The following is a 53,239-nucleotide window of genomic DNA, read 5'->3' as shown; positions in this document are numbered from 1 at the left end:
CCAGGTCTGTACGGACTACCTGCGCGACATCGAGCAGACCCACCAGGGACTGCTCGACCAGTTGCCGGACAAGGAACTCGCGGCCGCGCCGGCGGGGTCGCAACTGGCCGAGGATTACTACGAGGCGATGTGCGCGGCCATCAACTTCGCGTGGGTGAACCGCCAGCTCATCATGCACCGCACGCGGCGGGTCTTCGAGCAGGTCTTCGACCGCTCCTGGGAGGAGATGGAGATGGACCTGCTGTACGACGTGGCTCACAACATCGCGAAGAAGGAGGTCCACGACGTGGCGGTCGACGAGGACGACACCGACGAGCGGGAGCTGTTCGTCCACCGGAAGGGCGCGACACGGGCGTTCCCGGCCGGCAGACCCGAAGTCCCGGAGGCCTACCGCGACGTGGGCCAGCCCATCATCATCCCCGGCAGCATGGGGTCGGGGAGCTACGTCCTGCGGGGCGGCGAGCACTCCCTGGCAGAGACCTTTGGCTCGACCGCCCACGGTGCCGGGCGGCTGATGAGCCGCACGCAGGCGAAACAGGAGTTCTGGGGTGAGGACGTCCAGGACGCACTGCGCGAGCAGGACCACATCTACGTCAAGGCCCAGAGCGGTGCCACCGTCGCCGAGGAGGCACCGGGCGTCTACAAGGACGTCGACGAGGTGGTGCGGGTGTCGGACGCGCTGGGCATCGGCGACCGGGTGGCACGAACGTTCCCGGTCTGCAACATCAAGGGGTAGTCAGGACCCGGTACTGCTCACTTCGTACGTTTCGAGGACGGTCTGGTTGGTGCCGGTGGCGTACACGAGGGAGATGTTCGCACCGGGGCGCAGGTCCCGCCCGTAGGCGTTGTTACTGCGGAGCTGGACGAGTGCCCCCGGTTCGATAGTGTCTGTCGCGTTGGCCCGCCCCAGTTCTGCCCAGGACAGGGTCGCGCCGGGTGCGCTCACGGTGAGGTTGCCCGCGACTAGCTCGTCGCCTTCGTTGTACGTGATGAGCAGCGACTCCTGTCCGGAGAAGTACCGGAACTCGAAGTCCGCCTGGATGCCGGTGTCGTCCTCGCCGCCGACGAACAGCACGTTCATGCCGACCGACGCGGTGACGAGCACCGTCAGCAACACGAGCGCGGCCACGCCGGCCCCCTCCGACACGGCGCGGTCGTCTCCGGACGTACCCCTCATTTGCCTGTGACTACCACGCGGCCCGATAAAGGTTGTTCGGCATCGGGAAAGCCATTTGTCCCGCCGGAGCGACACTCCGGATATGATAGACGAGACCGCCGCGAAGATTGCGGACATGCAGACCCACAGTTCCTCCGTCGTCGCCGTCGAGGCCGCCCAGGCGCTGCGGGAACTCACCGACCGGGAGTTCCCGACAGTCGAGGAGTACCGGCGGACGCTGGAGCGCAACAGCAACGCGCTCCGGCGGGCGAACCCCTCCCACGCCTCACTGCACACGACACAGCGCGAAATCGTCGCCGCGGTCGAGGACGCCGACGTCGACTCGGTCGCCGAGGCGCAGTCGGTGACCGTCGACGCCATCGAGGCAGTCGTCGAGCGGGTGGAGACCGGCAAGCGCCGGACGGCCGAACGCGCCGCGTCGGTGCTGGGCGACGCCGACACGCTGCTGACTCACGACTACTCGACGACGGTGCTGTCGGCCATCGCCCGCGCGGTCGAGGACGGCGCGGAGTTCTCCGTCTACGTCACGGAGGCCAGGCCGCGCTATCTTGGCCGGAAGATGGCCCGTCGGCTCGCAGAGGTCGAGGGCGTGGAGACGACGCTGGTCGTCGACAGCGCCGGCGGGCACTACCTGTCGGAGTGTGACCGCGTCGTCGTCGGCATGGACTGCATCGTCGGCGACACGCTGTACAACCGCGTCGGCACCTACCCGCTCGCGGCGACGGCCGCCGAGGCGGGGGTCCCGTTCACCGCAGTCGGGTCGGCGGCGAAGGTCGTCGATGCCGGCTTCGCGTTCGAGAACGAACAGCGCGCGGCCAGCGAGGTGATGCTCGAACCCGCGGAGGGCTTCGACATCGCCAATCCCGCCTACGACGCGACGCCGACGCGGTTGCTGGACTCGGTGGTCACCGACGAGGGCGTCCAGGAGTACTGACGGTCGCAAACAGTAGCTGGGATTTTTATTCTCCGCCGGCTTCCCTTCCATCGTGAGCACCCTCGTCGTCTGTCTCCACCGTGGCGACCCCCTCCCGGGCGGAGACCCGCCCGTCGTCGGCCGCGAGGCCGTCGAATCGCTCGTCACAGCCGTCGGCGTCGACGACCCGGAGGACAGTCGCGTGAACTGCCTGCTCGAAGGCCTCCGCGTCGCCGAGGACATCGACGACGCCACCGTCGCCGTCATCGCCGGGACGGGCGACGCCGTCACCGCCGACCGACAGGTCGCCCGCCAGACCGAGGACCTGGTCGCGGAGCTTGACCCGGACTCGGCGGTGGTGGTCGTCGACAGCGCCGAGGACGAGCGGCTGGTTCCCATCATCGAGAGCCGCATCACCGTCGACGCCGTCGACCGCGTGGTGGTCCGCCAGGCCCGTGACATCGAGTCGACGTACTACCTCCTCAAGCAGTTCCTCGCCGACGAACAGCTCAGAAAGACCGTTCTGGTGCCCCTCGGCGCGGCGCTGCTGGCGTTCCCGATTCTGCTCTTTGTCTCGGACAGCCCCACCGTCGCGCTCGGGGCAATCGCGGCCGCGGCCGGCCTGAGCCTGCTGTACAAGGGGCTGGGTATCGGGACCTACATCGCCCGGATGCCCGGTCAGATTCGCGAGGCGATGTACGCGGGGCAGGTCTCGCTGGTCACCTACGTCGTCGCCGCCGGCCTGGCGCTGGTGGGCTTTTTCGCCGGTGCCCTCAGCGTCTCCGGGATAGAGGCCGGGGAGGTCGGTTCGGTCATCGTCGGGATGCGCTTCGCCTACGACGCGGTCCCGTGGCTGACGATGGCCGCGCTCGCGGCCTCGGCGGGGCGGTTGCTCGACGAGTTCATCCGCAACGACGACATCGGCACCGCCTACGTGAACCTCCCGTTCGTCGCTATCGCCGTCGGGCTGGCGGTGCGCGGGTTCTCGGCGTACTTCCTCGAACGCTCGGGCATCTTTCCCCCGGCGGAGATTCCGGCCATGGAGTTCGGGCCGCTGACCTTCGACGGCCTCCTGCTGTCCTCCGGGACGCATCTCGCGCTGTTCATCCTCGGCAGCATCTTCATCAGCCTCGTCGGCGTCCGCATCGCCGCGTACGTCAGCGACAACGACGTCGACATCGGTATCGAGGAGCGAAGTTCCTAGAGGCTCCCGGTCCGAACCGCCCCGCTGAAATACGCCGGTCACCGACCGGGGAGACATGGAAGAAGTCGTCCACGCGCACGGCCACGAGCACGTCGCCGCCGAGCACGCGAGCACCTTCGAGTTGACCAGCGACGACTACCTGACCCCGGCGGGCGATTGCATCCTCGGCATCGAGGCCGACCGCACGCCCGCGGACTTCGACCGCGAGTTCGTGACGGCCTGCCAGTCCCACGACGCGACAATCGTCGCCACCGTCGAGGCGGCCGGCCACACCGAGACCGTCGAGGGCCGGGGCCACCCCGACCTGGTCTTCGAGAACGAGCGGAGTCTGGTCGGGCGCACGAGCGATTACGTGGACGACCGGACCGTCATGGTCGGGGCCGACGCCGCCGCGGCTGACCTCGACCGCGCGCTCGTCGCGGCGCTGGCCGAGGGCGCCGACCTCACGCTGACGCTGCGCGTGGAGTGAAAGTACAACGGTTATGCGGCCGGACGTTCAAGGACCGCGCATGAGCGAGAAGCGAACGATATCGGTCGTGGGTATGTCCTGTACCGGCTGTGAGGCGAACGTCGAGGATTCCCTCGAAGGTATCGACGGTGTGGAGTCGGTCGATGCCGACCACGAGCAGGGGACAGTCGACGTCGACGCGTCGGCGTCGGTCGCTGACGGCGCCCTCGAAGAGGCGGTCCACGACGCGGGGTACGCCGTCGAGGAGTGAGTCCCGGTCGGGCCTGCGAACGTCCTGCGTGGCCATCTGTACCTTTTTATTCGACAGTCGCCTACCCGGAGGTATGACCATTCTTTCCTTCGACGAAACCGGTGTCGACGTCGTCTACGAGGGGACGGAGTTCCGCCTGGAGAAGCGGCTCATCGAGGACGCTATCGGGAAGGAGTACCCGGAGGTGACCGACCACGAGGTGCTGAAGATAGTCGAACCCGACCCCTCGCTGTCGGGGGAGCCACAGCGCATCTCCGACATCCTGACCTGAGTGGCGTCGAACCAGGCCTCCCGCCCCGTCGCTGTCTCAGCTATCGTCCCCGGGCTGGCTGGTCGTGTACGAACTGCTGGTCCCGCGACTCACCCAGGAGTCGATGTTCTCCGCGACGTAGTCCTTGCTGCCCCAGCCGAGGCCGATGCCCATCGCCAGCGCGATGCCGGCGGCCAGTCCCCACGCCGCCGCCGTGGCGAACGTGTTGAGAAGCTGCACGTCGATGCCGATAGTGCTGAGGCCGATGACGATGGCGATGAAGTACAGGAAGACGCGCACCCCGTCGGCGAAGATGTCGGTGTACCCGGTATCGGTGACCGTCTCGGTGCGGCCGATGATGTCGGCGAGGAAGTCGGCGAGGATGAACCCGCCGATGATGATGAGCGTCCCGGCGACGAACGCCGGCAGGTAGGACACCGCCGTGGAGATCAACTCCGAGAGTTGCTGGATGTTCAGGACGGCCGCGGCCGTCAGGATGGCGATGCCGTAGACGAACCACGCCGTGATGCGCCCGAGGGTGTTCGAGATGGCTCCCTCGCGTCTTCCGAAGACGCGACCCAGCGGCGTGTCGCCCACGACGCGGTCGAGGTTGAGCCGCATCGACGTGCGCGACACGAGACGATAGGCTGCGCGACCGATCAGCCAGCCGACGAGCAGCACCAGCAACGCAGCCAGCAGGGCCGGGAGCACCTCGATGACGCTCCCCACGGCCTGCGAGAGGGTCTCCTGGATGGTTTCTGTCAGCGTCGCCTGGAGTACAGGGGTCGTCAGGCTCATACCGAACCAGACGTCCTTCCAGCGCATTGTAATGGAGGCGCTATCCGGTCGCCCGCTCCGGTAAGGACGGCTGTGTGGCCGCCAGCAGGTTGCGAGCCACTCTCGGGGGCGAGTAAGGCTACCTTATTGTACTTCTCGGGTGAGTGCCACGACTGCCGGTCCAGTCGCTCTCCGTCCCGGAACGCTATTGACGGGGGGTCGCCAATCGGGACGGTACGTGGAGTACATCGCAGCGTCACACCGGAACCCGTTCGACTTCGACCCACCCTGTGACTCGTTCGTCCCTGGCTACGGCGTCACGAGCGCCGACTTCCACGTCGTGGGCGACCACCCCGGCGTCCACGGCGGCCGCACGACCGGCGTTCCCTTCACCGACGAACCGTGGTCACCGCAGTTCTTCGACGCGCTCTGTCGCGGCGGGCTCGTGGAGTCGTTCGACTCCGACACCGGCGCGCCCGCCGTCGAGGAGACGTTCTTCTCGTACCTGCACATGTGCGACCCGGGAGCGGAGCAGCCGACAGCCGACGACTACGCTGCGCTGGAACCCTTCTTCGACGCCGAACTGCGCGCCATCACCGCCGACGTGTTGCTCCCGGTCGGCCCCCGCGCCACCGAGCACGTCCTCGCGACGTTCACGAACCGCTCGCCGGAAGCCATCGACATGGACGCCCTCCACGCCTCGGAGATTCAGGGGACGGGGTGGCTCGTCTTCCCCATCGCCGACCCGGTCGAGTGGACCGACGACGAGGCCGACCGGCTCGTCGAGGGGTTGACCCAGCTCCGGTCGAAGGACTACCGACAGCTCGCCGACCTGGGTCGGTTCTCGCCCGGCGAAGAGCCGTACTTCGTCCGCTAGCGCCGTCCGGGCCTTCGGGTGTCTCGTCGCTCCGGGCGACCGCTGTCGCGTGTCACAGTAGCTACTTGTTCCGGGCCGCCGTAGTTCCGCGACTGGAGCATGCCATCCATCCTCGTCGTCTACGGGACCGGAGAGGGACAGACAGCGAAGGTCGCACAGCGCCTGGGGGAGACGCTCCGCGAGCGCGGCTACGAGACGACGGTCGTCGACGCGGAGGGCCTGTCGAGTGACTATCCGGTGGTCGACAGCGACGCGGTCCTCGTCGGGTCCTCGATACACGTCGGGAGCCACGAACCGGCCGTTCGGGCCTTCGCACGCGAACACCACGACGCGCTGTCGACGCGCCCGACCGGCTTCTTCCAGGTGTCGCTGTCGTCGGTGGCGGACGACGAGGACGGCCGTGCGCAGGCGGCGTCGTACGTCGAGTCGTTCGTCGAGGCGACCGACTTCCACCCCGACCGCATCGGCCTGTTCGGCGGCGCGTTGCGGTACTCGCAGTACGGCTTCCTGAAGCGGCTGGTGATGAAACGCATCGCGAAGAAGGCGACCGGCGACACCGACACCTCGCGGGACTACGAGTACACCGACTGGGACGAAGTCGAGCAGTTCGCGAACGACTTCGCTGCCTTCGCCGAGGGCCGACTGGGCATCGCGCCGCCGTCCACCACCGAGTAGTCCGGCGATTCAGAACCGTTTTGCCCGCTGTCGGCCTCCCTCTACACATGGCCCTCCAGCGGATAGCCCTCGGTATCGGTGCCGGGCTCACGACCTTCGGCATCGTGGCCGTCGTCATCATCGAGGCCGTTCAGGTCGACCCGGTCGCCGGTATTCTCGGGGCCGTGCTGGGCGCGCTGTTCGGCCTCGGGGTCTTCGGGCTGGTCCTGTTGACCTACGACGAGGCGTCGCCGACCATCCGGCGCGACGTCGCGGCCGTCGCCGCCTTCGGCTACACCGCTCTCGCCGTCCTCGCTCTCAGCTACGTGAACCTCGCGGGGCTGCGCTCGGTCATCGACCCCACCGTCGTCGTCGCCGTCGCCAGCCTCGTCGCCGTGCTGGTGTGGCTCAGTCTCTGGGGACGCAGCGGGCCGCGCGAGACCGACGCCTGACCGCGCTGGCCGGCCGGTGTCGCTACTGCTCCTGTTCGGCCTCGATTTTGCCCTGGACCACGTCGACGAACTGCTCGGGGTGTTCGACGTGGGGCAGCAGGAGCGCCTCGTCGAAGACGGCCAGCCGCGCGTCCGCCCGTTCGGCCAGGTCGTACCCTTCAGAGAGGGGCGTGACTTCCGCGTCCCGGCCCCAGACGAGCGTCAACGGCACGTCGAGTTCGGCCAGCACGTCGTCGAGGTCCTCGGTGGGCGCGAGGAAGCCGCTGAGGAAGGAAGCGGGCGCGAAGCGGGCACCGGGCTGGTGAGCGACCTCCCACTCGTAGTCGACCACCTCGTCGGAGAGGTTCTCGACGTCGTAGTAGCCGTGGTCGGCGTGGAAGTACCGCAGCGCCCGGTGGCTCGTGACGAGGTTGTGGATGCCCTCGCCGACGACGGGGGCGCGAAGGAGGGTGCGCAGCCAGACCCGCCGGCCGCCCATCGAGGAGTCGGTCGGGCTGATGAGGACGAGTTCGTCCACCTCGTGGGTCCGCGCGGCCATCGCGGCGTAAGCGCCGGTCAGCGACCCCGCGATGACGATGGGCGGTTCGTCGCTCAGGTCGTCGATCGCGTCGCCGACGAAGGTGGTGTACAGCGACGCGGAGTACAGCAGGGGCGGCCGGTCGGAGTGGCCAAAGCCCGGCAGGTCGGGGGCGATGACGTGGTAGTCCTCGCTGAGTTCGTCGAAGATGCGGTGGAACTCGTGGCTGGACCCGGCGGCGTTGATGCCGTGGAACAGCAAGAGGTCCTGGTCCTCCGGGTCGCCGGCCTCGGTGTAGGCGATGTCGAAGCCGCGCCAGCGATACGTGCCGTGGTCGCCGTCGAGGAACGGCTCGAAGTCCTCGCGGGCCGTCAGCAGGCGGTTGGCGAGCACCGTCAGACCGACCGTGCCCGCGGCCACGCCGAGTACGTTCCGGAGTTTCATACGTAATACGTGGGCCGTCGCGGGTTTATAGGTGATGTTCCACCGACAGGCCGCTACCGCCAGGCGACGACCCCGGCCAGGACGAGCGCGGCCGCGAGCCAGGCGAGGAGGCCGACGGTGCTGGCAAGCGCCGCGGGGCCGGGCGGGACGCTCACGCCGGCGGGGCCGAGACTCACCCCGAACACCAGGCTCCGGTAGGCGCTGTTTGGACTGAGCGCGAGCAGCGCGTCCAGACCGCCCGGCGAGACGACGCCGCTCGTCAGCCCAGCGACCAGCGAACTGTCCAGCCCGACGACCAGCATCACGACGGCCCCCGTCGCGAGCGCCAGGCCGCCCCGGGTCGAGCGGGCGGTAGCGGAGACGAGGACGGCCACGGCCAGCACGGCCAGCGCGAACAGCGCGGTCAGGACGACGAAGCGGAAGTACAGCGCCGGCGAGTCGACGGTGGCGTGGGAGGCGATGACGGTGAGCTGTCGCCCCCTGCCCAGCGGCACCAGCGCCGCCGACCCGAACAGGCCGACGAGGACGACCCCGAGCACGACCACTGCACGGCCGAGGAAGACCCCGAGGACGTAGACGCCGCTGCGAATCGGGTAGGTGCGAATCGTCTCCAGTTCGCCGCTCTCGCGGTCGCCGAGCAGCGACCGGTAGCCGAAGGCGAAGGCCAGCACCGGCACAAGCACCTCCACCGGCGTCAGCAGGTCGAGCACCAGTCCCAGGTACGCGCCGGAGGCGCTGAGCCAGGAGATACCGACCAGCAGGGCGACGTACCCGGCAGCCAGTACCACCAGCATCGGCGTCCTGACGACCGTCAGGAACTCCCGCTGGGCCACGTCCACCAGGTAGCGGTACCGCGTCATTCCCGGTCACTCCCGTGCAGGCCCGCCGAGACGCTGATTGCGTCGTCGCCGCGTGCAAGCGCCGTCAGGGCGTCCTCGAGCGTCTCGGTCTCCGTCTCGGCCAGTATCGCGTCGGGCGGGCCGGTGGCGACGAGTTCGCCCCGGTCGACGACCAGCACTTCGTCCGCGATGCGCTCGACGGACCGCAGGTCGTGGGTCGCGAGCAGGACCGCGTCGCCCGCCGCGGCAAGGTCCGCGACGACGTCCGTGATGTGTCGGGTCATCGTCGGGTCGAGGCCGCTGGAGGGCTCGTCGAGCACCAGCAGCGACGGGTCGCCGATGGTCGTCTGCGCGACGCCGAGCAGGCGCATCATCCCGCCGGACAGGGCGTTCACGCGTCGGTCGGCGACCGCACCGAGCCCGACCCGGTCGAGGACGGCGTCGACGTCGGTCTCCGTCCCGACGAGCGAGCCGTAGAACGACACCGTCTCCCGGACGGTGAACTGCGGCCGGAAGTCGGGCTGCTGGGCGAGGTAGCCGACCTCGCGGTCGCTCTCGCCGGCGATCGTGACCGTTCCCTCGTCGGGCTCTATCAGGCCGGTCACCAGCCGCAGCAGCGTCGTCTTCCCCGACCCGTTGGGGCCGATGACGCAGACGACGGTGCCCCGGTCGACGCTGAAGGTGATGTCGGCGAGGACCTCGAGGTCGCCGAAGGCGTGTCCCAGTCCCTCGACTGCAACGGCCGTCTCCGTCCCGTCGGTCGCTTCGTCTCTCTCCTCGTCCGTCTCGGTCGTGACTGTCTCCGAACTCATGGGCTGTCCTCCGTCGTGACGTCGAGTGCGGCCAGGCGCTCGGGGTGGGCCGGCGCGGCCAGCGGCGCGGGGTCGACGACGGTCGCCGCCCGCAGTCCGGGGAGTGCCTGCTGGAACTCCCGGATGGCACCGAGCGTCGGCGAGTGCGCCAGCGCGTGGCCGCCGGCGGAACTGCCGGCGCTCAGGTCGACGGGGTTGGTCGGTCGGTAGGTCCGGTCGACGATGCCGTCCCCGTCGCGGTCGACGCCGGGAATCTCCCCCCAGTAGTTCCCGCGGCCCTCGACCGCCCAGGCGTTCAGCGTCCCGAGTTCGACCCCGACGGGCTGGTCGTTCGCGACGATGTCGTTCTCGGTCACGTCGTTGGTCGGCAACAGCGTCGACGACCGTATCCCGACCTCGTTGCGGACGACCGTGTTCCCCCGGTACAGCGAGCGGCTGGTCCCGATGGAGATGCCGATTTCGTTGCCGACGACGGTGTTGTTCACCGTGTAGGATTCCGCGCCGACCGTCGCGATGCCGAGTTGGCTGTCTCGGACGTCGTTGTCGACCTGGACGTTGCCGACCGGTCGCGTCATCACGATGATGCCCGCGTCCGTGTTCCGCATCGTGTTGTTCGCCGCGAGCGCGTCGCTGGTGTACATCTCGTGGAGGCCGTAGCGCATCCCCTCCATCCGGTTGTCGCGGACGACCACGCCGTCGGCGTAGTGGGTGTAGACCGCGTCCCGGCCGCCGTTAAATTCGGAGTCCTCGACGACCATCTTCGAGTACATCGCCAGCGTGCTCATGAACCCCTCCTCCCACGTGTCGCTGCCGTTGACAGTGACCTCCCTGACGACCGCACCGGTGCTGTTGAGTGCGACGACGCCGTTCGCCGGCGTCTCTATCGTCACGTCCTCGACCAGCGAGTGGTGGGCGTCGGCCAGCCGGATTGCGGCGTCGCCGTAGCCGTAGACCAGCCGGATGCGCCGGTCCCAGGCCGTGCCGTTGTCGCCACCGACGTCCCTGACGCCGACGTCGCCGACGCCGGTGATGCGCAGCGACGTGACGCCGACTCGTGGCGCGTCGGCGGTCAGGACCGTCCCGTTGCCGCCGCCGGTCAGGACCGTCTCCTCGCCGGCACCGCGAAGCGTCAACGGCTTCGAGACGGTGAGATTCACCGCGTAGCGACCCGGCGGAATCTCGACGGTGGTGTTCGGCGGGGCCTGCTCGACGGCGGCCGCCAGCGTCGGCGCGTCCTCGCCGACGACGACCGACACGGGGCGGTCGAGCACCTGTCGGGCCCGTTCCACCGTCCGGTCCGCCCAGGCCTGCTGCTCCGCGACGGGCGCGGTGAGCCGTCGCGTCTCGTCGCTGCGCTCGCTCATCACCGACTGGAGCCGCTCCCAGTCGACGACCTCGCCGTCGTGGGTCGACGCGAAGGCGTCGGCGTCCTCGCGCTCGCCGAACGGGACGACCGCGGGGCCGCCGGGCGTTCGCGCCGGCGTTCCGACGACGAACCACGCGTCCTCCGCGCGGACCCACCCTCGGTTGATACTGTCCGAGAGGGTGATGAACCCATCCGGCGTCAGTTCCGGCCCGGTCCCGGAGAGGTCAGTGACGAAGATGGCGAGTGGCTGGCCGAACTGCTCGGTCCGGCGCTCGGTGTTCAGCCCCGTCACCAGCGCCTCGATGCCGTAGTAGCCGACGACGTACTGGTACTGCGAGTAGAACACCTGCGCCTGCGGGATGACGTGGCCCGCCGCCCGGGCCTGCTGGACGTCGACGCCGGTCAGTCCGGTCTTCAGCGTCTCGTCGAAGCCGACCGGCGAGAACTCCTCGCCGCCGGCCGGTCCGGTCGCGAACCCGCTCGCGGCGACCAGCAGCGCGAGGACGACCGCCGCAGCGGCGAGTGTGACGTGTCTCATCGGTTCGCGAGGCCGGCGATGGTCTGCTCGGTCACCTCGTCGAACGTGGACAGGTCACCACCCCACTCCCCCTGGAACGCCTCCGCGTCGGCCCGGTCGGAGAACGCGATGAGGTCCCGCCCCATCGCCCCCTTGACGTCCGACCCGACCACGAAGGTGACGTCCGACGCTTCGACGAAGTCCGCGGCCTCGACGTGTGTCGAGATGAGGGTGTCGCCGGCGTCGGTCGACAGTTCGTAGTCGACCGCCGAGTAGTCGGTGACGTAGAACGCCTGCCGTTTCCAGCCCCGGTTCTGGCGCTCGAAGTCGTACTGGAAGGCCTCCCAGGTGCTGTCGAACCGGGCCGGGTTCTCGTGGCCGGAGGGCTGCCGGTCGGCGTAGAATATCTGCGTCGTCGGACCGGGGTGGTTCGGGATGACCATGCCACAGACCTCGCACTGGTCGGCCTGCGTCAGCGTCACGGGTTCCGGCACCTCGCCGTCTCCCCCGTCGCCGCCGCCGCCGAGACAGCCCGCCAGTCCGACCGCCAGGCCGACGCCGCCCGCGACGACCGCTCGCCGGGTCAGACGCGTCTGCTCCCGCTCGCTGCTCCCCGCAGGCTCCCTGCGGTTGTGTGAAGAATGGGCACAACCGTCGTGGTGGTCACACATACTTGATATTGGGTCCGGCGACAGAAATCTCTTCGATTTCCTTCTCAGACGGTGGTAACCAACGACGAGTTTAAACGCTCTTCGTGTCCGTCTCCCCTTACGAGAACTGTACTAGTGGGGTGTCAGTACACGATAGCCCGCTCCTGTCCTCGGAGCGGGCGTGACCGCGTCAGTCGGCGGTGGCTTCGGGCTTGCCGTCTTCGCTTTTCGCGTCGTCGAGTTTCTGGTAGTCGACGTACTCGCCGGTGTCGCGGAAGTCCTCCAGGAGGTTGATTGCCGCGCGGGTCCCCTCGCCGACGGAGGTGTTCACCTGCCGCTGGCCGCCGGTAACGTCGCCCGCAGCGTAGACGCGGTCGACGTTGGTCTCCATCGACCCGTCAGTCCGGACGTACTGGCCCTCGGTGGCGACGCCGAGCATCTCCGCGAGGTCCGTCCCGCCGGCGGCCCCGAGCGCGACGAACAGGCCGTCGACGGCGATGGACTCGCCATCCCGCGTCTCGATTGCCTGCACGGACTCGTCGCCCGTCAGGCGGTCGAGCCTGTCGGTGCGGACGGGGATGCCCTCGTCGTCGAGGCGCTGCCGGAGGTCGGGGTCGGCCGCGAACTCCGACCCGTTCGTGAGCACCTGTACGTCGTCGGTGTAGTCCAGCAACATCAGTGCCTCCTTGGCGGCGTAGTTCTCGGCGCCGACGACCGCGACGGTGCTGTCGCGGTAGAAGTAGGCGTCACATTCGACGCAGTAGGAGACGCCCTGGCCCTCGAACTCGTCGACGCCCTTGATGGCCGGCGACTCGTAGGACGCGCCGGTCGCGATGACGACGCCGCGGGCCTCGTAGCTGTCCGCCGTGGTCTCGATTTCGTAGGCCTCGCCGTCGGTGCGGCCGATGCGGACGACCTCCTCGTCGACGAACTCCGCGCCGAACTTCCGGGCGTGCTCGCGGCCGAGCGAGACGAGTTCCGGGCCGCTGACGCCCTCGGGGAACCCGAAGACGTTCTCCATGACGTCTACCTCCCGGGTCGTCCCGCCGCCGTCGTGGAAGACGTAGGTCTCCTGGTCGGCGCGCGCTGCGTAGACTGCTGCGCTCGTCCCCGCGGGACCAGCGCCGATGATGGCGATGTCTGGCATCGTGTCTCTACTCACCCGCCCGTCTCAGCTGTGCTGCGCTATCTTCTGTGCGAGCGCGTCCTTCTGCTGGACGCCGACCATCCGCTCGACCGGCTCGCCGTCGGCGAACAGCACGAGCGTCGGCACGCCCTGCACGCCGTACTGGGCGGCGAGTTGCTGGTTCGCGTCGACGTCGACCTTCGCGACCGTCGCCGCGGTCTCCTTCGCCAGGTCCGCCACGATGGGCTCTAGCATCTTGCACGGGCCACACCAGTCCGCGTAGAAGTCCGCCAGCACGACGTCCGCGTCGGCGACGGTCTCGTCGAGGTCCGCAGCGCCCGAAATGTGGACGGGCTCGGACGGCGAACTGCTGCTGTCGGATTCCTCGTCCTCCCCGGTCAGCTCTTCTTTCTTTTTCTCGCGAATCTCCTCGATGGGTTGTTCGTCGCTCATCATCACCCGGTATGAGCCCCGCCCTTTTAGTTGTTTTGCATGTGTTGTGCAATACTATGGCGATGGGGGAACCCATCAGGGGAGCGCCAGCGAGGGGAGCAGTTCGGGGGCGAGGGCGACGGCGACCTGGCCGAGGCCCGCCAGCACGAGCACGACGCCGGCGACCCGTTCGAGCGAGCGGCCGTAGGCCGCGAGTCGGCCCGTCGCCACGTCGAGACCGGTCCCGACGGCGACGGTCACGAGAAGCAGCGGGAGGGCGACGCTGGCGGCGTAGACGCCGACGACGGCCAGGCCGAGGGTCGGCGGGAGCGTGACCGCGTTCAGGACGACGGCCAGGAAGACCGGGAGGACACAGCCGGCGGAGGCGCCCGCGTAGCCCGCGCCGAAGAGCGCGAACCCGGCGGCGTCGGCCCGTCGCTCCGGGAGCGCGACCCGCCAGTCCGGCGCGCGGCCCGTGACCACGAGCGCGCCGAGGACGACCAGGGCGACGCCGACGAGCGGTTCGACGACCGGGAGTGACTGCGTGACGGGGCGGCCGACGAGGACGGCGAGGCCGGCCAGCGCCGCGAGCGTGACGAGGACGCCAGCGGCGGCGGCGACGCCGCGGGTAGCGATACCGCCGGCCCCGCGGCCGTCGTCTGCGGCGCTCACGTAGTACCCGACGTAGCCGGGCACCAGCGGGAGGGCACACGGCGAGAGGAAGGTCGCCGCGCCGGCCCCGGCAGCGAAGGCGAGGTGACTGGCGACGGCCTCGCTCACGCCAACTCACCCGCCGCGTCCTCGATTGCCTCGACGACGGCCGACGCCTCGACTGCGCCGGTGTGTGACCAGGTCACCGTCCCGTCCGGCGCGAGGACGACCGCTTTCGGCACGCTCGTCGCGTCGTAGCGCCGGGCGAGCACGGTCCCGTCGTCGACCGCCACCGGCCAGGCCCCGTCGTGGTCGGCCCACCACGACACGACCTCCCCGCGGGAGACGGTCAGCCCGACCGGTTCGCTGGTCACCGAGAGGAACTGGACGTCCGCGCCCACGCGCTCGTGGGCCGTGCGCAGCCGCGGCATCTGCGCCGCGCAGACCGAGCAGGTCGTCGCGAAGAACTCCACGAAACTGACGCGGTCGCGTGCCGGAACGGTCGCGGTGCCGGCCTCGCTGCCGGGCGCGTCCAGCGTCTCGACCGTGATTGCGTCCGAAGCTTGCTCGTCGCTCCCTCCGCTCAGGAGCGCGCTGCACCCGGCCGTCGCCGACAGACCGGCGCCGGCCAGCGTCGCCAGCAGGTCACGCCGGCGCACGGCAGTCACCTCCCGACCGAGCGGTCACCACGGCTGGAAGTGCGGCAGCGGCACGGCGGGCAGTGCGACGCCCAGGGCCGCCAGCCCGTGCTGGAGCGGGATATAGCCCAGCAGGACGAAGGCGACGCCCAGCGCCCGGTGGAGCCGCTTCCGGCCGCCGACGTCCATCGTGTCGACCACCGTCCCCGTCAGGAAGACGGCCGGGACCGTCCCGAGGCCGAGCGCCGCCAGCGCGGCCGCCCCGCCGAGTGCGGAGCCCTGGACGAACGCGTAGAGATAGGCCGGGTACAGCAGCGGACAGGGCAGGAGGCCGTGGATGGCACCCAGCCCCGCGATGCGACTGTCCCCGACCCAGTCGTCCACCCGCGGGAGCAGGTGCGCGTGGACGACGTCGGAGAGCCGGTCGACGCCCGGGAGCGAGATGGCCTGGCCGGCCCCGCCGGTCGCGTAGCTGACGCCGACGCCAGCGACGACCAGTCCCACCGCGACGCCGGAGACGGCGTGAACCTCCGTCGCGACCAGCGTCACGTCGCGGACGCTGACGAAGACCGCCTCCCCCGCGAGTCCGAACAGGCCGCCGATGAGCGTGTAGCTGGCCGTCCGGCCGAGGTTGAACAGGCCGTGCTGACGGACCGTCCGGAGTGTCAGCGTCCCCTGCCGTCGCCCCGTCTCCATCCGGTCGGCGTAGGTCGCGACCAGCGGGCCGCACATACCGATGCAGTGTGCGCCGCCGAGCAGGCCGACCAGCGCAAGCACCGGCAGGCCGACCGTCTCCGTCCCGAGCAGCGGGTTCGCTGGCGTGCATGATGCCATCGGTCACGCCGTCGCCTCGACGACTTCCTTCACGTCGCCGAGCACGCGGTCGTAGGCGGGGCTGTCCGTCCGGTAGGCGCGCTCGACCACGCCGCTGGGGTTGGCGAGGAAGGTCAGCGACAGGTGCCGGAAGTCGTAGCCCGGCAGGCGCTGGGACTGCCCGGCCCCGATGCGGTCGTAGGTGATGCCGAGCTTTCCGTCGACCACCTCCTCCGCCCGCTGTTCGGTCTCCGGCCGCAGGAAGTGCCAGTTGCCCGCCTCCATGTCGACGTTCATCTTCTCGGCGTACTCGCGCAACGCCGGCGCGTCGTCGCGCTGGGGGTCGAACGTGATGGCGAGGAAGGTCACCTCGTCGTCGATGCCCGCCTCGACGGTCCCCTGCTGGACGCCGGCCAGTTGCCCGATGAGCCGGACGCACTCGACGGGGCAGGACGCGAAGAAGCCGGTGACGACGAGAGTTCCGTCGACGGCCGCGGAGTCGACAGTCGTCCCGGAAAGCGGGTCCGGCAGTTCAAAATCCGGCAACTGCTGGCCGTACGCGGGGTAGGGGATGTCTTCGCTGTCGAACTGCTGGTCCTCGGGCGGGGACAGCACTGTCTGGCCCCCGCTGGTGCCGACGACCGAACTGAGACACCCGGCGCTGGCGACGATGCCTCCGACACTCGCCGTCCGTAGAAACGCGCGTCGCTTCATCGTCTTTCCCTAAATTACTGGGGCTGGTAAGCGGTCTGGTACACCTCTCGAAATACTTCGATGGCCGCACCAGATGGACTTTGACCGTTGCTCCAGTAGGAGGAGATATGAGTCCACGAGATGGCAACCGGTTGGACCGTCGGACGATGCTCAGACTGCTCGGTGCTGGCTCGGCGCTCGCGCTCGCTGGCTGTGGCGGCGACGGGGGCGACGGCGGAGACGGCGGCGACGCGACCCCCACCGACAGCGACGCAGTCCCCGACCAGTACCGGACCGCAACCGCGCTCGGCGGCCAGGAGCGCGACCCGGCGAGTCTCTCGACCAAGGACGCGGTCAGCTACCAGACCGAACCCAGCGAGGGCCAGCAGTGCTCTGGCTGTCTGTTCTACATCGAGGACAAGAACGGCGACGGGATGGGTGCCTGTGCCATCGTCGAGGGCAACATCGACCCGAACGGCTACTGCGTGAGCTACTCCCCCTACCAGGAGGACGGCGGTCAGGCCTCGCTGTCGGCAGTCGACGTCCCCGAGGACGCCAGCTGTGCGGTCTGTGACATGAAGGCCGCGAACTTCCCCGAGTGGAACGCCCAGGCGGTCCACGAGGACGAGACCCGCGAGTTCTTCTGCACGTCGGGCTGTGCGACGACGTACTACGCCGTGCCCGACACGTTCGCGGAGACAGACGCGGCCGTGGCTGGCCTCTGGGTCACGGAGTACGGGTCCGGCGAGACCATCGACGGGACCACGGCCTACTACGCCCTGGAGACCGACTCGGACCGGGTGGACGACCCGATGCGGCTCAACCCCGCGCCCTTCGCCAGCCGCGAGGACGCCGTGGCCTACGTCGACGGGGTGGACTACCTCTCGGAGGAGGACATCGTCGAACTGTCGGCGTTCGACAGCGACCTGGCGAGCCAGTACCGCGGCCGGTTCCTGGAGTAGCTCAGCCGTAGAAACTGGCGTCGACCAGCCGCGTGAAGCGGTCGACGAGTTTGTCGGGCAGCGAGGGACGAACCTTCCCCAGCAGTTCTCTCGTCTCCTCGGGGCGGGTCAGGCGGACGTGCGTCCGTCCCTGCCCGTCGTAGCACTTCTCGGCGACGTCGGCGTCGACCAGCGTCGAGACGTGCCAGGAGATGGTGCTGCGGGCGACGTCCAGTTCGTCGGCCAGTTCACCGGCCGCGGGTTCGTCGTGTTCCAGTGCGTAGACGATTATCTCCCGGACGGTCTCGCGGCGGAGCAGCGCGAGCGTGCGGCGCTCGACGGGGTCGTAGCCGTCGGGGAAGTAGTGGGTCCGGCCGCGGAGGTGTTCGGCGTCGAGTTCGCCGCTGTCCAGCAGACGGTCGATGTGGTACTGCGCCTGGCCGGTGGCGATGTCGAGGTTGCGCGCAAGTTCGTTGAAATGGACGCCGGGGTGGGACTCGACGTGCTGGTGGACCTCACGCCTCACGTTGCTCATGTCGAGCGCCGCTAGCTGCTCCTCGGATAAATAGACCGCAGGTGTTCCCGGCAACCGAGAACGCCGGTCACGGCGACGGTGACGGTGCGCCGGTCCGATACAGCGCGTACAGGATGAGCGTCGCCACCGCGAAGTCCGACCCGTGCTCGACGAGGTGGTGCACCGGCATCGGCACCAGACCCAGCGCGGTCCCGAATCCCATGAGCGAGCGCCCGACCAGCAGCCCGAGCGCCACCGCCAGCAACAGGTAGGCAGAGCTCCCCCGCCGCCGGTAGCCGACCACGCCGATGACGAACAGCGTCGCGGTCCCGAGCGTGGCGAGCGCGAGCACGAGCAGGAGCGCCGCCGCCTCGGTCCCGCTCAACCACTCGCCGACTGCCTGGAGCATCGTCGCCCGGAGCTACGGACGCAGGTGGCCTGTGTGTTACGGCTTCGCCGCCGGTGTCTTCCCCCGGACCTCCGGCCGCTGCACGGGCCGTCCTCGCGTCCCTGGGGCACGCCGTACTTGTTTTAGTATGGCACACTTTATACAAAACTATTTTTACACTGATCCGCGTAGCGTCGGGTATGGAACAGAATGTTGGTGGCCTCGACAGAACCGCTCGGCTCGTCGCTGGACCGATACTGCTGCTCGTCGGCATCGCCGCGTTCGCCGAGTTGCTACCCCTCGGAACGACTGTCGGGGCGCTTGCGGCCGTCGTCGGACTCGTCTTCCTCGTAACGGGGCTGACCCGGACGTGCATCCTGAACAGGCTCCTGGGCATCGACACGAGCAGACGGTAGGCCGACACCGCACCAGCCGGCTCGACTGCTCCGTCCGGCCGGACCGGACAGTAATGCACGCGACCCACACATTTTTGCTATCTGATTACTTAGTGTGAGGCATGCCCGACTCGATATACGACTACCTCCAGCAGGACATGGTGTGTGAGGGCCTGCTGGAGTGTTTCCACGGTCTGAAACAGCTCGACGTCCAGATATTCCAGACTCTCGGTGCCAGTCAGCAACCGCTGACCGTCGACGAGATAGCCGACCGCGTCGACCGCGAGCGCTCGACGGCCTACCGCTCGGTCCAGCGGCTCCTCGAGACCGGCTTCATCGAGCAGGAGCAGGTCAACTACGAGAACGGCGGCTACTACCACGTCTACCACGCGGCCGACGCCGACGACGTCGCCGACGAGATGCAGGACCTGCTCAACGACTGGTACGCGAAGATGGGACAGCTAATCGCCGAGTTCCGCGAGACCTACAGCCAGTCCCAGGACCAGGTGCCACCAGTGCAGTGATGAACGGGGACCGCGACGCCGTCGCGGCCTTCGTCGGCGACCATCGCGACGACCTCATCGACCTGACTGCGGACCTCCTCGCCGTCGACACGCAGAACCCGCCCGGAGAGACTGCCCCACTTGCCGCCGCGCTCCGCGAGACGTTCGACGACCTGGGTATCGCGACCGAGCGCGTCGCCGCCGACCCCGTGAAGCCGAACCTGGTCGCGACTATCCCCGGCGAGTCCGACCGGACGCTGCTGTACGACGGCCACCTCGACACCGTGCCCTTCGACGCGACCCGGTGGACTCACGACCCGCTGGGCGAGCGCGACGGGGACCGGCTCTACGGCCGCGGCGCGGCCGACATGAAGGGGGCCGTCGCCGCGATGGTCCTCGCAGCGCGGGCCTTCGTCGAGACGGACACGACGCCACCGCTCACCCTGCAGTTCGCGTTCGTCAGCGACGAGGAGACCGGCGGCGAGGCCGGCCTGCCGACCCTGCTCGCTCAGAGGAACCTCACCGCCGACGGCTGCGTCATCGGCGAGACGACCTGCGAGGGTGGCCGCCACTCGGTGACCGTCGCCGACCGGGGGAGCATCTGGCTGACGCTCGCTGCAACCGGCGAGGCCGCCCACGGCTCGCGGCCGCTGCTCGGCGAGAACGCCATCGACCGCCTGTACGGGGCCGTCGAGCGCATTCGGCGCGAGTTCGGCGGCGAACGCCTCGACCTGGACCCCGCACTCGACGACATCGTGGAGGAGTCCGTCGCGTACTACGCGCCGCGGATGGGTGCCGACGCCGCCCGTGACCTGTTCACCTACCCGTCGGTCAACCTCGGCACTATCGAGGGCGGCGAGAGCATCAACTCGGTCCCGGAGTCGGCGCGTGCACGCATCGACATCCGCCTCGCGCCCGCGGTGGACACCGACCAGATGCTCGCGCGCATCCGGGACTGCGTCGCCGGCTGCGAGGGCATCACCGTCGAGGACGTCAGCTGGTCGGTCGGGACCTACGAACCGACCGATAGCCCGTTCGTCTCCGCTGTCGTCGAGACGGCCGCGTCGGTCACCGGCGAGCGGGTCTACCGCCGCAGCGCCACCGGCGGCGGCGACGCGAAGACGCTGCGCAACGCCGGCATCCCCACCGTCGAGTTCGGACTTGGGACCGACACCGCTCACGCTGTCGACGAGTACACGACCGCCGACGCGCTGGTGGGCAACGCGACGGTCTACGCCACGCTGCCATTCGAATTCGCCGAAAAAGTCACTGAAACGTAGGGTTCAGTCCCGCTGTCGCTCCAGACAGTCGACTATGGGGTCGAGAATCTCGTCCGAGACTGCGTAGGGGTCGGTCTCGCGGTTCCGGACGCGCTCGACGTAGTCGTCCAGCCCGCCCCGGCGGTCGATTTCCCGCTCCAGCAGGACGCTCAGGTCCTCCCGCAGGAGCGTCCGTATCTCCTCGGCGTAACGCATCTGCTCCTGTTCTTCGAGTTCGCCGCTGGTTTCGAGGTGCGTGCGGTGGTCCGCCAGCGCGGCGAGGACGTCGTCGACGCCCTCGTCGTCTTTCGCGACGGTCTCGACGATCGGCGGGGTCCAGTCGTCCCCGTCCTCCGTGTCCGCTTCGGCGCGCTCGAAGCCGCCGCCGGTGGCGCTGGCTCCGTGGTGGCCGACCATGCTCGGGACGCCGCCGTCGCGGTACTCTATCATCTCCCGGAGTTCCTGGACGGTCCGGTCCGCGCCGTCCAGGTCGGCCTTGTTGACGACGAAGAGGTCGGCGATTTCGAGGATGCCGGCCTTGAGCATCTGCACGTCGTCGCCGCTGCCCGGGGGGACGAGGACGGCCACCGTGTCGGCCATCTTGACGATGTCAATCTCGTTTTGCCCCGCGCCGACCGTCTCGATGATTATCTTGTCCTTGCCGAAGGCGTCGAGCGCCTTCACGGCGTCCGTCGTGGCCGTCGAGAGTCCCCCGAGCGACCCGCGGGCCGACATCGAGCGGAAGAACACGTCCATGTCGCCGACGTTGGAGGCCATCCGGATGCGGTCGCCGAGGACCGCCCCGCCGGTGAAAGGCGAGGACGGGTCGATGGCGATGACGCCGACGGTCAGTCCCTGCTCGCGGTACGTGGCGGCCATCTTGTCGACCAGCGTGGACTTGCCGGCCCCCGGCGAGCCGGTGATGCCGATGACGTCGGCGTGCCCGGTGTGTTCGTGCAACTGCGAGACGAGGTTGCGATACCCCGGCTCGCGGTTCTCTATCTTCGTGATGACGCGTGCGAGAGCCCGGTGCTGGCCGTCCAGCAACTCCGCGATCAGGTCGGCCGTCATCGGCGCTCGGGCACGTTCTCGCGGACGAACGCGATCATCTCCTCCATCGACGCGCCGGGGCCGAAGACCTCGGAGACGCCGATGTCCTTCAGCTCTTTCTCGTCGTCGTCCGGGATGATGCCGCCGACCAGCAGGAGCGTGTCCTCGAAGGCACCGTACTCTTTCAGCCCGTCGACGATTTTCGGGACGAGCGTGTCGTGTGCGCCGGAGAGAATCGAGATGCCGAGCACGTCGACGTCCTCCTGGACCGCCGCCTGCACGATTTCGTCCGGGGACTTGTGGAGCCCCGAGTAGATGACCTCGAAGCCCGCGTCGCGGAACGCTCGCGAGATGACGTGTGCGCCGCGGTCGTGCCCGTCCAGTCCGACCTTGGCCACCAGACACCGTATCGTCCGCTGTTGTTGGTCTACGCCCATACCAGTCCTGTACCCCGTTTTCCCGTTTGACTGTTACGGTGTCACAATGCAAGCTCGGCTGAATTAGTGCAATTGCAGTGTCCGGGGGACTGTGCTTTTGTCCGTCCCGCCCCTCCGTCGAGTAATGAGTTCCCCGCAGACACCGGTCGCCCGCGAGCGGGAGGTGGACCGGGCCACGGACGCCGCCGCTGCGGACGCGGAGCCGGCACTGGTCGTCGAGGGCCTGACCAAGCGCTTCGGCAGCGGCGACGAGGCGGTCACGGCCGTCGACGACGTCTCCTTCGCCGTCGAGCAGGGCTCCGTCGTCGGCCTCCTCGGCCCCAACGGCGCGGGCAAGACGACGACTATCAAGTCCATCCTCGGGATGATTCTGCCGGACGCGGGCAGCGTCCGCATCCAGGGCATCGACGTCTACGACCGCCCGCGGGAGGCCTACGCCCACGTGGACGCGATGCTGGAGGGCGCGCGCAACGACTACTGGCGGCTGACCGTCCGCGAGAACCTCCGCTACTTCACGACTATCAAGGGCGTCGACCCGGACTCCATCGCCGACCGCCACGACCGCCTGCTGGAGAAACTGGACCTGGCCGACAAGGCCGACGAGCCCGTTCGCAGCCTCTCCCGCGGGATGAAACAGAAGGTGTCCCTGGCCAGCGTCCTCGCCAGCGAGGCAGACGTGGTCTTCCTGGACGAACCGACGCTCGGCCTGGACGTGGAGAGTTCGCTGACGCTCCGGCGGGAACTGCGCCGCATCGTCGCCGAGCGGGACATGACCGCCATCGTCAGCAGCCACGACATGGACGTCGTCGAGGACATCTGCGACCGCGTCGTCATCATGAACGAGGGCCGGGTCATCGCCGACGACACCGTCCCCAACCTCCTCTCGGGCGGCGACAGCCACACCTACCGCGTGACGAGCCCGGACTTCGACGAGCGCCTGGTCGCCACACTGCGTGCGGACTTCGACGTCGTCGGCGTGGACCGCCGGAACGGCGCCACGCGCGTCGAGGTCGCCACCGATAGCGAGGGCTTCTACGCGCTCGCCGCGACGCTGCGGGACAACGACGTCCGCCTCGACGCGGTCAACACCGTCCAGGCCGACCTGGAGGACATCTTCGTCTCGCTGACCGGGGGTGACCCGCGTGAGTAACGAGGCCGCGGGCGGAGCGACCGCGAGCGAGCCGCGCCCGGCGGGCTACCTGCTGCTGGCCAAACACGTCCTCTACCGCGAGTACCTCATCTTCGTCCGCTACCCGGCCAACGCCATCGGCGGCATCGTCATCTCGCTTTTCTTCTTCGGCCTGCTGTTCTACGGCGGCCAGATGATAGCCGGCCAGGCGCTGACGGACTCGATAGAGGGCATCATCGTCGGCTACTTCCTGTGGACGCTGTCGGTCGGGGCGTACTCGGCCATCTCCAACGACATCGCCAGCGAGGTGCAGTGGGGGACGCTGGAGCGCCACGTTATGACCCCCTTCGGCTTCGCGCCGGTGGCCTTTCTGAAGGGCGTCGCGAAACTGGTGCGGACGTTCGTCACGTCCGCGTTCATCCTCGCGGTGATGTTGCTCATCACGGACACGCAGTTGCAGTTGCCGCTGGGCACCATCGTCGTGGTGGCGGGGCTGGCGATTCTCTCCGTGCTGGGGCTGGGCTTCGCCGCTGGCGGCATCGCCGTCCTCTACAAGCGCATCGGGAACTGGCTGAACCTGCTGCAGTTCGGGTTCATCATCCTCATCTCCGCGCCCGCCTTCGACCTCGGCTGGCTCCGCTTCCTGCCGCTGGCCCAGGGCAGCGCCATGCTCCAGCGGGCGATGCTCGACGGGACGCGCCTGTGGGAGTTCGCGCCCGTCGACCTGCTCGTCCTCGTCGGCACGGCCGTCGCGTACGTCGGCGTCGGCTACTACGTCTTCGAGCGGGCGACCCGCCGGGCGCGGAAACTGGGCGTCCTCGGGGACTACTGACCGAAACCCAAACTCAGTTATCCGTCCACTCCTGAGAGTCGGGTATGGCAGTCGCCGACAACGTCCGGTCCGGACTGCGTGCTCGCCCCCGCGCAATCACGGCCGTGCTCTCCGTCATCGGGTACGTGCTCGTCGGCGGGGCGCTGTACGGCTTCATCCCCCTCTTTCCCGAACTGTCGAACAGCACGGTCAACCTGTTCAGCCACATCATCGCCGGCATCAACACGCTGGCGCTGACCTCGCTTTTAGCCGGCGTCTACTTCATCAAGACCGACCAGGTCCAGAAACACCGCGCAGCGATGCTGACCGCGTTCACGCTCATCCTGCTCTTTCTGGTCTTCTACCTCTGGAAGACCGGCGGCGGCTTCGAGAAGTCCATCGTCGCGCCCGACACGGTGACGCTGGTCTATCTGGTCATGCTCGGCATCCACATCTTCCTCTCGGTGGTCGCGGTGCCGGTCGTCCTCTACGCGGCCATCCTCGGGCTGACCCACACGCCGGAGGAACTCCGGAACACGAGCCACGCCCGCGTCGGCCGCGTCGCCGCCGTCGCCTGGAGCGTCAGCCTCTTTCTCGGCATCGTGACCTACTTCATGTTGAATCACATCTACGCCTGGGAGGTCCGCGAGGCGACGGCGCTCCTCCTGCTGGTCGTCGGTCCGTCGCTGCGCCGGTGGTAGACCACGGCCCGCGACAACACCCCACACGGTTTTGTCGGTCCCGGACCTCTAGCCGGGCATGGCCAGCGAGGGTGACAGCGAGACGCCGGAGGACGGCGGCCCGGAGGCCGAGGGCGCGATACAGCGGTGTGACTACTGCCGGTTGCCGATTCCCAGCGACGCCGTGACCCGCGAACACGAGGACGTGACCTACCGGTACTGTTCGGACGCCTGCTTCGACGCGGTGGAGGACAGCGACCGCGTGTTCACGGAGTTCCACGGCTTCCGGCGGTTCAACACCGGCGTCTCCGTCCTCGACGCCAGCCTCCCGCAGGGCGTCCCGCGCAACTCCTTCGTCATGCTGACGGACCTCGCCGGGACGCGGACGGAGGCGCTGCAGGCGGAACTTGTCTGGCGGGCGCTCCAGCGCGGCGAACCGGTCGTCTACGTCAGCTTCCTGGAACCGCCGGTCTCCGTCGCCCAGGAGTTCGTCTCGCTGGAGTGGAACGTCCTGCCGTCGCTGGAGCGCGGCGACCTCCAGATTCTCGACTGCTTCACCTACCGGGTCGACGACCGCCGCCGGATGTACGAGCGCATGAGCACCTGGAACTCCCACATCCGCGACGTGGCCCGCGACGCGACCACGACGGTCCGTGACCCCTCCGACATGGCACAGCTACAGAACCGCCTCGACAGCGCGCTGGAGAACGTCGCCGACCGGGACCACGGCGTCGTCGTCATCGACTCGCTGACCGAACTCGGCTCGCTCGTCCAGCCGGTCCAGGCCTACCGCTTCCTCAAGGACGTCCGCGCCGACGTCTGCAAGGGCCGGTTCGTCCCGGTCTTCGCCGGCGCGACGGTCACCGGCGACGGCGAGGCCTTCCCCCACGACATGGGCTACATCGTCGACGGCCTCATCGAGATGCGGCTCAACGAGGACCTCGTCGAGGGCGCGCTGGTCAAGCAACTCCGCGTCCGGAAGATGAGCGGCGTGCTCACCTTCCCCGAGTGGGAGGTCTACGAGTACACCGCCGGCGAGGGCATCGTCACCTTCGACCCCGTCGCGCAGATGGAGGCGGCCCGGGAGGACGGAAACGGCGAGAGCGAGTCGACTGAGAAAAGCGATGGCGACGCGACTGACGGGGAGTGACGACAGTCCTCAGTCAGTCCGCGGGAGCGCCCGCGCGCCGAGTGCGAAGGCGACGATACCCAGCACGGCCAGGACGGCGAGGTACTCCGGCCCGCCGAGTCCGCCAGTCGCCGGCACGCTGGTGGCGTCGGCGGGTGCCTCGTAGGTGACCGCGCGCACGCCGCGGGCGAAGTACGTCAGCGGCGACAGTTCCGTCGGGAGCCAGTCCGGGAGCATCGCCGGCGAGACGAACGTCTCCGAGAGAAAGAGCAGCGGGATTGCGATGCCGTTGCTGGCGGCGATGACGCCGTCCTGCGAGTCCGCGTAGCTCCCGAGCATCGCACCGACGCCACAGAACAGCGCCACGCCGAGGGCGACGAAGGGGACGAGGAGCACCGTCTGGGCCGAGACGGCGATGGTCGCGCTGGTCGCGACGACGAGCAGGCCGAGCAACAGCAGGCCGGCCAGGCCGATGACGACGACGTTGACCAGCGTCTGCGCGACCAGCCACTCCGGGCGGGTCAGCGGCGTCGTCGCCAGTTTTTCGAAGCGGTTGCCGTCGCGGTGCCGGGCCACCTCGCTGCCCACGCGGGAGAGGGGGGTAAAGAGGACGACGACGGCGAGATAGCCGGGCAGGTACCAGCCCGGCGGCTCCGCGAAGATGCCGCCGCCGGTCGGCTGAGTCTGTATCAGCACGCCGAAGATGACGACGATGATGACCGGGAAGAAGAACGTGAAGAAGACGGCCGTCCGCCGGCGGAGGAAGGCCCGCGACGCGGCGCTGGTCTCCGCGCGGATTCGTCGTAGCCGACTCATCCCGACACCTCAGCTTCCGTTTCGGCGTCCGACGCCGGGGCCTCCTCGGCCGTCCCCGACACGTCCTCGCGGTCGATGGACTGGCCGCTCGCCGTGACCTCACGGCCGGTGAGTTCCAGGTAGACGTCTTCGAGGTCCGGTTCGGTCCACGTCAGCGACTCGTACTCGACGCCGGCGGCGGTCAGCGCGTCCGCCACGTCCCCGATGGCCGCCGGGGGGACGTCGCGGACGGTCAGCGTCCCGTCGGTGACCTCTGCCGGGTAGTCCACCGCGTCGGTCGCCGACGCCGGCACGTCGCCGGTCACCCGGAGGAGGCTGTCGCCGCCGTACGTTCTCACGAGGGCACTGGGAGTGTCGACGGCGACCAGTCGGCCGTCGGCGAGCAGTCCCACGCGGTCGGCCAGGCGCTCGGCCTCCTCCATGTAGTGGGTCGTGATGAAGATGGTCGTCCCGGCGGCGGCGAGGTCCTCCAGCAGGGTCCACAGCGCGCGCCGACCGGCGGGGTCGATGCCGGTCGTCGGTTCGTCGAGCACGAGCAGGTCGGGGTCGTTGACCAGCGCCGTCGCGACGCAGGTCCGGCGCTGCTGGCCGCCGGAGAGGTTCTCGTAGTGGGTGTCGGCGTCGTCGGCCATCCCCACGTCGGCGAGCACGCTGTCGGCGTCACGGGCCTCGTCGTAGAGGCCGCCGTAGTAGGCGACGAGTTCGCGTGCGGTCAGGCGCTCGGCGGGCGTGAAGTCCTGGGGCAGCAGGCCGATGCGCTCGCGGTCGACGGTCTCCGGCGACTGGCCGAACACCTCGACGGTCCCGTCGGCGTCTGTCGTCCCCGTCAGCGCCCGGACGAGCGTCGTCTTGCCGGCCCCGTTCGGGCCGACGAGCGCGAACACCTCGCCCGCGTCGACAGACAGCGAGACGCCGTCGAGCGCGACGGTGTCGCCGTACTGCCGGGCGACGTCCTCGGCGCGGATGGCTGGCATGTCCGACTCTCGGGTACGGTCGGGCAAATGCAGTTCGGTCCGCGTCAGTCCAGGTACAGCGCGAGTACGAGTCCGCCGACGATGAGCGCGAACAGTACCAGCGTCGCGTAGAACATGAAGCGGTCAGCGCTGTTCATGCCGTCGCCGCAGTTAGCACCCGAACCGCTTGAGGGTGACGCCGCTCAGACGTGTTCGCGGAGTTCCCGCACGATGTCGTCCACGTCGAACTCGTCCTCCTCCTTGTCGTAGACGGTCTCGCCGTCGACGCTGACACGGAAGACGCCGTGGTCGCCCATCACCAGCGACAGTTCGTCGAGTTCGCGCTCCAGCGCGCCGAGAATCGCCTGCTCGACGTCGATTGCCTGCTGCCGGAAGCCACACGGGACGCAGTACTCGATTTGCACCTTCGTCATGTCGTTCCCCTACTCGCGGGGGTGGCGTGAACGTGTCGACTCGCGGCCAGGGCGGCGGGGCGCTCCCCTCACCCGCCCGCTCGCCGGCGGCGGACGGCGGCGGCGACTTCGAGTGCAATCCACCCCAGTCCCACCAGCGCCGCCGCAACGAGGGCGTAGAACTCGGCCATGCTGACCCAGGCAGGGACGACCCACAGCGAGAGGGTGTAGAAGTCCCGCAGCACCGAGGTGTCGCCGCTGTCGGCCGCCCCGGTGACGGACTGGATGGGCGGCCCGCTCGGTTCGTCGCCGTAGCGCAGGCGCTCGATGTCGTAGGGCATCGTCGTCACCCGCCGCTCCCAGACGATCTCCCGGTCCGGGGTGACCTCCAGCACGCGCTGGCCGCGCGTGTCGACGATGAGCGTGTTCCCGTTCGGCAACCGGTCGGCGTCGCGGGGCCAGAGGAGGTCGCCGCGGTACTCCCAGGTGCGCACCCAGGAGTCGTTCTCCCGTCGATACTCGACGACGCGGTCGTTCTCGCTGTCCGCGACCAGCACGACCGGCGGGTCCTGCGAGAGCAGCGTGGGGTTGTGCTGTTTGTCGAGGATGCTGGTGTCGTTTTGCTCGCCGAGTGTCCACTCGGTCGCTTTCGTCGACCGGTTCACCAGCACGACCCGGTTGAAGTTCCGTGGACTGAGCAGGAACGCCGACCCGTTGTCCACGGCGTCGACGTCGTTGAGGTGGGTGTACCCGCCGGGACCCGACGGCTGCGTCGACGGCGCGTCGCCCGCGGCGGGGTACTCCGGGAAGTGGTTCGAGAAGTTGTACTCCCAGACCGTCTCCCCGGTGGCAGCGTCGTAGACGTACGCCCGGTGGTTGTACTTGTCCGCGACGACGTAGCGCGTCCCGCCCAGGTGGTCCACGTCGTGGGTGTCGGAGGGTACGGGGAAGCGCTCGACCACCTCGTCCGTCCGCCAGTTCACGACGAGTGCGGTCCCGTCCCCGGCCGGGGTCTCCTGGACGAACAACAGTTCGCCGTCACCGAGCGGGTCGACGTCGTAGTACAGGACGTTCTCGCCCGCGGAGTCGTTGGCGTACTCCCAGACCGACCGCCCCGTCTCGGTATCGATGGCGAGGATGCGCCCGTTTCCGGTCGGGCCGAACGGCCCCTGGACGCCGACGAGGGTGACGTTTTCCGCGTCGGTGACGTTTCCGTTCGGGGCATCGCCGCTGTAGGTCAGTCCGCTGAGAATTGCGGGCGCAACGAGGAGCAGTATCGCGCCGAGAAACAGCGGCCTGTGTCCGCGCGACCGGCCGTCTCCGCCACCCCGCGGCATCAGCGCCGCTCCCTCCTCGTCGACGTCTTGTCCGGCGAGCCCCACCCCGCGGCGACGGTCCGGTCCGTCGAGAGAGCGTTGCGACACGTTCGCGACGACATGCTCCCGCTTCGCCGCGACACAGATAAGTCCCTTGTGATGATATGTGGCGGGCTACGCCCTCACTCGTCTGCTGAGGAACCCACCGACGGCCGGCCGCCAGTACAGCAGGCCGACCGTGACGACGAAGACGACAGTCGAGAGGAGGTACGTCGACCCCGTCGCGACGGCCGCGAGCGCCCCGCCGCTGCCGACGATACCGGTCACGACGCCGGCGATGATGGGGAACGAACAGGAGACACACGAGAACAGGCCGACCACGCCCCCGACGAGGGCGTTGCTGGCGTCCAGAGCCGTCGCGTAGACGAGGTAGGCCAGTGCGAGGTAGCCCACGACCTTGTACGGGAGGATGGCGAGGGTCAGGACCGGGCCGTTGTAGAGGACGGCAGGACTCCACCCCGGCGGGAGGTCCCAGAGTTCGACGGTGAAACTCGTGAGGGGGCCGCCGGTGCCCGGCCCGACGAGGCCGCCGAAGTACGCGAGCAGGAGGAAGTACCCGCCGGCGACGGCAGCCGCGACGAGGCGTTTCCGCGTGGCGGCGGCCGCCGGCGTCGTCCTGTGGACGGCCCACAGGCCGACGTTTATCCAGACGAACGGGACGACGAACAGCGTCCAGTCGCGGACGGTGACGTTCAGTCCGACGACGTAGCTCGCGACCAGCAGGAACTCGGTCGTGAGGACGAGCATGCCCCAGGCCAGCGTTTCGCCGCTGGGGCGCACGCGCTCGGAGAGGTCGAGGGTGCTCATACTGCCAGGGCGTCGACGACGATGGTGACCAGCAGGACGCCGAGGTAGGCGTTCGAGGCGTGGAATGCCCGGAACGCGGCGGCTTCGGTCTGCTCGCGGTGGAGGCGGACGACCGCCCACAGGAACACGGCACCGACCACGGCGGTCGCGGCGGCGGTCAGCCAGCTCAGCCCGGTCACCCAGATGAGTCCGCCGGTCAGCGCCAGCGTCGCGCCGAGCCACAGCAGGATGTGCTTGCGCGTCTCGGTCTCGCCGCGGACGACCGGCATCATCGGGAAGCCGCCGCGCTCGTAGTCGTCCTTGTACGCGAGCGCGAGGTTGTAGAAGTGCGCCGGCGTCCAGACGAAGATGACACCGGCCAGCGCCAGTCCGGGAACGCCGATGTCGCCGGTCACGGCCGCCCAGCCGATGAGCGCCGGGAGCGCGCCCGCCGCGCCGCCGATGACGGTGTTCTGGACGGTGTTGGGCTTGAGCACGAGCGTGTAGACGACGCTGTAGAAGAGGATGGCGACCAGGCCGAGCGCGGCCGCGAGGACGTTGACCTGCCAGAAGACGGCCAGCGAGAGCGCGGCCAGCCCGATGCCGAAGACGACGGCGTTGCCCTTGGGAATCTCGTGTGTCGCCAGCGGCCGGTCGCTCGTCCGGTCCATCCGCTTGTCGCGCTCGCGTTCGAGGACGTGGTTGAACGTGCCGCTCGCACCGATGGCGAGGACGCCGCCGCCGAGCGTCAGGACGATAGTTCGGGTCTGGAGGTCTGTCCCGGCGGCCAGTGCCATCCCGGCGGCGGCGACCAGACAGAGCAGCCACATCAGGCGCGGCTTCATCAACCGGAAGTAGGCGAACAGCCGCGCCGTGACGCGTTTCGAGAGCGGCCGAGCGGACAGCGGGACGGTCGGTTCGGCCGCCTCGTCGTCGGTCGCCGGTTCCGGCGCGGGAACGGGGTCGAACTCCTCGATGCGCTCGTCGCTGCCGGTCTCGGCTTCGAGGTGCCAGGCCAGGGCCATGACGAGCGCGCCGAAGATGCTGACGGCGATGAGGAGGTGGACGCCGGGGAACGGCGCTGCGCCGCTACTGGTCGCCAGCAGCGCGCCGAAGCCGACCTGGGCCGGGAACAGGACGAGCGCGGCCAGCGTCGCGATGCGGACCCGGCGGTCTGTGTCACTCCGGAGAACTGCGAGTGCGGCGGCGACGACGAGGACGCCGACGACGGCCGCGAGCACGCGGTGGCCGAGCGCGACGAGGGTTCCGCTTTCGAGGAGCGGTCCCTGGCAGGTCGGCCACGTGGAGCAGGCGGATGCCGCGTCGGCGAGACTGGCGGTCGCGCCGGCGACGACGAGCAGGTAGACGCCGACCGCGGCCGCCGAGAGCAGACCCGTCGTTCGCGAGTGCACCCGGCTCTTCAACATACGCAATACTTCGGGTCGCCGTACTTAGATGCCGCGCTTTCACACCGCCAGCGCCGGGCCGGCCGCGGTCAGTCGTCGCCCGCCGCCTGCTGTGTCGCCAACGTCTCCTCGATCGCGTCCGGTACCGCCGACGGCGACACCGTCGCGGGGTCGTCCGTGCCGACGGCGACGACCCTGTCGTGGGCCGCGACCGCCGGCGCGACGACGCTGCTGCCCGGTCCGCCGGTGGTCACGACCACGTCCGCCGACTCTATCGTCGATATTGCGTCGGCCCGGACGGCCGGTGGTGGTGCCTCGAAGGGCGGAGCCGTCGTGGCGTCGACGCCGAGACGGGCCGCGGTGTCGGCGGCCACGTCGCCCTCGCCGACGACGCCGAGCGTCACGTCGAAGCCGGCCCGCCAGAGTTCGCCCACCGCGCGGGCGGCGAGTGGCCCCCCGCCGACGACGTGGACGCGCTCGTCGCGGGCAGCGGACTCCTCGCTGACTGCGGCGACGGTCGCCGTCCCCGTCGCGGGGTTGTGCGAGACGGCCGTCCGCGTGCCGAAGGCGTCCTCCAGCGCGGGGTCGTCGAGCACCTCGTCGGGGGTCCCGGAGGCACGAATCCGGCCGTCGTACAGCAGGAGCAGGCGGTCGCAGTACCGCGCCGCGAGGTCCAGGTCGTGGATGGCCGCCAGGGCGGCGCGGCGGTCGTCGACCAGGTCGCGCACCGTCTCCAGCACCCGCACCTGGTGGTTGATGTCCAGGCTGGCCGTGGGTTCGTCCAGCACGAGCGCGGGCGTGTCCTGTGCGAGCGCCCGGGCCAGCAGCACGCGCTGGCGCTCGCCGCCGCTGAGCCCGTCGATGCGCCGCTCCCGAAGTTCCAGCGTCTCGGTGCGTTCCATCGCCGCCGCGACGGGTTCCTCGTCGTCGGTCCAGTCCAGCCGTGAGCGGTGGGGCGTCCGGCCCATCTCGACGACCTGCTCGGCGGTGAACGCGAAGCCCACCTGCGTGTCCTGGGGGACGGTCGCGACGCGCCGGCTGACCGCCTTCGACGACAGGTCGGTCACGCGGTCGCCGGCGAGTCTCACGTCCCCGGCGTCGGGCGCGAGGACGCCGTTGATGGTCCGCAACAGCGTGGTCTTCCCCGCGCCGTTGGGGCCGACCAGGCCGACGAGTTCCCCCGTCTCGACGGCGAGGTCAACGCCGTCGAGGACCGTCACGTCGCCGAAGGACACCGTGACGCCGTCGGCGCGCATCACAGCGCGTGCACCTCCCGGCGGACGAGCAGATACAGGAAGAAGGGCGCGCCGAGCGCGGCGGTGATGATACCGACCGGCAGTTCCGCGGCACCGGCGCGGGCGACGGTGTCGGTCACGACGAGGAAGGAGGCACCCGCGAGCGCGCTCGTCGGGAGCAACAGGCGGTGGTCGGGGCCGACGACCAGGCGCATGATGTGGGGGACGACCAGGCCGACGAAGCCGATGACGCCCGCGACGGCGACGGCCGCGGCTGTGATGACGCTGGAGACCGCCAGCAGAATCCGCTTCGTGCGCTCGACTTCGATGCCGACGGCGGTGGCGTCCTCCTCTCCGAGCAACATCACGTTCAGGTCGCGCGTGTACGCCAGCAGGACGACGAAGGCCAGCGCCGCCAGCGGCAGCGTCACCTCGACGTCGGACCAGCGGCTGTTGTGGAGGTTGCCCATCAGCCAGTAGACGGCCTGTTCGAGACTCTCGCCGGACTGCAGGAGGAGGTAGGAGATGACCGCGCCCAGCAGCGCCTGCACCGCGACGCCGGCCAGCAGCAGGGTGGCGACTGGCGTGCGCCCGCCCTCCGTCGCGATGACGTAGACGGCGAAGGCGGTCACGATGGCACCGAGGAACGCGGCGGCCTGCAGACTGAGCGGGAGCGCGAGCGGGAAGGCGATGGTCGCGACGGCCCCCACTGCCGCGCCCGTCGAGACGCCGATGATCGAGGGGTCGGCCATCGGGTTCCGGAAGAACCCCTGCATCACCGCGCCGGCGGCCGCGAGCGCGAAGCCGACCACGCCCCCGAGGACGATGCGGGGCAGGCGGAGCTGGCGGACGATGGTCTCCGCGTTCCCCGCCACCGCGAAATCGAACGGGTAGACGTACTGGACGTCGACGACGGGCACCGGAACGTCTAGCCCGCCTAGCCCCGCGGCGGCGACGTTCACCGACGCCCCGGCCGGGACGCCGACGGCGTTGAGACTCGCCCGCGCGACGGTGCCGAGGTCCAGCCCGACCGGCCCCATCGTCGCGCTCGCGAGAATCGACATACAGAGGACTCCGAACAGCCCTGCCGACCACAGCGCGACGCGCGAGCGAATCCCCATCCTGCACCCAAGTCTGATTGCTTTAGGTAAATATTTATTGCATACGCTGTCAGGGAGGGACGTGACGCGACCAATCATCGCAGTGCTCGTCGTCGTCGCCCTCGCCCTCGCGGGCGTCGCTCCGGCGGCGGCGAGCCACGGTACAGGAACTGAGTGTTCGTTCCAGGTGACGGCGACCGACGCCTCCGGGACCGAGGTGACTGTCGACCAGGCACCGTCGAGCGTGGTGGTGCTGCAACCGAGCGCCGCCCAGACGATGTGGGAAATCGGCGCGCAGGACAAGGTCGTCGGGATGCCGAAAAACCCCTTCACGAGCTATCTGAACGGGACCGAGGGCAAGACCGACGTCGTCGGTGAGCAGTCGACGGTGTTGCAGTCGAGGGTCGTCGACCTCGACCCGGACCTCGTCCTGGCACCGAACATCACGAATGCGGACACCGTCCGGAGTCTGCGCGACGCCGGGCTGACAGTCTACTTCTTCGAGGACGCCAAATCGCTGGAGGACGTCTACCAGAAGACGCTGCTCACCGGGCACCTCGTCGGTGCCTGTGAGGGCGCCGACTCGCGGACCGACGCGATGCGCTCGGAGGCCGAGGAGGTCCGCAACGCGGTGGCCGGCGAGGAGCGGCCGAAGGTGCTCTACGCGCTCGGCGGCGGCTACACGGCCGGCGAGGGGACGTTCGTCCACGAACTCATCACCGCCGCCGGCGGGGAGAACATCGCCGCGACGGCCGGGATATCGAGCTACAAACCCATCAGCAACGAGGTCGTCGTCCAGCAAAATCCCGACTGGATAGTCATCCCGGAGGGCCGCCAGCTCCCGGCCGGTGAGGCCGTCAACAGCACGACGGCTATCCAGGAGGGCCAGGTGCTGCGCGTGAACCCGAACTACCTGAACCAGGCCGGGCCGCTGAACACCATCCCGCTCCAGCGGATGGCAGAGGCGTTCCACCCCGACGCGTTCGCCGCGGACGCCACGCCGACTGCGACCGCAACCGGGTCATCCTCGACGGGTGACACGGCCACGGCGACCGACGCCGGCGGTGCAGGAGAGACGGTCACCCCGACCGATGACTCCGCGACGGAGACGCCGGGCGCGAACGGCCCCGGCTTCACCGCGGTCGTCGCACTCGTCGCGGCGCTGGTCGTCGCCGTTCTCGCCCGCCGCGAGTAGCCGACCAGCGCTGGGGGCGGTCCGGACGCCCGACCACTGGGGGTACTTGAAACCCCCCACAGCTGGGGACACCCTCACAAGACAGCAGCTATTTATGCAGGAAATTCTAAGCCAATCCCACGCATGAACGAACGACGTGCCGGCCTCGCCGCGCTGTTCGGTGCGGTTCTTCTCGCGTTCATCGCCGACCCTGCCCTGGCGCAGTCGACGGCGGACACGAACACGGAGGAACTCATCTGGGGGCTCAACACGTGGCTCCTGTACCTCGCGATACCCATCACAGTGCTGGTCGAGGGGATTCTCATCTACACGGTCTGGAAGTACCGCAAGAACGACGAACCCCAGCCCACGAAGGAGAACCGGCGGCTGGAGATTACCTGGACGGTCGCCACCGCCGTCATCCTCGTGGCGGTCGGCATCGGTGCGTACACCGTGCTGGCCGAACCCGCGGTCTCGGCGGGTGCGACCCAGGAACTCGACAGCGACCAGGAGCCCATCGAGATTCAGGTCACGGCCCAGCGCTACGCCTGGACCTTCGAGTACCCCAACGAGACGGTCGAGGAGATAACTGGCGATAGCGCGACGGTCACCCGGCAGTCCTCACTCGGCGAGTCGCTGGTGGTACCGACCGACAGACCGGTGCGGTTCAACATCACGTCGAGCGACTGGCTGCACGCGTTCCACGTCCCCACGATGGGGCTGAAGAAGGACGCGTTCCCCGGCCAGTACAATACGCTCCAGACGATCGTCCAGAGAGCCGACCGGAAACACCAGCTCTACTGCGCCGAGTACTGCGGCTCCGGCCACTCGCAGATGCTGGGCACCGTCGAGACGATGTCCCAGGACGACTTCGAGACCTGGCTGGCGAACCAGGCCGAAGAGTAAGCGCGACCCGTTGTTTTCTTGCGGTCCCGTCTACTTCTTTCCGTATGGACGAGTACTACGAGGACGTGACGGTCGGCGAGACCCGTTCGTTCGGTTCCTACGAGGTCACGCGAGAGGAGATCGTGGACTTCGCCGAGAAGTACGACCCGCAGCCGTTCCACACGGACCCCGACGCCGCCCGCAACTCGATGTTCGGCAGCCTCGTCGCCAGCGGCTGGCACACCGCCTCCATCAGCATGCGCCTGCTTGTGGACAACTACCTCAACGAGTCGGGGGCGATGGGCTCGCCCGGGCTGGAGTCGCTGCGCTGGCTGCGCCCGGTCCGGCCCGGTGACGTCCTCTCCATCGAGGTCCGGACGACCGACAAGGAGCCGTGGGACGGCGACCGCGGCGTCGTCGAGTCCCACCTCGAAACGGTCCGCGACGACGGCGAGACGGTGATGACCTGGGACTCGCTCGTGCTCTTCCCGCGGGCCTGACCGGCGCTCGCGGCCCCCGTTCGCCCGGCAGCGTGTGAGGTGCTGTCAGACCGCTTTTCACCGCCGTAGACGGCGCGAGACGGCCGCGTTCGGACGCGCTCGCTCGTGGGCGCGTGTAGTAACTACTATTTGCCCGCACACTAAGGCCGTTCATATGAGCCAATCGTACGACCGAGGCACCGTCGAAGACTTCGGACGGTGGCGGGAGTTCTCGGCCGGGATGTGGGCCTGGATTTTCCACAAGTTCACCGGCTGGGTGCTCGTCGGCTACCTCTTCACACACATCGCCGTACTGAGCACCTCTATCGGCGTCGACCCGGCGAGTAGCGCGGTCGCCGGCCAGACCGACCTGTACACGACGACGCTGCGGGGGCTGGAGGACCTGCTCATCGTGCGGTTCCTCGAAGTCGGCCTGCTCGCCGTGGCCGTCTTCCACATCCTCAACGGCATCCGCCTGCTCTTCGTGGACCTGGGACTGGGGCTGGAGGTCCAGGACAAGAGCTTCTACGCGTCGCTGGTGCTGACGGGCGCAATCGTCGTCGCGAGCATCCCGACGTTCCTGGGAGGTGCCATCTGATGGCGGAACACTACTCCTCGTTCGAGCGCGGGGGCCGCCGCTGGCTGTTCCAGCGCCTGACCGCCGTGTTCCTCATCGGCGTGCTCGCCTTCCACTTCGTCCTGCTCCACTTCGTCAACCACGCCGCCGAGGTGTCCTTCGCCGGGACGAACATCCGGATGAGTCAGATCGGCTACTTCGCGACGATGTGGCTGTTCCTCGTGACGGCCACGTTCCACGGCGTCAACGGCGTCTACAACGCCCTGGTCAACATGGGCATCAGCGGCACCCGCAAGCGCGTCGTCGGCGGCGTGCTGGCGCTTGCCGGCGTGTTGCTCGTCGTCCAGGGAACCCGCGTCGCAATCGCAATGACCAACCTGATCTAACATGAGTACCCTCGAAACGACAACAGAGACCGAAACCGAAGAGGTCGAACAGGAGCGAGAGGAGACCCCCGGCGACCGCCGCCGCGAACTGAAACGCGAGCGGGCCGCCGAGCGCGAGCGCCGCGTCGAGGCGGAACTCGACGATGCCGAGAACACCCGCCGGCTGAAGGTCTTCCGCTACGACCCCGAGGTCGAGGGCAAGGAGGAACCCCGCTTCGACGACTTCGTCGTCCCGTACCACAAGGGGATGACCATCCTCGACGCGCTCATCTACGCGCGCGACCAGTACGACTCGTCGCTGACCTTCCGGCACTCCTGCCGGCAGGCCGTCTGTGGCTCCGACGCCCTCTTCGTCAACGGCCGCCAGCGCCTGGGCTGCAAGACCCAGCTAGGCGACCTAGACGACCCCATCCGCATCGAGCCGCTGCCCCACCAGGAGGTCGTCAAGGACCTGGTCGTCGACATGCAGCACTTCTACGACCAGATGCACGCCGTCGAGCCGTACTTCGACCCCGACGACCTGCCCGAGGGCGAACTCGCAGAGCAGCGCCAGACGCCGGAGAACCGCGAGTACGTCAAGATGGCGACGCGGTGTATCTGGTGTGGCGCGTGCATGTCCTCGTGTAACATCGCCGCGGGCGACAACGAGTACCTCGGCCCGGCGGCCATCAACAAGGCCTACCGCTTCGCGATGGACGAACGGGAGGGCGAGGACCGCAAGCAGGAACGGCTCCGCATCATCGAGCAGGAACACGGCGTCTGGCGCTGCCAGACCCAGTTCTCCTGTACCGAGGTCTGCCCGAAGGACATCCCGCTCACCGAGCACATCCAGGAACTCAAGCGGGAGTCGGTCAAGAACAACCTCAAGTTCTGGTAGCGACGGTCGCTCCTTTTCGTCCCGATGCCGTGATTGCTTCGTGGGTCGCGCACGCACGACGCAAGAATTTACTTCGCTCGGTCCTGAGACCGCAGTACGACCGGGAGACGGGACGCTGCCTGTCAACCGGAACCATTAGAACGTTACAGTCAACCCTTCAACTATGTACGAACACGACGTTATCGTGGTCGGCGCTGGCGGCGCTGGCCTTCGCGCGGCGATTGCAGCGCACGAGGAAGGGGCCGATGTCGCCCTCGTGACGAAGCTCCACCCGGTGCGCAGTCACACGGGCGCGGCCGAGGGTGGCATCAACGCCGCACTCCACGAGGAGGACTCCTGGGACCTCCACGCCTACGACACGATGAAGGGGGCCGACTACCTGAGCGACGCCCCCGCGGTGGACACCTTCGCACAGGAGGCCCCCGAGGAGGTCATCCAGCTCGAACACTGGGGCATGCCCTTCTCCCGCGAGGAGGACGGCAAGGTCTCCCAGCGCCCCTTCGGCGGCCTCTCCTTCCCGCGGACGACCTACGCAGGTGCCGAGACCGGTCACCACCTGCTGCACACGATGTACGAGCAGGTCGTCAAGCGGGGCATCGAGGTCTACGACGAGTGGTACGTCACGAACCTGGCCGTCACCGACCACGACGACCCGGAACAGCGGGAGTGTCACGGCTGCGTGGCCTACGACATCAAGTCCGGCGAGATCGCCGGCTTCCACGCCACCGGCGGCGTCATCCTGGCGACGGGCGGCCTCGGGCAGGTCTTCGAGCACACCACCAACGCCGTCGCCAACACCGGCGACGGCCCGGCGATGGCCTACCGCGCGGGCGTCCCCATCGAAGACATGGAGTTCATCCAGTTCCACCCGACCACACTCCCCTCCACTGGCGTGCTCATCTCCGAGGGGGTCCGTGGCGAAGGGGGCATCCTCTACAACGACGAGGAGGAGCGCCTGATGTTCGAGTACGGGTACGCGAACAACGACGGCGAACTCGCCTCCCGCGACGTCGTCTCGCGGGCCGAACTCACCGAGGTCAACGAGGGCCGCGGCATCGAGGACGAGTACGTCCACCTGGACATGCGCCACCTCGGCGAGGAGCGCATCCTCGACCGTCTGGAGAACATCCTCCACCTCGCAGAGGACTTCGAGGGCGTCGACGGCCTCGAAGAACCGATGCCGGTCAAGCCCGGCCAGCACTACGCGATGGGCGGCATCGAGACGGACGAGAACGGCGAGACCTGCATCGACGGCCTCTACGCGGCCGGCGAGTGTGCCTGCGTCTCCATGCACGGCGCGAACCGCCTCGGCGGCAACGCGTTGCCGGAACTGCTGGTCTTCGGCGCGCAGGCCGGTCGCCACGCGGCCGACAAGGACCTGGCCGAGGCACAGATTCCCGTCGGCCCCTCGGCCATGTCCGAGGACGGCGACGTCGACACGCCCGTCGCGCCGGGCGCTATCGACGCCAGTGACGAAGACGTGGCCGCCGACGGCGCGATGGTCGACGCCGATGCGGTCATCGAGCACGCGGTCGAACGCGAGAAGGAGCGCATCGAGATGCTCCTGGAACGGGACGGCATCAACCACGCGGAGGTCCGCGACGACATCCAGGAGTCGATGACGGCCAACGTCAACGTGTTCCGCGAGGAGGACAACCTCAAGCAGGCCCTGGAGGACATCCGCGAGGCCCGCGAGCAGTACCAGCACGTCGGCGTCTCCGACCCCTCGCGCACCTTCAACACGGACCTCATCCACACCATCGAGACGCGCAACATCATCGACCTCGCCGAGGCCATCACGCTGGGCGCGCTGGCCCGCGAGGAGTTCCGCGGCGCGCACTGGCGCAAGAAACACCAGGAGCGCAAGGACGACGAGTGGCTCAAGCACACGATGCTCCAGTGGAACGACGGCAACCCGCACCTCTACTACAAGCCCGTCATCCTGGAGGGCTTCGAGCAGACCTACGAGCCGAAAGAACGTTCCTACTAACTCCCCCACTCGGGTCTGCCGCTGTCTGTTCGTCTCCCTCTCTCCTGTTCTGATCTCACGGCTGATACTGCTAGCGGAGTCTGTCGACCGCAGGGACGCCGGATGTCCGGTGGGGCGGACCGCGCGCGGACGGTGTCGGGGTGAGCCCGGTCACGACACTCGTTCCGTTGCATGCGGCCGAAACCCGCCTCAGACCCGCTGTTGCCACTCGGCAAGTAGTTCGTGGAAAGGGTGGGTGGGGTGGGTGGTGGGGTGGCACTGGCACCTTGCGGTGCCTATCGAAGAAGTGTAATTTGAGGGTAATAAATGCACTGGCTGTATTTTCATATTTGATAATAGTCGGTCGTCGACTTCGCGCTGGAACTGCCGACGTCGGGCCGCAGCAGGCTCTGCAGACGGGCGATACCTCCGGTGGTTACCGCTGCTGTGGCTGGTGAAGTAGTCTCGGTAGGAAGTTTGCGTGGGTGCTGAATCCCTGGTAGGGAACGCACCCGCACTTCTCCACTCGCCCTGGAGTGCCGCTAGCACCCCGCGGCTTGTGGAAGCAGTGCGTGGGACCGGATTTGAACCGGCGGACCCCTACGGGACAGCGCCCTCAACGCTGCGCCGTTGGCCTGGCTTGGCTACCCACGCACGGCGCGTCTGTGTGCATTGCGTTCTATCCAACGTTTGGGTAAAAGCGCTTTCGTTTGCGACGCGCCAGAAAAACGGACGTTTCAATACGGTGAGTCTGTAAGCCCCCCCATGGCAAAATACTCGACCGGTAGCGGGGGGAGTGGTGCCGGCGAGAGCTGCGAACTCTGCGGTGCGTCCGACGCCGACCTGCGTACGGTCAACGTCGCGGGTGCTCAGCTTGAGGTCTGCCCCGACTGCGCCGAACACGACGACACCGCGAAGACGACGTCGGCCAGCGACGACCCGGACGAGCGAGAGCGCCGCAAGCGCGCCGCTCAGAACACCGCGCGGATGCACGACGCCCAGCAGGGCGACGCCTCTCACTGGGAGTCCGGCGCGGACTACGAGGACGACCAGCTCCCCTACCTCGTGAAGGACTACGGCGAACGCCTCACGCAGGCCCGCCAGGACGCGGGACTCCAGCGCGGGGAACTCGCCGAGGAACTCGGCGTCGACGAGGCCGACCTGCTCGCGCTCGAACAGGGACGCGCCACACAGGCCAACGTCGGCGGGTCCGTTGTCGCCGCCGTCGAGGAGTACCTCGACGTCGAACTCGCCGAGGCGTAGCGACTTTCCCCCGAGAGCTCCTCGTGGGCGGTGATGACTGCGCCCGCAGCGGCCGACCCCGAGGTCACCGACTTCTCTGCGACCGTCCAGCGCGTCGAGGACCGCCAGGTCGTCCTCGACGAGACGTACTTCTACCCGCAGGGCGGCGGGCAGCCCGCCGACCGCGGCGTCATCGGCGAGCGCGAGGTCGTCGACGTCCAGTCCGTCGACGGCGAGATTCGCCACACGCTCGCCGCTGTGCCGGATTTCGCGGCCGGTGACACCGTCGCCGCCGCTGTCGACCGCGACTTCCGGACCTACTGTATGCGGGCCCACACCGCCAGCCACGCGCTCTACGGCGCGGCACGGCGGGTCTGCGACGACCTCGGTTACGGCGGCTTCGGCATCGGCGAGGAGAAGGTCCGCATCGACCTCGACACGCCGACCACGGTCGACGACGACGTGCTCGTCGAACTGGAGCGGCTGGTCAACCGCGCCGTCTGGGACTCGCTGCCCGTGACCTGGGAGCAGCGCCCGCGCGCGGCGGCGCTGGGTAGCGACGACGTCGCCACGACGACGACGGAGGCCGTCGCGGGTCAGGAGTCGGTCCGCGTCGTCGAAATCGAGGGCTGGGACACCGCCGTCTGCGGGGGCACGCACGTCAGTAACACACGCGAAATCGGACCCGTGACGGTGCTGGACCGCTCGAACCCCGGCGAGGGGCTGACGCGCGTGGAGTTCGCCGTCGGGCCGGTCGCCATCGAACGCCGGGCCGAAGACCACGCCGCGGCCCGGCGCGCCAGTGCCGCCCTGGATGTGCCCCCGGCGGAACTGGACGGGGCCGTCGACCGACTCGTGGAGGAACACGAGTCGCTGACCGAGCAGGTGCAGGACCTCCGCGAGCAGGTCATCTCGGCGCGGCTGTCGGACCTGGAGGGCGCGACGGTCTCCCGCGACGGCCACGCCTGGCTGGCCGGCAGCGTGCCGACGACGGACGCCAACGCGCTCGTGGAGTTCGCCGGACGGCTCGTCGACCAGACGGCGGACGTGGTCGCGCTGGTCGGCGAGGAGGGGACCTACCTCGCGGTGGCCACCGACGGGGACGTCGACGCGAGCCAGGTGGTCGACAGCGTCACCGCGGAGTTCGGCGGCGGCGGTGGCGGCGGCCCGACGACGGCACAGGCTGGCGGCCTTGACGCCGACGCCGAAGACGTCGTGGCCTTCCTCCGCGGCGAGAACTGACCGGCGGCCCGGTGCAGACCCGCCGGACGATTTTTCCCCGCGCCGCGGTAACTCGACCCATGGAGCTTTCGCCCGAGCAGGCCGCCATCCGCGAGACCGTCCGCGAGGTCGCGGTCGAGGAGATTCGTCCCGTCGCCGCGGATGCCGACGCGGCGGAGTCGTTCCCCGAGGACGTCTGGGACACGCTGGCAGACCTGGATTTGACCGCCCTGACCGTCCCCGCCGAGTACGACGGCTTCGACGCGGACCGTCTGACCTACGCCATCGTCAACGAGGAACTGGCCTACGGGTCGCTGGCGGTCGCGACTGCGCTCTCCGTGCACTCCCTTGCCACGTCCTGCATCGCCGAGTTCGGCAGCGAGGACGTCCGCGAGCGCTGGTTGCCGGAGATGGCGGCCGGCCGTCCCGTGGGTGCCTTCGCGCTCTCGGAACCCGAGGCCGGGTCGAACCCGGCGGAGATGGAGACGGTCGCGCACCGCGACGGCGACGCGTACGTCATCGACGGCGAGAAACAGTGGATAACCAACGGCGAACGCAGCGGCGTCGCCGTCGTCTTCGCGAAGACCGACCCCGACGACCCGGAGTCTATCACGCAGTTTCTCGTCCCGAAGGACGCCGACGGCCTGACCGTCGGCCCGCCGGAGGAGAAACTCGGCCTGCGCGCCAGCGACACCACCGCCCTGACCTTCGACGGCGTCCGGATTCCCGCGGAGCACCGCCTCACGGAGGAGGGTCGCGGGCTGGCGGCGGCGCTGTCGATTCTCTCCGGCGGGCGCGTCGGCATCGCCGCGCAGTCGGTCGGCCTGGCGCAGGCGGCGCTGGACGAGGCGATAGAGTACGCCCAGGACCGCGAGCAGTTCGACGCGCCGATCAGCGACATCCAGAGCATCCGGCACAAACTGGCGGAGATGCAGACGACCGTGCAGGCGGGGCGACTGCTGACACGCGACGCGGCCCGGCGGATGGACCGCGGCGAGGACGCCCGGATGGCCGCCAGCATGGCGAAGTACTTCGCCAGTGAAGGGGCGATGGACGTGACTAACGAGGCGGTCCAGATTCACGGCGGCTACGGCTACGTCGAGAGCGACGTCGAGCGGTTCTACCGCGACGCGAAGGTGACGACAATCTACGAGGGAACGACACAGATACAGAAGACCGTCATCGCCCGCGAGATGCTGGACCGGTCCTGAGAGCGAGGCTGCCGACACACATTTGCGGGGGGATTGCCTACCACGTCGTGTGACAGTCGAGTACGATGCGCTGGTGTACGACCTCGACGGGACGCTCGTCGAACTGGACGTGGACTGGGACGAGGTCACGGCCGAGGCGGGTGCCGTGCTGTCGGCCCGGGGCGTCGACACGGACGGGATGAACCTCTGGGACGTGCTCGAGACTGCCGAGGAGAAGGGGCTGCGACGGAAAGTCGAGAGCGTCATCGAAGACCACGAGCGCGAGGGCGCGCGCACGTCGACGCGCCTGCCACTGGCGGACGCTCTCCCGCACGACGTGCCCGTCGGGGTCTGCTCGCTCAACGCCGAGGCGGCCTGCCGCATCGCGCTGGAGGTCCACGGGCTGGACGGCCACGTCGGCGCGCTGGTGGGCCGTGACACCGTCGACGCGCACAAGCCCGACCCGGAGCCGCTGCTAGCGGTGATTCGCGGGCTCGGCACGCAGCCAGGCCAGACGCTGTTCGTGGGTGACACGCAACGGGACCGGCGCACGGCACAGCTAGCCGGCGTCCCCTTCCAGGGCGTGGCCGACCGTCTGGACGGCTGAGCTACGTCTGCTGGGACCGCGCGTAGAGGTAGACGGCGACGGCGACGAGGAACCAGACGACGGCCCCGACGCGGATGGCGAACCCGGCCCTGGCGCTCCAGGTGGGGAGTTCGCGCGTCAGCGACAGCGCGGCCACGAGGGGCGCGCCGACGACGATGGTCGTGACGAACGTGACCTGCATCACCCACCCGTAGTCGACGCCCTCGGGGTCGGTGTGCTCTACCTCCGGTGACACACCCCCGACTACTGACGCGCGGATAAAGCCACTGCCGGTTTCCGCCGCTCGTGTCTGAACGTTTATAAGCGAGCCAGCAGCCAGTTTACCTATGTCTCGGCCGACAGGGTGCCAGACCGACCCCGGTGACGGCCAGCGGCCGGTCTCCGGACCCGTCGAGGCGGACCGGCCATGAGCGTCGCCGTCACCGGAGCGGTGTTCTGGGTGCTGGTCGCGCTCGCCACCGTCACCAGCCTCCTGACGGCCTGGGCGCTGGGCGCGAACAGCAACTCCCCGCCCTTTGCCCCCGCAATCGGCGCGAACGCCATCTCCACGATGAAGGCCGCCTTCCTCATCGGCATCCTCGCCGCGCTGGGAGCGCTCACCCAGGGCGGCAGCATCTCCGAGACCGTCGGGTCCGGTCTCATCGCGAACCAGCCCATCACGTCGCTGGGCGCGACCGCCGGCCTGCTGACGGCCACCGGGTTCATGGCCTTCGGCGTCTACTCCGGCTACCCCGTTCCAGCGGCCTTCGCCACCACCGGCGCGATGATAGGCGTCGGCCTCTCGCTGGGCGGGGACCCCGTCTTCGACACCTACCGGCGCATCGGAACGTTCTGGGTGCTCGTCCCGCCAGTCTCCGGCGGCCTGGCCTACCTCACCGCGACAATCCTCCGGCGGGACGACATCCCCGAGACGGTCGGCGTTCCGCTGCTGGCGGCCGTCGTGGGCGGCATCATCGCCAACGTCCAGCTATCAGTCATTCCCGCCCCCGCTGGCGAACAGCAGGGGACGCTGGCCGGCCTCCCCAGACTGTTCCTCGACTCCGGGCCGCTCACCGCCGTCGGGGCCGGCGTCGTCACAGTCGTCGTCGCGGCGGCGAGTTTCCAGTTCATCCGCCGGCGGACCCAGGACTCGGTCGACCGGGGCATCAAGACGTTCCTCGTCCTGCTGGGCAGCGTCGTCGCCTTCTCCAGCGGCGGCAGCCAGGTCGGCCTGGCGACCGGGCCGCTGGAGAATCTCTACCAGGTCGAACTCGGCCTGCCGGGCGTTCTCCTGCTCGGACTCGGCGCGGTGGGCATCCTCGGTGGCGCGTGGATGGGCGCGCCGCGGCTGTTGCAGGCCACCTCCCGTGAGTACGCCCAGCTCGGCGTCCGGCGGTCGATTGCGGCGCTCGTCCCCGGCTTCATCATCGCCCAGGCCGCCATCACGCTGGGCATCCCCATCTCGTTCAACAACATCATCATCTCGGGGGTCATCGGCGGCGGCCTCGCGGGCGGATCGGCGGGCGTCTCGCGGCGGAAAATCGGCGTCACGCTGGCCTTCTGGCTCGTCACGCTCGTCTCGTCGATAGCCCTCGGGTTCGGGCTCTACCGGGCCTTCGCGACGCTACTCGGCGTGTAGGACTACCGGACGACGGTCACCGTCATCGGCGCGTCGCCGACAACGTCGGTCGCGACGGTGCCCAGCAGGCGGCGCGCGAGTTCGTTCCGGTCGCCGCCGTGGCCCCCCATCACGATGTGGTCGACGCTCCTGTCGGTGGCGACCTCGACGATGGTCTCGGCCGGGTCGCCGGTCTCGACCGCCGTCTCGACGGTCCGACCCCGCTCCGCGGCGCTCGTCCTGGCGCGGTCGACGATGCGCTCTGCGCGCTCGCGGGCGGCCTCTCGCCGGCTCTCTCCGGCGTCCAGCACGCCGCCCTCGCTCATCGGGCTGTCCAGCGGCGTGACGACGTTCAGGACCGTCACCGGACAGTCGAACGTCTCCAGCGCGTGGACCAGCGCGTCGTCGGCCAGGGGCGAGCCATCCAGCGGAACCAGCACGTGCGACGGAGCCATACCGTCACTGGGAAGCGGAGCTACAAGTATGCTGGTCGTCCGCTCCGGTCAGGAGAGTTATAGGTCTGGGCTGCATGACTCCCGACGATGCGAGTGTCAACGAGCGATACGGTCCCCCGGTCGTGGCTCGCGCTCGCCGTCCTCGCGGCGGCGCTTGTGGCCCTCCTCACCGTTGCTCCGGCAGTACAGGCACAGCAGGACCCCGTGCGGACCGACGGCAACACGACGGTTCCCGACGACGTCGTCACGTCGTCGCACCCGGACCCGCCCGAGGACCGGCTGGGCTGGGAGAACGGCGTCTGGTACAACGCCACGCTGGACGTCCAGCAGTTCGACGGCATCGACGACGCGGAACTGCGGGCGCTCACTGCCCGGACGATGGCGCGCGTGGAGTACGTCCGCGGCATCGAGTTCGACCGCACGCCGCCGGTGCGTCTCATCAGCCGGGAACAGCAGCGGGCGGTCGCCTCGTCGCTGACGAACCTCACCGAGACGGAGTCGCGGGCGCTGAACGTCGGCTACGAGGCGCTGTTGCTCATCGGCGAGTCGGCGGACGCGACCGAGTCCCAGGAGGCGCTGGTCAGCACGGGCGTCAGCGCGTACTACGACCCGGAGACGCGCAACATCACGATGATTTCACCGACCGACTCCGGGCTCCGCATCCAGGAGGCGGTCCTCGCGCAGGAACTGTTCCACGCTCTGCAGGACCAGCAGTTCGACACCAGCGAGTCCTACGAGACCATCGAGGACCGGAACGCGGCCCTCGGCGTCATCGAGGGCGACGCCAACTACGTCCAGTACCGCTACGAGCAGCGCTGTGAGGGTGCCTGGGACGGTAGCTGTTACCGTCCGGAGTCGGGTTCCCCGGTGCTGTCCACGCAGTTGAACTACGGCATGGTTCAGCTGTTCGTCCAGCCGTACAACTCCGGGCTGGCGTTCGTGCGCCAGCGCCAGCGCGCGGGGGGCTGGGACGCAATCGACGCCCTCTACGACCGCCTGCCGGAGAGCACCGAGCAGACGATACACCCGGCGCGGTATCCCGACGACACCCCGACGAACCTGACGGTCGCCGACCGCAGCAGCGACGACTGGCGGGTCCTGCGACGGAACGGCGAGCGCGTCACCGGGTCCGTCGGCGAGGCCGGGTGGTTCGTCGCGATGGCCTACCCGGCGATACAGACCCGGGGAGACGCCCAGGTCATCCCGCTCGACGCGCACATCAACTACAACGCAACCACCGGGCAGCTACAGCGCCCGGTCAGCTACAACTACTCGCACCCGATAACGACGGGCTGGGACGGCGACACGCTCCTCCCCTACGTCCCCACAGACTCGACGAGCAACGAGACGGCCTACGTCTTCGAGACGGTGTGGGACTCGCCGGCGGAAGCCGAGGAGTTCGCCGCCGGCTACCGCGACCTGCTGGCCTACCACGGTGCGGAGCGGGTCAACGGGACGAACGACACCTACCGTATCCCGGCCGACAGCGAGTTCGCCGACGCGTTCCGCATCGACCGCGACGGGTCGCGCCTGACCATCGTCAACGCGCCGACGGTCGCCGACCTCCCGGCCGTGCGGCCCGAGGCACCGCCGCAGACCGGGGACCCCGACGGGAACGGCAGCACCGCGACGGCGACGGCAACCCCCGGCGGGTCGACGCCCACGGCGGACGCCACAGCCACCTCGACCGAAGACGGGACGGCCACAGAGACGCCCGGCGGGTCTGGACCAGGGTTCGGACTGGTCGGGGCCGTGGTAGCGGTCCTGGCCGCCGCCGCGTTCGCCGTCCGCCGCCGCTGACCCTGGGCGACCCCCCAACCGTGACAACTAATTACGGAGAGTTCGTTTGCACGACCAGATGCTTCCGGACCTGCGGGAGCGAGTCCGCGCGACTCTCGGCCGCGCGAAGACGCTTCTCTGGCGGGCCTTCTCCGAGGAACACACGACCGAGGAAGTCGCACAGAGCTTCAGTCTCGGCGTGTTCATCACGATGCTGCCAACGCTTGGAACCGGCTTTCTCGCCTTCGTCGCGCTCGCCGCCGTCGTCGACCGCCTGAGCAAACTCGCCCTGGTCGCCTCCGCCGTCGTCTTCAACCCCGTCGTCAAGTGGGGCGTCTACGGGCTCTCGGTCGGCCTCGGGTTCTTCCTGCTCGGGCCGGTCGAGGGCGTCTCGATGTCCGAGGTGTCGCTGAATGCCGCGCCGGAGGTCGTCCTCCGTCTCGTCGTCGGCAACACCATCCTCGCCATCCTCGCCGCGGTGCCGAGTTACTTCGTCGCCTACCGCGTGGTCGACAACTACCGTGCCAACGAGGACGGCCGCCTCCGACAGTTCGCCCGGCGGGTCGGCATCGCGACCGACGGCGGCGAGGACTCGGGTACCGACGTCTCCTCGGGGACGGACAACGCCTAGGACCCCATACGTTTTATCCGCCGCGTGCCACGCACAGGGTATGACTACCGTGCGGGACCTCCAGGAGATGGCGGGCGAGACGCCCATCACGATGCTGACTGCCTACGACGCCCTGACCGCGACCATCGTCGACGAGGCCGGCGTCGACGTCGTCCTCGTCGGCGACAGCATGGGCAACGCCATCCTCGGGTACGACGACACCCTCCCCGTGACCGTCGACGAGGTGGCCTCGCGGACCGGCGCTGTCGCACGCGGGGCAGAGGACGCGCTCGTCGTCGCCGATATGCCCTTCCTCTCCTTCGGCACCGACCGCGCCGAGTCCGTCGAAAACGCCGGCCGGATGCTCAAGGAGGAGGGCGCGAACGCCGTCAAGATAGAGAGCGGCCCCCACACCGTCGAGTTGACCGAACACCTCTCGAATCTGGGCATCCCGGTCATGGCCCACGTCGGCCTCACGCCACAGAGCGTCAACCAGACCGGCTACACCCGCCAGGGGACAGACGAGGAGCAGGCGAAGGACATCTTCGACACCGCCGTCGCCCACGAGGAGGCCGGCGCCTTCGCCTGCGTGCTCGAACACATCCCGGCCAACCTCGCGTCGCACATCACGGAGTCGCTGACGATTCCGACCATCGGCATCGGTGCCGGGCCGGACTGCGACGGCCAGGTGCTGGTCGTCAACGACGCGGTGGGACTGAGCGACTGGTCGCCGCCCTTCGCCGAGGCCTTCGGGAACGTCCGCGAGGAGTTCGAATCGGCCGCCAGCGACTACGTCGAGGCAGTCCAGGACGGCGAGTTCCCGGCAGAGGAGCACAGCCACGTCGCCGAGGAACTGGACGAGTTCTACTAGGGCGGCTCCTCGAAGCGCCGCCGTGGACGCGTCCTGTCGCGGTCCCAGTTACTCAGCCCCCGAGACCGTCCAGAAAGGTCCCGACCGCGCTCGAAAAGGCCGTCGGCTGCTCCAGCATCGCCAGGTGCGCGGCGTCCTCGACGAGCGCCAGCTGGCCGTCCGGTATCTCCCCGGCGAGGAACTCGTGGGAGGCGACGGGCGTGAGCTGGTCGTGTTCGCCGACCAGCGCGAGCACGGGGACGTCGACGTCGCCGACGCGCTCGCGCACGTCGAAGGTGTGGCAGGTCAGGAAGTCCCGCTCGGTCACGGCCCGCCCGACCGACCGCATGGTCTCCGTCGACGGGTCGACCAGCCGCGGCGTCGGGTCGTGAAACAGCCGGTCGGGTTCGTGCAGCGTCCGGATTGCCGCCTCGAAGTCCCCGGCCAGCGCCTCGCGTAGCGACTCGTGGACGGCGAGTTTCGCGCCGGACCCGGCGAGGACGGCGGCCCGGAGGTCGAGGGCACGCTCCAGCAGGACGTGCTGGACGACGGCCCCGCCCAGCGAGTTGCCGACGAGTACGTCGGCGTCGGTCGCGGTCGCGACGGCACAGACGTCGTCGGCGTAGGCGGCGAGCGTCTCGCTGCCCGCCGGCGTGTCCACGTCCTCGGAATCCCCGTGGCCGCTCAAATCGACCGCGACCGCTGGATGGGACGGCCCCTGCGGGCCGTACTGCGGGGCCCACGCCTGGTGCGTCCCGCCGCTGCCGTGGACGTACAGTACCGTCGGTCCGTCCCCGTCTGGCTGTGTGACCCGGTACGCGGTCTCCCGTCCGTCGTGGCTGACCTGCTCCATGCCCTCCGTTCGACCCCGCAGCACTTCGTCGTGTGGGGTCCCGGGCAGGTGTGAACCGCATTCAATGAGTTCCTGTCTATACCCCGCCTGTCGGACGGTTTTTAGCGATAGGTTTATATACTATCTTCACTTACCAGTAGTTAGTATGAGTGTCAAAGAGCAGCTTGCAGGACGCGACGTCGACGTGCGTCGCTTCGAGTACGACGACGCCACGACCCTGGCCGTCGACTTCGGAGCCGAAAAGTCGACGTCGGTGGACGTGGTCGGCGATACGGTCATCGTCGTCGTCGGGGACGAGCAGTACGACATCGAACTCGACGGCGACGCGCAAGCGTTTATGAAAAATGGCGTCCTCACTATCGAGGTGAAGGAATGAGACTCACTGTCAAACCACTGAAACAGAAGGACGCGGGCCGCGGACTCGCGGCCATCGACCGCCAGGCGATGGCGGAGATGGGCGTCGAGAACGGTGACTACATCGTCATCGAGGGCCCGGACGGCCGCGCCGTCGCGCGCGTCTGGCCCGGCTACCCCGAGGACGACGGCCGCGCGGTCGTCCGCGTCGACGGCCAGCTCCGGCAGGAGACCGGGGCCGGCATCGACGACTCCGTCGAGGTCGAGACGGCCGACGTCAAGCCCGCCACCTCCATCACCGTCGCGCTCCCCCAGAACCTCCGGGTCCGGGGCAACGTCGGCCCGATGATTCGACAGAACCTGAGCGGGCAGGCAGTCACCCAGGGTCAGACGGTCCCGGTCTCCTTCGGGCTCGGCCCGCTCTCCTCGATGTCCAGCCAGAAGATTCCGCTGAAAATCGCGGGCACCGAGCCGAGCGGGACGGTCGTCGTCACCGAGTCGACCGAGGTCGAGGTCTCCGAACAGCCCGCCGAGCAGATAGCGGGCGCGCCGGCCGGCGGCGAGCGCGAGACCCCGGACGTGACCTACGAGGACATCGGCGGCCTGGACCGCGAACTCGAACAGGTCCGCGAGATGATAGAGCTGCCGATGCGCCACCCCGAGCTGTTCCAGCAACTCGGCATCGAGCCGCCGAAGGGCGTCCTCCTCCACGGCCCGCCGGGCACCGGCAAGACGCTGATGGCCCGCGCAGTCGCCAACGAGATTGACGCCTACTTCACCGACATCTCCGGGCCGGAGATCATGTCGAAGTACTACGGCGAGAGCGAGGAGCAACTCCGCGAGATATTCGAGGAGGCCGAGGAGAACGCCCCTGCTGTCGTCTTTATCGACGAAATCGACTCCATCGCCCCGGAGCGCGGCGAGACCAGCGGTGACGTGGAACGCCGCGTCGTCGCCCAGTTGCTCTCGCTGATGGACGGCCTCAACGAGCGCGGCGAGGTCGTCGTCATCGGCGCGACCAACCGGGTCGACGCGATCGACCCCGCGCTGCGCCGCGGCGGCCGCTTCGACCGCGAAATCGAGGTCGGCGTCCCGGACCGGGACGGCCGCGAGGAGATTCTGCAGGTCCACACCCGCGGGATGCCCCTCTCGGAGAAGGTCGACCTCGAACAGTACGCCGAGAACACGCACGGGTTCGTCGGCGCCGACATCGAGCAACTCGCCAAGGAGGCGGCGATGAACGCCCTCCGGCGCATCCGTCCCGAACTCGACCTCGAAGAGGACGAGATCGACGCCGAGACGCTGGAGCGCCTGGAGGTCACGGAAGACGACTTCAAGCAGGCGCTGAAGGGTATCGAACCCTCCGCCCTGCGGGAGGTCTTCGTCGAGGTCCCGGACGTCAGCTGGGACGACGTGGGCGGCCTCGACCAGACGCAGGAACGGCTCCGCGAGACCATCCAGTGGCCGCTAGAGTATCCCGAGGTCTTCCGGCAGATGGACATGGAGTCCGCCAAGGGCGTGCTGATGTACGGTCCGCCCGGCACCGGCAAGACGCTGCTGGCGAAGGCCATCGCCAACGAGGCACAGAGCAACTTCATCTCCATCAAGGGGCCGGAGTTGCTCAACAAGTACGTCGGCGAGTCGGAGAAGGGCGTCCGCGAGGTGTTCGAGAAGGCCCGGTCGAACGCACCGACCGTCGTCTTCTTCGACGAAATCGACTCCATCGCGGGCGAGCGCGGCCGCCACTCCGGTGACTCCGGCGTCGGCGAGCGCGTCGTCTCCCAACTCCTGACCGAACTCGACGGGCTGGAGGAACTGGAGGACGTCGTGGTCATCGCGACGACCAACCGGCCGGACCTCATCGACCCCGCGCTGCTCCGTCCGGGACGGCTGGACCGCCACGTCCACGTGCCCGTCCCCGACGAAGAGGGCCGCCGCAAGATATTCGAGGTCCACACCCGCGACAAGCCGCTGGCGAGCGACGTCGACCTCGACAGCATCGCCCGCCGCACGGAGGGGTACGTCGGGGCCGACATCGAGGCGGTCTGTCGCGAGGCATCGATGGCCGCGACCCGGGAGTTCATCGAGAGCGTCGACCCCGAGGAAATCGACGAGAGCGTCGGCAACGTCAAGGTGACCGCCGACCACTTCGAGCAGGCACTGGAGGAGGTCACCCCCAGCGTCGACGAGGAAGTCAAGGAGCGCTACGAGGCAATCGAAGAGCGCTTCGGCAAGCGCGACACTGAACTCGAAGAGGAAGAGAAGGTCGGCCGGACCTTCCAGTAGACGCTC

Annotated in this window: 62 protein-coding genes and 1 tRNA gene (1 of these 63 only partly in view); 34 read left to right on the top strand and 29 right to left on the bottom strand. The window is 68.8% G+C overall.

Annotated elements, in window-relative coordinates; genetic code table 11:
- On the top strand, positions 1-736 hold the end of the coding sequence (locus WDJ57_RS05345; RefSeq protein ID WP_338904560.1) for an RtcB family protein. Its footprint begins 740 nt before the window's first position; 736 of the gene's 1,476 nt are visible here — the last part of the coding sequence; the start codon falls outside the window, past its left edge; the stop codon is at positions 734-736.
- Here the strand turns inward: WDJ57_RS05345 and WDJ57_RS05340 are convergent, their stop codons facing one another.
- Positions 737-1,177 (bottom strand): type IV pilin, encoded by a 441-nt coding sequence (locus WDJ57_RS05340; RefSeq protein ID WP_338904558.1) that lies wholly within the window; start codon positions 1,175-1,177, stop codon positions 737-739. It abuts the gene before it with no gap.
- 82 nt (positions 1,178-1,259) lie between these two features.
- On the opposite strand from WDJ57_RS05340, the gene WDJ57_RS05335 reads away from it, so the two are divergent.
- From WDJ57_RS05335 to WDJ57_RS05315, 5 genes are all read left to right on the top strand, one after another.
- The gene (locus WDJ57_RS05335) at positions 1,260-2,111 is read left to right on the top strand and encodes a translation initiation factor eIF-2B (RefSeq protein WP_338904556.1); all 852 of its coding nucleotides are present in this window, start codon (positions 1,260-1,262) and stop codon (positions 2,109-2,111) included.
- 52 nt (positions 2,112-2,163) lie between these two features.
- Positions 2,164-3,294 carry a DUF373 family protein gene (locus WDJ57_RS05330; protein ID WP_338904554.1) on the top strand — a complete coding sequence of 377 codons (1,131 nt, stop codon included), beginning with the start codon at positions 2,164-2,166 and terminating at the stop codon, positions 3,292-3,294.
- 55 nt (positions 3,295-3,349) lie between these two features.
- A complete protein-coding gene (locus WDJ57_RS05325; RefSeq protein ID WP_338904552.1) occupies positions 3,350-3,763 on the top strand; it encodes a DUF371 domain-containing protein in 414 nt (137 codons plus the stop codon).
- A gap of 40 nt (positions 3,764-3,803) precedes the next feature.
- Positions 3,804-4,013: a heavy-metal-associated domain-containing protein gene (locus WDJ57_RS05320; RefSeq protein ID WP_338904550.1), complete on the top strand. Its 210-nt coding sequence runs from the start codon at positions 3,804-3,806 to the stop codon at positions 4,011-4,013.
- 73 nt (positions 4,014-4,086) lie between these two features.
- A complete protein-coding gene (locus WDJ57_RS05315; protein WP_338904549.1) occupies positions 4,087-4,284 on the top strand; it encodes a DUF5800 family protein in 198 nt (65 codons plus the stop codon).
- Between the two features lie 36 nt (positions 4,285-4,320).
- On the opposite strand, the gene WDJ57_RS05310 is transcribed toward WDJ57_RS05315, so the two are convergent.
- Positions 4,321-5,061: a mechanosensitive ion channel family protein gene (locus WDJ57_RS05310; protein ID WP_338904548.1), complete on the bottom strand. Its 741-nt coding sequence runs from the start codon at positions 5,059-5,061 to the stop codon at positions 4,321-4,323.
- A gap of 217 nt (positions 5,062-5,278) precedes the next feature.
- On the opposite strand from WDJ57_RS05310, the gene WDJ57_RS05305 reads away from it, so the two are divergent.
- The 3 genes from WDJ57_RS05305 to WDJ57_RS05295 all read left to right on the top strand — a co-directional run bounded on the left by WDJ57_RS05305 (position 5,279) and on the right by WDJ57_RS05295 (position 7,023).
- Positions 5,279-5,917: a uracil-DNA glycosylase family protein gene (locus tag WDJ57_RS05305; protein ID WP_338904546.1), complete on the top strand. Its 639-nt coding sequence runs from the start codon at positions 5,279-5,281 to the stop codon at positions 5,915-5,917.
- Positions 5,918-6,016: 99 nt separating this feature from the next.
- On the top strand, positions 6,017-6,592 hold the full coding sequence (locus WDJ57_RS05300; protein ID WP_338904544.1) for a flavodoxin domain-containing protein: 576 nt from the start codon (positions 6,017-6,019) through the stop codon (positions 6,590-6,592).
- 47 nt (positions 6,593-6,639) lie between these two features.
- Complete coding sequence (locus tag WDJ57_RS05295) at positions 6,640-7,023, top strand: hypothetical protein (protein WP_338904542.1); 384 nt, start codon at positions 6,640-6,642, stop codon at positions 7,021-7,023.
- Positions 7,024-7,045: 22 nt separating this feature from the next.
- Here the strand turns inward: WDJ57_RS05295 and WDJ57_RS05290 are convergent, their stop codons facing one another.
- From WDJ57_RS05290 to WDJ57_RS05240, 11 genes are all read right to left on the bottom strand, one after another.
- Complete coding sequence (locus WDJ57_RS05290; protein ID WP_338904540.1) at positions 7,046-7,984, bottom strand: alpha/beta fold hydrolase; 939 nt, start codon at positions 7,982-7,984, stop codon at positions 7,046-7,048.
- Positions 7,985-8,037: 53 nt separating this feature from the next.
- Positions 8,038-8,844 carry an ABC transporter permease subunit gene (locus WDJ57_RS05285; protein WP_338904538.1) on the bottom strand — a complete coding sequence of 269 codons (807 nt, stop codon included), beginning with the start codon at positions 8,842-8,844 and terminating at the stop codon, positions 8,038-8,040.
- Positions 8,841-9,635, bottom strand: a complete 795-nt coding sequence (locus WDJ57_RS05280) for an ABC transporter ATP-binding protein (protein WP_338904536.1) — start codon at positions 9,633-9,635, stop codon at positions 8,841-8,843. Before WDJ57_RS05280 ends, WDJ57_RS05285 begins: the two co-directional genes overlap by 4 nt.
- The gene (locus WDJ57_RS05275) at positions 9,632-11,539 is read right to left on the bottom strand and encodes a NosD domain-containing protein (RefSeq protein WP_338904534.1); all 1,908 of its coding nucleotides are present in this window, start codon (positions 11,537-11,539) and stop codon (positions 9,632-9,634) included. The genes WDJ57_RS05280 and WDJ57_RS05275 overlap by 4 nt, the downstream gene beginning before the upstream one ends.
- A complete protein-coding gene (locus tag WDJ57_RS05270; RefSeq protein ID WP_338904532.1) occupies positions 11,536-12,189 on the bottom strand; it encodes a nitrous oxide reductase accessory protein NosL in 654 nt (217 codons plus the stop codon). The genes WDJ57_RS05275 and WDJ57_RS05270 overlap by 4 nt, the downstream gene beginning before the upstream one ends.
- A gap of 169 nt (positions 12,190-12,358) precedes the next feature.
- Positions 12,359-13,315: an NAD(P)/FAD-dependent oxidoreductase gene (locus WDJ57_RS05265; RefSeq protein WP_338904530.1), complete on the bottom strand. Its 957-nt coding sequence runs from the start codon at positions 13,313-13,315 to the stop codon at positions 12,359-12,361.
- A 24-nt stretch (positions 13,316-13,339) separates the two neighbouring features.
- The gene (gene trxA, locus WDJ57_RS05260) at positions 13,340-13,747 is read right to left on the bottom strand and encodes a thioredoxin (protein WP_338904528.1); all 408 of its coding nucleotides are present in this window, start codon (positions 13,745-13,747) and stop codon (positions 13,340-13,342) included.
- Positions 13,748-13,822: 75 nt separating this feature from the next.
- Positions 13,823-14,506, bottom strand: a complete 684-nt coding sequence (locus tag WDJ57_RS05255; RefSeq protein ID WP_338904526.1) for a cytochrome c biogenesis protein CcdA — start codon at positions 14,504-14,506, stop codon at positions 13,823-13,825.
- A complete protein-coding gene (locus WDJ57_RS05250; protein WP_338904525.1) occupies positions 14,503-15,036 on the bottom strand; it encodes a TlpA family protein disulfide reductase in 534 nt (177 codons plus the stop codon). The genes WDJ57_RS05255 and WDJ57_RS05250 overlap by 4 nt, the downstream gene beginning before the upstream one ends.
- A 24-nt stretch (positions 15,037-15,060) precedes the next feature.
- Entirely contained in the window at positions 15,061-15,849 is a 789-nt protein-coding gene (locus WDJ57_RS05245; RefSeq protein WP_338904523.1) for a sulfite exporter TauE/SafE family protein, read from the bottom strand.
- 3 nt (positions 15,850-15,852) lie between these two features.
- Positions 15,853-16,542: an SCO family protein gene (locus tag WDJ57_RS05240; RefSeq protein ID WP_338904521.1), complete on the bottom strand. Its 690-nt coding sequence runs from the start codon at positions 16,540-16,542 to the stop codon at positions 15,853-15,855.
- Positions 16,543-16,649: 107 nt separating this feature from the next.
- Between WDJ57_RS05240 and WDJ57_RS05235 the strand changes: the two genes are divergently transcribed.
- The gene (locus tag WDJ57_RS05235) at positions 16,650-17,483 is read left to right on the top strand and encodes a nitrous oxide reductase accessory protein NosL (RefSeq protein ID WP_338904519.1); all 834 of its coding nucleotides are present in this window, start codon (positions 16,650-16,652) and stop codon (positions 17,481-17,483) included.
- A gap of 1 nt (position 17,484) precedes the next feature.
- On the opposite strand, the gene WDJ57_RS05230 is transcribed toward WDJ57_RS05235, so the two are convergent.
- Together WDJ57_RS05230 and WDJ57_RS05225 are read right to left on the bottom strand one after the other, a co-directional pair.
- Positions 17,485-17,997: a winged helix-turn-helix transcriptional regulator gene (locus WDJ57_RS05230; protein WP_338904518.1), complete on the bottom strand. Its 513-nt coding sequence runs from the start codon at positions 17,995-17,997 to the stop codon at positions 17,485-17,487.
- Positions 17,998-18,064: 67 nt separating this feature from the next.
- Positions 18,065-18,385 (bottom strand): DUF7471 family protein, encoded by a 321-nt coding sequence (locus WDJ57_RS05225; RefSeq protein WP_338904517.1) that lies wholly within the window; start codon positions 18,383-18,385, stop codon positions 18,065-18,067.
- 179 nt (positions 18,386-18,564) lie between these two features.
- On the opposite strand from WDJ57_RS05225, the gene WDJ57_RS05220 reads away from it, so the two are divergent.
- The 3 genes from WDJ57_RS05220 to WDJ57_RS05210 all read left to right on the top strand — a co-directional run bounded on the left by WDJ57_RS05220 (position 18,565) and on the right by WDJ57_RS05210 (position 20,542).
- The gene (locus tag WDJ57_RS05220) at positions 18,565-18,780 is read left to right on the top strand and encodes a YgaP family membrane protein (protein WP_338904515.1); all 216 of its coding nucleotides are present in this window, start codon (positions 18,565-18,567) and stop codon (positions 18,778-18,780) included.
- A 101-nt stretch (positions 18,781-18,881) separates the two neighbouring features.
- The gene (locus tag WDJ57_RS05215; RefSeq protein ID WP_338904513.1) at positions 18,882-19,283 is read left to right on the top strand and encodes a helix-turn-helix domain-containing protein; all 402 of its coding nucleotides are present in this window, start codon (positions 18,882-18,884) and stop codon (positions 19,281-19,283) included.
- Positions 19,283-20,542 (top strand): M20 family metallopeptidase, encoded by a 1,260-nt coding sequence (locus WDJ57_RS05210; RefSeq protein ID WP_338904511.1) that lies wholly within the window; start codon positions 19,283-19,285, stop codon positions 20,540-20,542. Before WDJ57_RS05215 ends, WDJ57_RS05210 begins: the two co-directional genes overlap by 1 nt.
- A 3-nt stretch (positions 20,543-20,545) precedes the next feature.
- Here WDJ57_RS05210 and meaB read toward each other — a convergent pair whose 3' ends face one another.
- Together meaB and WDJ57_RS05200 are read right to left on the bottom strand one after the other, a co-directional pair.
- Positions 20,546-21,592: a methylmalonyl Co-A mutase-associated GTPase MeaB gene (meaB, locus tag WDJ57_RS05205; protein ID WP_338904510.1), complete on the bottom strand. Its 1,047-nt coding sequence runs from the start codon at positions 21,590-21,592 to the stop codon at positions 20,546-20,548.
- Complete coding sequence (locus WDJ57_RS05200; RefSeq protein ID WP_338904509.1) at positions 21,589-22,008, bottom strand: cobalamin B12-binding domain-containing protein; 420 nt, start codon at positions 22,006-22,008, stop codon at positions 21,589-21,591. Before WDJ57_RS05200 ends, meaB begins: the two co-directional genes overlap by 4 nt.
- A 124-nt stretch (positions 22,009-22,132) precedes the next feature.
- Here WDJ57_RS05200 and WDJ57_RS05195 point away from each other — a divergent pair, with 124 nt between their 5' ends.
- The 4 genes from WDJ57_RS05195 to WDJ57_RS05180 are packed head-to-tail and all read left to right on the top strand — an operon-like array spanning position 22,133 to position 25,778.
- Positions 22,133-23,158 (top strand): ABC transporter ATP-binding protein, encoded by a 1,026-nt coding sequence (locus tag WDJ57_RS05195; RefSeq protein ID WP_338904506.1) that lies wholly within the window; start codon positions 22,133-22,135, stop codon positions 23,156-23,158.
- Positions 23,151-23,969 carry an ABC transporter permease gene (locus WDJ57_RS05190; RefSeq protein WP_338904505.1) on the top strand — a complete coding sequence of 273 codons (819 nt, stop codon included), beginning with the start codon at positions 23,151-23,153 and terminating at the stop codon, positions 23,967-23,969. The genes WDJ57_RS05195 and WDJ57_RS05190 overlap by 8 nt, the downstream gene beginning before the upstream one ends.
- Positions 23,970-24,013: 44 nt before the next feature.
- On the top strand, positions 24,014-24,649 hold the full coding sequence (locus WDJ57_RS05185; protein WP_338904503.1) for a DUF420 domain-containing protein: 636 nt from the start codon (positions 24,014-24,016) through the stop codon (positions 24,647-24,649).
- 58 nt (positions 24,650-24,707) lie between these two features.
- On the top strand, positions 24,708-25,778 hold the full coding sequence (locus WDJ57_RS05180; RefSeq protein WP_338904502.1) for an ATPase domain-containing protein: 1,071 nt from the start codon (positions 24,708-24,710) through the stop codon (positions 25,776-25,778).
- A gap of 9 nt (positions 25,779-25,787) precedes the next feature.
- Here the strand turns inward: WDJ57_RS05180 and WDJ57_RS05175 are convergent, their stop codons facing one another.
- The 8 genes from WDJ57_RS05175 to btuC all read right to left on the bottom strand — a co-directional run bounded on the left by WDJ57_RS05175 (position 25,788) and on the right by btuC (position 33,863).
- Positions 25,788-26,573, bottom strand: coding sequence for an ABC transporter permease (locus tag WDJ57_RS05175; protein ID WP_338904500.1), 786 nt, complete (start codon positions 26,571-26,573; stop codon positions 25,788-25,790).
- On the bottom strand, positions 26,570-27,547 hold the full coding sequence (locus WDJ57_RS05170; RefSeq protein WP_338904498.1) for an ABC transporter ATP-binding protein: 978 nt from the start codon (positions 27,545-27,547) through the stop codon (positions 26,570-26,572). The genes WDJ57_RS05175 and WDJ57_RS05170 overlap by 4 nt, the downstream gene beginning before the upstream one ends.
- A 182-nt stretch (positions 27,548-27,729) precedes the next feature.
- A complete protein-coding gene (locus WDJ57_RS05165) occupies positions 27,730-27,960 on the bottom strand; it encodes an Rdx family protein (RefSeq protein ID WP_338904496.1) in 231 nt (76 codons plus the stop codon).
- Positions 27,961-28,028: 68 nt separating this feature from the next.
- A complete protein-coding gene (locus WDJ57_RS05160; protein WP_338904494.1) occupies positions 28,029-29,363 on the bottom strand; it encodes an aryl-sulfate sulfotransferase in 1,335 nt (444 codons plus the stop codon).
- 66 nt (positions 29,364-29,429) lie between these two features.
- Positions 29,430-30,122: a DUF7546 family protein gene (locus tag WDJ57_RS05155; RefSeq protein WP_338904492.1), complete on the bottom strand. Its 693-nt coding sequence runs from the start codon at positions 30,120-30,122 to the stop codon at positions 29,430-29,432.
- A complete protein-coding gene (locus WDJ57_RS05150; protein WP_338904490.1) occupies positions 30,119-31,528 on the bottom strand; it encodes a heme o synthase in 1,410 nt (469 codons plus the stop codon). Before WDJ57_RS05150 ends, WDJ57_RS05155 begins: the two co-directional genes overlap by 4 nt.
- A 68-nt stretch (positions 31,529-31,596) precedes the next feature.
- Positions 31,597-32,763, bottom strand: coding sequence for a heme ABC transporter ATP-binding protein (locus WDJ57_RS05145; RefSeq protein ID WP_338904488.1), 1,167 nt, complete (start codon positions 32,761-32,763; stop codon positions 31,597-31,599).
- Positions 32,763-33,863 (bottom strand): vitamin B12 ABC transporter permease BtuC, encoded by a 1,101-nt coding sequence (gene btuC, locus WDJ57_RS05140; protein WP_338904486.1) that lies wholly within the window; start codon positions 33,861-33,863, stop codon positions 32,763-32,765. Before btuC ends, WDJ57_RS05145 begins: the two co-directional genes overlap by 1 nt.
- 61 nt (positions 33,864-33,924) lie before the next feature.
- On the opposite strand from btuC, the gene WDJ57_RS05135 reads away from it, so the two are divergent.
- The 7 genes from WDJ57_RS05135 (at position 33,925) to WDJ57_RS05105 (ending at position 40,210) form a co-directional block, all read left to right on the top strand.
- Positions 33,925-35,037 carry a PGF-CTERM-anchored ABC transporter substrate-binding protein gene (locus tag WDJ57_RS05135; protein ID WP_338904484.1) on the top strand — a complete coding sequence of 371 codons (1,113 nt, stop codon included), beginning with the start codon at positions 33,925-33,927 and terminating at the stop codon, positions 35,035-35,037.
- Between the two features lie 123 nt (positions 35,038-35,160).
- Positions 35,161-35,922: a cytochrome c oxidase subunit II gene (gene coxB, locus WDJ57_RS05130; protein WP_338904482.1), complete on the top strand. Its 762-nt coding sequence runs from the start codon at positions 35,161-35,163 to the stop codon at positions 35,920-35,922.
- A 44-nt stretch (positions 35,923-35,966) separates the two neighbouring features.
- Entirely contained in the window at positions 35,967-36,401 is a 435-nt protein-coding gene (locus WDJ57_RS05125) for a MaoC family dehydratase (protein ID WP_338904480.1), read from the top strand.
- A gap of 154 nt (positions 36,402-36,555) precedes the next feature.
- Positions 36,556-36,978, top strand: coding sequence for a succinate dehydrogenase, cytochrome b556 subunit (gene sdhC, locus WDJ57_RS05120; protein ID WP_338904478.1), 423 nt, complete (start codon positions 36,556-36,558; stop codon positions 36,976-36,978).
- Positions 36,978-37,343 carry a succinate dehydrogenase hydrophobic membrane anchor subunit gene (locus tag WDJ57_RS05115; RefSeq protein WP_338904477.1) on the top strand — a complete coding sequence of 122 codons (366 nt, stop codon included), beginning with the start codon at positions 36,978-36,980 and terminating at the stop codon, positions 37,341-37,343. The genes sdhC and WDJ57_RS05115 overlap by 1 nt, the downstream gene beginning before the upstream one ends.
- Before the next feature lies 1 nt (position 37,344).
- Positions 37,345-38,220, top strand: coding sequence for a succinate dehydrogenase/fumarate reductase iron-sulfur subunit (locus WDJ57_RS05110; protein ID WP_338904476.1), 876 nt, complete (start codon positions 37,345-37,347; stop codon positions 38,218-38,220).
- 163 nt (positions 38,221-38,383) lie between these two features.
- Positions 38,384-40,210 (top strand): FAD-binding protein, encoded by a 1,827-nt coding sequence (locus WDJ57_RS05105; RefSeq protein WP_338904475.1) that lies wholly within the window; start codon positions 38,384-38,386, stop codon positions 40,208-40,210.
- Between the two features lie 548 nt (positions 40,211-40,758).
- Here WDJ57_RS05105 and WDJ57_RS05100 read toward each other — a convergent pair.
- Positions 40,759-40,843, bottom strand: a tRNA-Leu gene (locus WDJ57_RS05100).
- Positions 40,844-40,954: 111 nt separating this feature from the next.
- On the opposite strand from WDJ57_RS05100, the gene WDJ57_RS05095 reads away from it, so the two are divergent.
- Genes WDJ57_RS05095 through WDJ57_RS05080 form a run of 4 tightly spaced genes read left to right on the top strand, consistent with a single transcriptional unit; the run spans position 40,955 to position 44,449 of the window.
- The gene (locus WDJ57_RS05095; protein WP_338904474.1) at positions 40,955-41,452 is read left to right on the top strand and encodes a helix-turn-helix domain-containing protein; all 498 of its coding nucleotides are present in this window, start codon (positions 40,955-40,957) and stop codon (positions 41,450-41,452) included.
- Positions 41,453-41,485: 33 nt separating this feature from the next.
- On the top strand, positions 41,486-42,673 hold the full coding sequence (locus WDJ57_RS05090) for an alanyl-tRNA editing protein (protein ID WP_338904473.1): 1,188 nt from the start codon (positions 41,486-41,488) through the stop codon (positions 42,671-42,673).
- A gap of 59 nt (positions 42,674-42,732) precedes the next feature.
- Positions 42,733-43,863, top strand: a complete 1,131-nt coding sequence (locus WDJ57_RS05085; protein WP_338904472.1) for an acyl-CoA dehydrogenase family protein — start codon at positions 42,733-42,735, stop codon at positions 43,861-43,863.
- Between the two features lie 49 nt (positions 43,864-43,912).
- Complete coding sequence (locus tag WDJ57_RS05080; RefSeq protein ID WP_338904470.1) at positions 43,913-44,449, top strand: HAD family hydrolase; 537 nt, start codon at positions 43,913-43,915, stop codon at positions 44,447-44,449.
- A 1-nt stretch (position 44,450) separates the two neighbouring features.
- Here the strand turns inward: WDJ57_RS05080 and WDJ57_RS05075 are convergent, their stop codons facing one another.
- Positions 44,451-44,630: a DUF5822 domain-containing protein gene (locus tag WDJ57_RS05075; protein ID WP_338906254.1), complete on the bottom strand. Its 180-nt coding sequence runs from the start codon at positions 44,628-44,630 to the stop codon at positions 44,451-44,453.
- Between the two features lie 225 nt (positions 44,631-44,855).
- Here WDJ57_RS05075 and WDJ57_RS05070 point away from each other — a divergent pair, with 225 nt between their 5' ends.
- Positions 44,856-46,067 (top strand): inorganic phosphate transporter, encoded by a 1,212-nt coding sequence (locus WDJ57_RS05070; protein ID WP_338904468.1) that lies wholly within the window; start codon positions 44,856-44,858, stop codon positions 46,065-46,067.
- 2 nt (positions 46,068-46,069) lie between these two features.
- On the opposite strand, the gene WDJ57_RS05065 is transcribed toward WDJ57_RS05070, so the two are convergent.
- The gene (locus WDJ57_RS05065) at positions 46,070-46,501 is read right to left on the bottom strand and encodes a universal stress protein (RefSeq protein WP_338904466.1); all 432 of its coding nucleotides are present in this window, start codon (positions 46,499-46,501) and stop codon (positions 46,070-46,072) included.
- A gap of 87 nt (positions 46,502-46,588) precedes the next feature.
- On the opposite strand from WDJ57_RS05065, the gene WDJ57_RS05060 reads away from it, so the two are divergent.
- From WDJ57_RS05060 to panB, 3 genes are read left to right on the top strand one after another with little or no spacing between them, the layout of a single operon-like run.
- Complete coding sequence (locus WDJ57_RS05060) at positions 46,589-48,301, top strand: Hvo_1808 family surface protein (protein WP_338904464.1); 1,713 nt, start codon at positions 46,589-46,591, stop codon at positions 48,299-48,301.
- Between the two features lie 58 nt (positions 48,302-48,359).
- The gene (locus tag WDJ57_RS05055) at positions 48,360-48,911 is read left to right on the top strand and encodes a DUF2062 domain-containing protein (protein ID WP_338904462.1); all 552 of its coding nucleotides are present in this window, start codon (positions 48,360-48,362) and stop codon (positions 48,909-48,911) included.
- Positions 48,912-48,951: 40 nt separating this feature from the next.
- Positions 48,952-49,761 carry a 3-methyl-2-oxobutanoate hydroxymethyltransferase gene (gene panB / locus WDJ57_RS05050; RefSeq protein ID WP_338904460.1) on the top strand — a complete coding sequence of 270 codons (810 nt, stop codon included), beginning with the start codon at positions 48,952-48,954 and terminating at the stop codon, positions 49,759-49,761.
- A gap of 52 nt (positions 49,762-49,813) precedes the next feature.
- Here the strand turns inward: panB and WDJ57_RS05045 are convergent, their stop codons facing one another.
- Entirely contained in the window at positions 49,814-50,593 is a 780-nt protein-coding gene (locus tag WDJ57_RS05045; RefSeq protein ID WP_338904458.1) for an alpha/beta fold hydrolase, read from the bottom strand.
- Between the two features lie 145 nt (positions 50,594-50,738).
- Between WDJ57_RS05045 and WDJ57_RS05040 the strand changes: the two genes are divergently transcribed.
- Positions 50,739-50,969 carry a DUF7127 family protein gene (locus WDJ57_RS05040; protein ID WP_338904457.1) on the top strand — a complete coding sequence of 77 codons (231 nt, stop codon included), beginning with the start codon at positions 50,739-50,741 and terminating at the stop codon, positions 50,967-50,969.
- Positions 50,966-53,233 (top strand): CDC48 family AAA ATPase, encoded by a 2,268-nt coding sequence (locus WDJ57_RS05035; RefSeq protein WP_338904455.1) that lies wholly within the window; start codon positions 50,966-50,968, stop codon positions 53,231-53,233. The genes WDJ57_RS05040 and WDJ57_RS05035 overlap by 4 nt, the downstream gene beginning before the upstream one ends.
- Positions 53,234-53,239 lie beyond the last annotated feature (6 nt).

Source organism: Salinibaculum sp. SYNS191 (assembly GCF_037338445.1).
GTDB lineage: Archaea > Halobacteriota > Halobacteria > Halobacteriales > Haloarculaceae > Salinibaculum > Salinibaculum marinum.
The sequence above is the reverse complement of the archived record's forward strand: the minus strand, read 5'-3'. Positions and strand labels throughout refer to the sequence as shown.

Coding starts and splice junctions, on each gene's coding strand:
- WDJ57_RS05340 (WP_338904558.1), bottom strand. CDS start 1,177: ATGAGGGGTACGTCCGGAGACGACCGCGCCGTGTCGGAGGGGGCCGGC.
- WDJ57_RS05335 (WP_338904556.1), top strand. CDS start 1,260: ATGATAGACGAGACCGCCGCGAAGATTGCGGACATGCAGACCCACAGT.
- WDJ57_RS05325 (WP_338904552.1), top strand. CDS start 3,350: ATGGAAGAAGTCGTCCACGCGCACGGCCACGAGCACGTCGCCGCCGAG.
- WDJ57_RS05320 (WP_338904550.1), top strand. CDS start 3,804: ATGAGCGAGAAGCGAACGATATCGGTCGTGGGTATGTCCTGTACCGGC.
- WDJ57_RS05315 (WP_338904549.1), top strand. CDS start 4,087: ATGACCATTCTTTCCTTCGACGAAACCGGTGTCGACGTCGTCTACGAG.
- WDJ57_RS05310 (WP_338904548.1), bottom strand. CDS start 5,061: ATGAGCCTGACGACCCCTGTACTCCAGGCGACGCTGACAGAAACCATC.
- WDJ57_RS05300 (WP_338904544.1), top strand. CDS start 6,017: ATGCCATCCATCCTCGTCGTCTACGGGACCGGAGAGGGACAGACAGCG.
- WDJ57_RS05295 (WP_338904542.1), top strand. CDS start 6,640: ATGGCCCTCCAGCGGATAGCCCTCGGTATCGGTGCCGGGCTCACGACC.
- WDJ57_RS05290 (WP_338904540.1), bottom strand. CDS start 7,984: ATGAAACTCCGGAACGTACTCGGCGTGGCCGCGGGCACGGTCGGTCTG.
- WDJ57_RS05285 (WP_338904538.1), bottom strand. CDS start 8,844: ATGACGCGGTACCGCTACCTGGTGGACGTGGCCCAGCGGGAGTTCCTG.
- WDJ57_RS05280 (WP_338904536.1), bottom strand. CDS start 9,635: ATGAGTTCGGAGACAGTCACGACCGAGACGGACGAGGAGAGAGACGAA.
- WDJ57_RS05275 (WP_338904534.1), bottom strand. CDS start 11,539: ATGAGACACGTCACACTCGCCGCTGCGGCGGTCGTCCTCGCGCTGCTG.
- WDJ57_RS05270 (WP_338904532.1), bottom strand. CDS start 12,189: ATGTGTGACCACCACGACGGTTGTGCCCATTCTTCACACAACCGCAGG.
- WDJ57_RS05265 (WP_338904530.1), bottom strand. CDS start 13,315: ATGCCAGACATCGCCATCATCGGCGCTGGTCCCGCGGGGACGAGCGCA.
- trxA (WP_338904528.1), bottom strand. CDS start 13,747: ATGAGCGACGAACAACCCATCGAGGAGATTCGCGAGAAAAAGAAAGAA.
- WDJ57_RS05245 (WP_338904523.1), bottom strand. CDS start 15,849: ATGGCATCATGCACGCCAGCGAACCCGCTGCTCGGGACGGAGACGGTC.
- WDJ57_RS05240 (WP_338904521.1), bottom strand. CDS start 16,542: ATGAAGCGACGCGCGTTTCTACGGACGGCGAGTGTCGGAGGCATCGTC.
- WDJ57_RS05235 (WP_338904519.1), top strand. CDS start 16,650: ATGAGTCCACGAGATGGCAACCGGTTGGACCGTCGGACGATGCTCAGA.
- WDJ57_RS05230 (WP_338904518.1), bottom strand. CDS start 17,997: ATGAGCAACGTGAGGCGTGAGGTCCACCAGCACGTCGAGTCCCACCCC.
- WDJ57_RS05225 (WP_338904517.1), bottom strand. CDS start 18,385: ATGCTCCAGGCAGTCGGCGAGTGGTTGAGCGGGACCGAGGCGGCGGCG.
- WDJ57_RS05220 (WP_338904515.1), top strand. CDS start 18,565: ATGGAACAGAATGTTGGTGGCCTCGACAGAACCGCTCGGCTCGTCGCT.
- WDJ57_RS05215 (WP_338904513.1), top strand. CDS start 18,882: ATGCCCGACTCGATATACGACTACCTCCAGCAGGACATGGTGTGTGAG.
- WDJ57_RS05210 (WP_338904511.1), top strand. CDS start 19,283: ATGAACGGGGACCGCGACGCCGTCGCGGCCTTCGTCGGCGACCATCGC.
- meaB (WP_338904510.1), bottom strand. CDS start 21,592: ATGACGGCCGACCTGATCGCGGAGTTGCTGGACGGCCAGCACCGGGCT.
- WDJ57_RS05200 (WP_338904509.1), bottom strand. CDS start 22,008: ATGGGCGTAGACCAACAACAGCGGACGATACGGTGTCTGGTGGCCAAG.
- WDJ57_RS05195 (WP_338904506.1), top strand. CDS start 22,133: ATGAGTTCCCCGCAGACACCGGTCGCCCGCGAGCGGGAGGTGGACCGG.
- WDJ57_RS05185 (WP_338904503.1), top strand. CDS start 24,014: ATGGCAGTCGCCGACAACGTCCGGTCCGGACTGCGTGCTCGCCCCCGC.
- WDJ57_RS05180 (WP_338904502.1), top strand. CDS start 24,708: ATGGCCAGCGAGGGTGACAGCGAGACGCCGGAGGACGGCGGCCCGGAG.
- WDJ57_RS05175 (WP_338904500.1), bottom strand. CDS start 26,573: ATGAGTCGGCTACGACGAATCCGCGCGGAGACCAGCGCCGCGTCGCGG.
- WDJ57_RS05170 (WP_338904498.1), bottom strand. CDS start 27,547: ATGCCAGCCATCCGCGCCGAGGACGTCGCCCGGCAGTACGGCGACACC.
- WDJ57_RS05165 (WP_338904496.1), bottom strand. CDS start 27,960: ATGACGAAGGTGCAAATCGAGTACTGCGTCCCGTGTGGCTTCCGGCAG.
- WDJ57_RS05155 (WP_338904492.1), bottom strand. CDS start 30,122: ATGAGCACCCTCGACCTCTCCGAGCGCGTGCGCCCCAGCGGCGAAACG.
- WDJ57_RS05150 (WP_338904490.1), bottom strand. CDS start 31,528: ATGTTGAAGAGCCGGGTGCACTCGCGAACGACGGGTCTGCTCTCGGCG.
- WDJ57_RS05145 (WP_338904488.1), bottom strand. CDS start 32,763: ATGCGCGCCGACGGCGTCACGGTGTCCTTCGGCGACGTGACGGTCCTC.
- btuC (WP_338904486.1), bottom strand. CDS start 33,863: ATGGGGATTCGCTCGCGCGTCGCGCTGTGGTCGGCAGGGCTGTTCGGA.
- coxB (WP_338904482.1), top strand. CDS start 35,161: ATGAACGAACGACGTGCCGGCCTCGCCGCGCTGTTCGGTGCGGTTCTT.
- WDJ57_RS05125 (WP_338904480.1), top strand. CDS start 35,967: ATGGACGAGTACTACGAGGACGTGACGGTCGGCGAGACCCGTTCGTTC.
- sdhC (WP_338904478.1), top strand. CDS start 36,556: ATGAGCCAATCGTACGACCGAGGCACCGTCGAAGACTTCGGACGGTGG.
- WDJ57_RS05115 (WP_338904477.1), top strand. CDS start 36,978: ATGGCGGAACACTACTCCTCGTTCGAGCGCGGGGGCCGCCGCTGGCTG.
- WDJ57_RS05110 (WP_338904476.1), top strand. CDS start 37,345: ATGAGTACCCTCGAAACGACAACAGAGACCGAAACCGAAGAGGTCGAA.
- WDJ57_RS05105 (WP_338904475.1), top strand. CDS start 38,384: ATGTACGAACACGACGTTATCGTGGTCGGCGCTGGCGGCGCTGGCCTT.
- WDJ57_RS05095 (WP_338904474.1), top strand. CDS start 40,955: ATGGCAAAATACTCGACCGGTAGCGGGGGGAGTGGTGCCGGCGAGAGC.
- WDJ57_RS05090 (WP_338904473.1), top strand. CDS start 41,486: ATGACTGCGCCCGCAGCGGCCGACCCCGAGGTCACCGACTTCTCTGCG.
- WDJ57_RS05085 (WP_338904472.1), top strand. CDS start 42,733: ATGGAGCTTTCGCCCGAGCAGGCCGCCATCCGCGAGACCGTCCGCGAG.
- WDJ57_RS05075 (WP_338906254.1), bottom strand. CDS start 44,630: ATGCAGGTCACGTTCGTCACGACCATCGTCGTCGGCGCGCCCCTCGTG.
- WDJ57_RS05070 (WP_338904468.1), top strand. CDS start 44,856: ATGAGCGTCGCCGTCACCGGAGCGGTGTTCTGGGTGCTGGTCGCGCTC.
- WDJ57_RS05065 (WP_338904466.1), bottom strand. CDS start 46,501: ATGGCTCCGTCGCACGTGCTGGTTCCGCTGGATGGCTCGCCCCTGGCC.
- WDJ57_RS05060 (WP_338904464.1), top strand. CDS start 46,589: ATGCGAGTGTCAACGAGCGATACGGTCCCCCGGTCGTGGCTCGCGCTC.
- WDJ57_RS05055 (WP_338904462.1), top strand. CDS start 48,360: ATGCTTCCGGACCTGCGGGAGCGAGTCCGCGCGACTCTCGGCCGCGCG.
- panB (WP_338904460.1), top strand. CDS start 48,952: ATGACTACCGTGCGGGACCTCCAGGAGATGGCGGGCGAGACGCCCATC.
- WDJ57_RS05045 (WP_338904458.1), bottom strand. CDS start 50,593: ATGGAGCAGGTCAGCCACGACGGACGGGAGACCGCGTACCGGGTCACA.
- WDJ57_RS05040 (WP_338904457.1), top strand. CDS start 50,739: ATGAGTGTCAAAGAGCAGCTTGCAGGACGCGACGTCGACGTGCGTCGC.
- WDJ57_RS05035 (WP_338904455.1), top strand. CDS start 50,966: ATGAGACTCACTGTCAAACCACTGAAACAGAAGGACGCGGGCCGCGGA.